This window comes from Micromonospora sp. NPDC005163 (assembly GCF_053599835.1).
On sequence record NZ_JBSFYP010000004.1, the window covers coordinates 168,910 to 225,607 of the forward strand.

At 72.2% G+C, this 56,698-nt stretch carries 51 protein-coding genes, 1 tRNA gene and 1 pseudogene (2 of these 53 running past the window's edge); 27 read left to right on the top strand and 26 right to left on the bottom strand.

Features of this window, described 5'->3' with window-relative positions; genetic code table 11:
• The 5 genes in view from ACWD6N_RS05655 to ACWD6N_RS05675 are tightly spaced (at most 55 nt apart) and all read left to right on the top strand, a layout consistent with a single transcriptional unit that may run on beyond the window.
• Positions 1-398: the 3' end of an acyclic terpene utilization AtuA family protein gene (locus ACWD6N_RS05655; RefSeq protein WP_449938068.1), read on the top strand. The gene continues 1,240 nt to the left of window position 1, outside the view; only the last 398 of its 1,638 coding nucleotides appear in the window; the start codon falls outside the window, past its left edge; its stop codon occupies positions 396-398.
• Positions 395-1,591: an acyl-CoA dehydrogenase family protein gene (locus ACWD6N_RS05660; protein ID WP_354963402.1), complete on the top strand. Its 1,197-nt coding sequence runs from the start codon at positions 395-397 to the stop codon at positions 1,589-1,591. Before ACWD6N_RS05655 ends, ACWD6N_RS05660 begins: the two co-directional genes overlap by 4 nt.
• Before the next feature lie 55 nt (positions 1,592-1,646).
• Positions 1,647-3,248 carry an acyl-CoA carboxylase subunit beta gene (locus ACWD6N_RS05665; protein WP_387324145.1) on the top strand — a complete coding sequence of 534 codons (1,602 nt, stop codon included), beginning with the start codon at positions 1,647-1,649 and terminating at the stop codon, positions 3,246-3,248.
• A gap of 11 nt (positions 3,249-3,259) precedes the next feature.
• A complete protein-coding gene (locus ACWD6N_RS05670) occupies positions 3,260-5,251 on the top strand; it encodes an ATP-binding protein (protein WP_387324142.1) in 1,992 nt (663 codons plus the stop codon).
• Positions 5,248-6,411: an acyl-CoA dehydrogenase family protein gene (locus ACWD6N_RS05675; RefSeq protein WP_387324139.1), complete on the top strand. Its 1,164-nt coding sequence runs from the start codon at positions 5,248-5,250 to the stop codon at positions 6,409-6,411. The genes ACWD6N_RS05670 and ACWD6N_RS05675 overlap by 4 nt, the downstream gene beginning before the upstream one ends.
• A 16-nt stretch (positions 6,412-6,427) precedes the next feature.
• On the opposite strand, the gene ACWD6N_RS05680 is transcribed toward ACWD6N_RS05675, so the two are convergent.
• On the bottom strand, positions 6,428-7,441 hold the full coding sequence (locus tag ACWD6N_RS05680) for a hypothetical protein (protein WP_387324136.1): 1,014 nt from the start codon (positions 7,439-7,441) through the stop codon (positions 6,428-6,430).
• On the bottom strand, positions 7,438-7,785 hold the full coding sequence (locus ACWD6N_RS05685) for a PadR family transcriptional regulator (protein WP_387324133.1): 348 nt from the start codon (positions 7,783-7,785) through the stop codon (positions 7,438-7,440). Before ACWD6N_RS05685 ends, ACWD6N_RS05680 begins: the two co-directional genes overlap by 4 nt.
• Before the next feature lie 340 nt (positions 7,786-8,125).
• On the opposite strand from ACWD6N_RS05685, the gene ACWD6N_RS05690 reads away from it, so the two are divergent.
• Positions 8,126-8,467, top strand: a complete 342-nt coding sequence (locus tag ACWD6N_RS05690; RefSeq protein WP_354963393.1) for a hypothetical protein — start codon at positions 8,126-8,128, stop codon at positions 8,465-8,467.
• Here the strand turns inward: ACWD6N_RS05690 and ACWD6N_RS05695 are convergent.
• The 7 genes from ACWD6N_RS05695 to ACWD6N_RS05725 form a co-directional block, all read right to left on the bottom strand.
• Positions 8,454-9,938 carry a serine/threonine-protein kinase gene (locus ACWD6N_RS05695; RefSeq protein WP_387324127.1) on the bottom strand — a complete coding sequence of 495 codons (1,485 nt, stop codon included), beginning with the start codon at positions 9,936-9,938 and terminating at the stop codon, positions 8,454-8,456. The two genes, ACWD6N_RS05690 and ACWD6N_RS05695, sit on opposite strands and share 14 nt — an antisense overlap.
• A 30-nt stretch (positions 9,939-9,968) precedes the next feature.
• On the bottom strand, positions 9,969-10,493 hold the full coding sequence (locus ACWD6N_RS05700; RefSeq protein WP_387324124.1) for a hypothetical protein: 525 nt from the start codon (positions 10,491-10,493) through the stop codon (positions 9,969-9,971).
• Positions 10,494-10,652: 159 nt separating this feature from the next.
• Positions 10,653-14,273, bottom strand: coding sequence for an adenylate/guanylate cyclase domain-containing protein (locus tag ACWD6N_RS05705; protein WP_387324122.1), 3,621 nt, complete (start codon positions 14,271-14,273; stop codon positions 10,653-10,655).
• Positions 14,270-15,106, bottom strand: a complete 837-nt coding sequence (locus tag ACWD6N_RS05710; protein ID WP_387324119.1) for an MBL fold metallo-hydrolase — start codon at positions 15,104-15,106, stop codon at positions 14,270-14,272. The genes ACWD6N_RS05705 and ACWD6N_RS05710 overlap by 4 nt, the downstream gene beginning before the upstream one ends.
• Positions 15,107-15,226: 120 nt before the next feature.
• Positions 15,227-15,688 (bottom strand): RidA family protein, encoded by a 462-nt coding sequence (locus ACWD6N_RS05715; RefSeq protein ID WP_354963388.1) that lies wholly within the window; start codon positions 15,686-15,688, stop codon positions 15,227-15,229.
• Complete coding sequence (locus tag ACWD6N_RS05720; RefSeq protein WP_007466198.1) at positions 15,685-15,840, bottom strand: DUF4177 domain-containing protein; 156 nt, start codon at positions 15,838-15,840, stop codon at positions 15,685-15,687. Before ACWD6N_RS05720 ends, ACWD6N_RS05715 begins: the two co-directional genes overlap by 4 nt.
• Positions 15,841-15,884: 44 nt before the next feature.
• Entirely contained in the window at positions 15,885-16,367 is a 483-nt protein-coding gene (locus ACWD6N_RS05725) for a hypothetical protein (RefSeq protein ID WP_387324116.1), read from the bottom strand.
• Positions 16,368-16,724: 357 nt separating this feature from the next.
• Between ACWD6N_RS05725 and ACWD6N_RS05730 the strand changes: the two genes are divergently transcribed.
• From ACWD6N_RS05730 to ACWD6N_RS05740, 3 genes are read left to right on the top strand one after another with little or no spacing between them, the layout of a single operon-like run.
• The gene (locus ACWD6N_RS05730) at positions 16,725-17,408 is read left to right on the top strand and encodes an Rv0361 family membrane protein (RefSeq protein WP_354963386.1); all 684 of its coding nucleotides are present in this window, start codon (positions 16,725-16,727) and stop codon (positions 17,406-17,408) included.
• 26 nt (positions 17,409-17,434) lie between these two features.
• Entirely contained in the window at positions 17,435-18,412 is a 978-nt protein-coding gene (locus tag ACWD6N_RS05735; protein WP_387324113.1) for an ArsA-related P-loop ATPase, read from the top strand.
• 54 nt (positions 18,413-18,466) lie between these two features.
• Positions 18,467-19,618 (top strand): ArsA family ATPase, encoded by a 1,152-nt coding sequence (locus tag ACWD6N_RS05740; RefSeq protein ID WP_354963384.1) that lies wholly within the window; start codon positions 18,467-18,469, stop codon positions 19,616-19,618.
• A gap of 6 nt (positions 19,619-19,624) precedes the next feature.
• Here the strand turns inward: ACWD6N_RS05740 and ACWD6N_RS05745 are convergent, their stop codons facing one another.
• The gene (locus ACWD6N_RS05745) at positions 19,625-19,945 is read right to left on the bottom strand and encodes a WhiB family transcriptional regulator (RefSeq protein ID WP_007466209.1); all 321 of its coding nucleotides are present in this window, start codon (positions 19,943-19,945) and stop codon (positions 19,625-19,627) included.
• Between the two features lie 405 nt (positions 19,946-20,350).
• Between ACWD6N_RS05745 and ACWD6N_RS05750 the strand changes: the two genes are divergently transcribed.
• Entirely contained in the window at positions 20,351-22,783 is a 2,433-nt protein-coding gene (locus tag ACWD6N_RS05750; RefSeq protein ID WP_387324110.1) for a transglycosylase domain-containing protein, read from the top strand.
• Between the two features lie 143 nt (positions 22,784-22,926).
• On the opposite strand, the gene ACWD6N_RS05755 is transcribed toward ACWD6N_RS05750, so the two are convergent.
• Positions 22,927-23,382 (bottom strand): GatB/YqeY domain-containing protein, encoded by a 456-nt coding sequence (locus ACWD6N_RS05755; RefSeq protein WP_387324107.1) that lies wholly within the window; start codon positions 23,380-23,382, stop codon positions 22,927-22,929.
• Positions 23,383-23,407: 25 nt separating this feature from the next.
• Here ACWD6N_RS05755 and ACWD6N_RS05760 point away from each other — a divergent pair, with 25 nt between their 5' ends.
• The 8 genes and pseudogenes from ACWD6N_RS05760 (at position 23,408) to ACWD6N_RS05795 (ending at position 30,525) form a co-directional block, all read left to right on the top strand.
• A complete protein-coding gene (locus ACWD6N_RS05760; RefSeq protein ID WP_450004523.1) occupies positions 23,408-24,301 on the top strand; it encodes a metallophosphoesterase in 894 nt (297 codons plus the stop codon).
• Between the two features lie 104 nt (positions 24,302-24,405).
• Positions 24,406-24,482: transfer RNA gene (locus ACWD6N_RS05765), tRNA-Pro, on the top strand.
• Positions 24,483-24,636: 154 nt separating this feature from the next.
• Positions 24,637-25,170 carry an RNA polymerase sigma factor gene (locus ACWD6N_RS05770; RefSeq protein WP_387324101.1) on the top strand — a complete coding sequence of 178 codons (534 nt, stop codon included), beginning with the start codon at positions 24,637-24,639 and terminating at the stop codon, positions 25,168-25,170.
• Entirely contained in the window at positions 25,167-26,171 is a 1,005-nt protein-coding gene (locus ACWD6N_RS05775; RefSeq protein ID WP_387324098.1) for a CU044_5270 family protein, read from the top strand. Before ACWD6N_RS05770 ends, ACWD6N_RS05775 begins: the two co-directional genes overlap by 4 nt.
• A gap of 102 nt (positions 26,172-26,273) precedes the next feature.
• Positions 26,274-26,891: a TMEM175 family protein gene (locus tag ACWD6N_RS05780; RefSeq protein ID WP_387324095.1), complete on the top strand. Its 618-nt coding sequence runs from the start codon at positions 26,274-26,276 to the stop codon at positions 26,889-26,891.
• Between the two features lie 137 nt (positions 26,892-27,028).
• A pseudogene (locus ACWD6N_RS05785) lies at positions 27,029-27,415 on the top strand (ATP-binding protein); the annotation flags it as partial.
• Between the two features lie 215 nt (positions 27,416-27,630).
• Complete coding sequence (locus ACWD6N_RS05790; protein ID WP_387324092.1) at positions 27,631-29,625, top strand: LuxR C-terminal-related transcriptional regulator; 1,995 nt, start codon at positions 27,631-27,633, stop codon at positions 29,623-29,625.
• A 75-nt stretch (positions 29,626-29,700) separates the two neighbouring features.
• A complete protein-coding gene (locus ACWD6N_RS05795) occupies positions 29,701-30,525 on the top strand; it encodes a class I SAM-dependent methyltransferase (protein ID WP_387324089.1) in 825 nt (274 codons plus the stop codon).
• A gap of 28 nt (positions 30,526-30,553) precedes the next feature.
• On the opposite strand, the gene ACWD6N_RS05800 is transcribed toward ACWD6N_RS05795, so the two are convergent.
• Complete coding sequence (locus tag ACWD6N_RS05800; protein WP_387324086.1) at positions 30,554-31,027, bottom strand: hypothetical protein; 474 nt, start codon at positions 31,025-31,027, stop codon at positions 30,554-30,556.
• Between the two features lie 168 nt (positions 31,028-31,195).
• Here ACWD6N_RS05800 and ACWD6N_RS05805 point away from each other — a divergent pair, with 168 nt between their 5' ends.
• Positions 31,196-32,479, top strand: a complete 1,284-nt coding sequence (locus ACWD6N_RS05805) for an MFS transporter (RefSeq protein WP_354963375.1) — start codon at positions 31,196-31,198, stop codon at positions 32,477-32,479.
• Between the two features lie 94 nt (positions 32,480-32,573).
• Here ACWD6N_RS05805 and ACWD6N_RS05810 read toward each other — a convergent pair whose 3' ends face one another.
• The 3 genes from ACWD6N_RS05810 to ACWD6N_RS05820 all read right to left on the bottom strand — a co-directional run bounded on the left by ACWD6N_RS05810 (position 32,574) and on the right by ACWD6N_RS05820 (position 36,015).
• Positions 32,574-34,280, bottom strand: coding sequence for a bifunctional metallophosphatase/5'-nucleotidase (locus tag ACWD6N_RS05810; RefSeq protein WP_387324083.1), 1,707 nt, complete (start codon positions 34,278-34,280; stop codon positions 32,574-32,576).
• Positions 34,281-34,555: 275 nt separating this feature from the next.
• Positions 34,556-35,224 carry a histone deacetylase gene (locus ACWD6N_RS05815; RefSeq protein WP_387324080.1) on the bottom strand — a complete coding sequence of 223 codons (669 nt, stop codon included), beginning with the start codon at positions 35,222-35,224 and terminating at the stop codon, positions 34,556-34,558.
• Between the two features lie 11 nt (positions 35,225-35,235).
• Entirely contained in the window at positions 35,236-36,015 is a 780-nt protein-coding gene (locus tag ACWD6N_RS05820; protein WP_354963372.1) for a phosphodiesterase, read from the bottom strand.
• Positions 36,016-36,259: 244 nt separating this feature from the next.
• Between ACWD6N_RS05820 and ACWD6N_RS05825 the strand changes: the two genes are divergently transcribed.
• A complete protein-coding gene (locus ACWD6N_RS05825; RefSeq protein ID WP_387324615.1) occupies positions 36,260-37,636 on the top strand; it encodes a GGDEF domain-containing protein in 1,377 nt (458 codons plus the stop codon).
• A gap of 44 nt (positions 37,637-37,680) precedes the next feature.
• Here the strand turns inward: ACWD6N_RS05825 and ACWD6N_RS05830 are convergent, their stop codons facing one another.
• Positions 37,681-38,739: an aspartate-semialdehyde dehydrogenase gene (locus tag ACWD6N_RS05830; RefSeq protein WP_387324077.1), complete on the bottom strand. Its 1,059-nt coding sequence runs from the start codon at positions 38,737-38,739 to the stop codon at positions 37,681-37,683.
• A gap of 5 nt (positions 38,740-38,744) precedes the next feature.
• The gene (locus ACWD6N_RS05835) at positions 38,745-40,010 is read right to left on the bottom strand and encodes an aspartate kinase (RefSeq protein ID WP_354963369.1); all 1,266 of its coding nucleotides are present in this window, start codon (positions 40,008-40,010) and stop codon (positions 38,745-38,747) included.
• 268 nt (positions 40,011-40,278) lie between these two features.
• Here ACWD6N_RS05835 and ACWD6N_RS05840 point away from each other — a divergent pair, with 268 nt between their 5' ends.
• The gene (locus ACWD6N_RS05840; protein ID WP_354963368.1) at positions 40,279-41,064 is read left to right on the top strand and encodes a hypothetical protein; all 786 of its coding nucleotides are present in this window, start codon (positions 40,279-40,281) and stop codon (positions 41,062-41,064) included.
• 84 nt (positions 41,065-41,148) lie between these two features.
• Positions 41,149-41,679, top strand: a complete 531-nt coding sequence (locus ACWD6N_RS05845) for a nitroreductase family protein (protein ID WP_354963367.1) — start codon at positions 41,149-41,151, stop codon at positions 41,677-41,679.
• Between the two features lie 5 nt (positions 41,680-41,684).
• Here the strand turns inward: ACWD6N_RS05845 and ACWD6N_RS05850 are convergent, their stop codons facing one another.
• On the bottom strand, positions 41,685-42,671 hold the full coding sequence (locus tag ACWD6N_RS05850; RefSeq protein ID WP_354963366.1) for an ArsR/SmtB family transcription factor: 987 nt from the start codon (positions 42,669-42,671) through the stop codon (positions 41,685-41,687).
• A 78-nt stretch (positions 42,672-42,749) separates the two neighbouring features.
• Between ACWD6N_RS05850 and ACWD6N_RS05855 the strand changes: the two genes are divergently transcribed.
• Both ACWD6N_RS05855 and leuA read left to right on the top strand, forming a co-directional pair.
• The gene (locus ACWD6N_RS05855) at positions 42,750-44,021 is read left to right on the top strand and encodes an MFS transporter (protein WP_354963365.1); all 1,272 of its coding nucleotides are present in this window, start codon (positions 42,750-42,752) and stop codon (positions 44,019-44,021) included.
• A gap of 237 nt (positions 44,022-44,258) precedes the next feature.
• Positions 44,259-46,010 (top strand): 2-isopropylmalate synthase, encoded by a 1,752-nt coding sequence (gene leuA, locus ACWD6N_RS05860; protein WP_354963364.1) that lies wholly within the window; start codon positions 44,259-44,261, stop codon positions 46,008-46,010.
• A 72-nt stretch (positions 46,011-46,082) separates the two neighbouring features.
• Here the strand turns inward: leuA and ACWD6N_RS05865 are convergent, their stop codons facing one another.
• Positions 46,083-47,576, bottom strand: a complete 1,494-nt coding sequence (locus tag ACWD6N_RS05865) for an MFS transporter (RefSeq protein WP_354963363.1) — start codon at positions 47,574-47,576, stop codon at positions 46,083-46,085.
• 107 nt (positions 47,577-47,683) lie between these two features.
• On the opposite strand from ACWD6N_RS05865, the gene ACWD6N_RS05870 reads away from it, so the two are divergent.
• Positions 47,684-48,340, top strand: coding sequence for an HNH endonuclease family protein (locus ACWD6N_RS05870; RefSeq protein WP_450004524.1), 657 nt, complete (start codon positions 47,684-47,686; stop codon positions 48,338-48,340).
• Entirely contained in the window at positions 48,322-48,813 is a 492-nt protein-coding gene (locus ACWD6N_RS05875; RefSeq protein WP_354963361.1) for a hypothetical protein, read from the top strand. Before ACWD6N_RS05870 ends, ACWD6N_RS05875 begins: the two co-directional genes overlap by 19 nt.
• Positions 48,814-48,883: 70 nt before the next feature.
• Here ACWD6N_RS05875 and ACWD6N_RS05880 read toward each other — a convergent pair whose 3' ends face one another.
• The 7 genes from ACWD6N_RS05880 to ACWD6N_RS05910 all read right to left on the bottom strand — a co-directional run bounded on the left by ACWD6N_RS05880 (position 48,884) and on the right by ACWD6N_RS05910 (position 56,041).
• Positions 48,884-49,984 (bottom strand): ABC transporter ATP-binding protein, encoded by a 1,101-nt coding sequence (locus ACWD6N_RS05880; protein WP_354963360.1) that lies wholly within the window; start codon positions 49,982-49,984, stop codon positions 48,884-48,886.
• Entirely contained in the window at positions 49,981-50,967 is a 987-nt protein-coding gene (locus ACWD6N_RS05885) for an ABC transporter ATP-binding protein (protein ID WP_354963359.1), read from the bottom strand. The genes ACWD6N_RS05880 and ACWD6N_RS05885 overlap by 4 nt, the downstream gene beginning before the upstream one ends.
• A gap of 112 nt (positions 50,968-51,079) precedes the next feature.
• Positions 51,080-52,039: an ABC transporter permease gene (locus ACWD6N_RS05890; protein ID WP_387324612.1), complete on the bottom strand. Its 960-nt coding sequence runs from the start codon at positions 52,037-52,039 to the stop codon at positions 51,080-51,082.
• Positions 52,040-52,104: 65 nt separating this feature from the next.
• The gene (locus tag ACWD6N_RS05895) at positions 52,105-53,112 is read right to left on the bottom strand and encodes an ABC transporter permease (RefSeq protein WP_354963358.1); all 1,008 of its coding nucleotides are present in this window, start codon (positions 53,110-53,112) and stop codon (positions 52,105-52,107) included.
• A 100-nt stretch (positions 53,113-53,212) separates the two neighbouring features.
• The gene (locus ACWD6N_RS05900; RefSeq protein ID WP_354963357.1) at positions 53,213-54,886 is read right to left on the bottom strand and encodes an ABC transporter substrate-binding protein; all 1,674 of its coding nucleotides are present in this window, start codon (positions 54,884-54,886) and stop codon (positions 53,213-53,215) included.
• A 244-nt stretch (positions 54,887-55,130) separates the two neighbouring features.
• The gene (recR, locus tag ACWD6N_RS05905) at positions 55,131-55,724 is read right to left on the bottom strand and encodes a recombination mediator RecR (RefSeq protein WP_354963356.1); all 594 of its coding nucleotides are present in this window, start codon (positions 55,722-55,724) and stop codon (positions 55,131-55,133) included.
• An 8-nt stretch (positions 55,725-55,732) separates the two neighbouring features.
• Positions 55,733-56,041, bottom strand: coding sequence for a YbaB/EbfC family nucleoid-associated protein (locus ACWD6N_RS05910; RefSeq protein ID WP_231931157.1), 309 nt, complete (start codon positions 56,039-56,041; stop codon positions 55,733-55,735).
• 204 nt (positions 56,042-56,245) lie between these two features.
• Between ACWD6N_RS05910 and ACWD6N_RS05915 the strand changes: the two genes are divergently transcribed.
• Positions 56,246-56,698, top strand: the 5' portion of a protein-coding gene (locus ACWD6N_RS05915; protein ID WP_354963355.1) for a DUF998 domain-containing protein. Its footprint extends 252 nt past the window's final position; 453 of the gene's 705 nt are visible here — the first part of the coding sequence; the start codon lies at positions 56,246-56,248; the stop codon falls past the right edge of the window.

Consider the following 56,698-nt stretch of genomic DNA (forward strand, 5'->3'; position numbering starts at 1 on the left):
AAAATCCGATAAGAAGGGGCCCTTCCTTATCGCGGACCCGACGCGGGCCGCTCGGCGAGCTGGTCGGTGCGCGCTCCGGCGACAAGGGCGGCGACGCCAACCTCGGCGTCTGGGCGCGCTCCGACGCCGGGTACGCCTGGTTGCGCCACTGGTTGACCGTCGAACGGCTGGCCGAGCTGCTGCCGGAGACGGCACCGCTGGCAGTGCAGCGGTATGAGCTGCCGAACCTGCGTGCGGTCAACTTTGTGATCGAGGGCCTGCTCGGGGCCGGGGTGGCCGCGTCCACCCGGTTCGACCCGCAGGCCAAGGCGCTCGGCGAGCTGCTGCGCTCGCGGACCGTCGACCTGCCGGTCGACGTGCCGATCGGGCCCACGACTTCGGGCGGGGAGGGGGCGTGAGCATCGTGGACACGCCGGAGCGGCGACAGCTGCGCGAGCTGACCCGGGCTTTTGTGACCCGGGAGGTGCTGCCGCACCTGGACGAGTGGGAGCGGGCCGGCGAGGTCCCCCGGGCGCTGCACGCCACCGCCGCGAAGCTCGGTCTGCTCGGCATCGGCTTCCCCGAGTCCGTGGGCGGCAGCGGCGGCGACCTGCTCGACTCGATCCTCGTGACCGAGGAGCTGATCCGCTCCGGCGGCTCGTCCGGCCTGGTCGCGGCCCTGTTCACGCACGGCATCGCGCTGCCGCACATGGTCGCGGCGTCCGGTGCGCGTACCGGCGGGTCGCTGGGCGGCCGGCTCGGCGGCGTGTCGAAGCCCGGGGACGACGACCTGATCGAGCGGTACGTCCGGCCCACCCTGGCCGGCACGATGATCGGAGCGCTGGCGATCACCGAGCCGGACGGCGGTTCGGACGTGGCCGGCATCCGTACCACCGCCCGTCGGGACGGCGACCACTACGTGGTCAACGGGTCGAAGACCTACATCACCAGCGGGCACCGGGCGGACTTCGTGACCACCGCGGTCTGCACCGACTTCCCGGGCAGCGGCGAGCTCAGCCTGCTGGTCATCGACAAGGGCAGCCCCGGGTTCACCGTGGGGCGCCGGCTCGAGAAGCTGGGCTGGCACTGCTCGGACACGGCCGAGCTCTCCTTCGTCGACGTACGGGTGCCGGTGGCCAACCGGATCGGCGCGGAGAACACCGGCTTCCTGGCGATCATGCAGCACTTCGCCGCGGAGCGGCTCTCGCTGGCCACCCAGGCGTACGCCACGGCGCAGCGCTGCGTCGAGCTGGCGGTGCGCTGGTGCCGGGATCGGGAGACCTTCGGCCGTCCGCTGGCCAGCCGGCAGCTGGTCCGGCACCGGCTGGCCGAGATGCACACCCGGGCCGAGGCGGCCCGGTCGTACGTACACGAGGTGGCCGGCCGGGTGGCGGCCGGCGAGCCGGTGGTGACCGAGGTGGCGATGGCGAAGAACGTCGCCGTGGCCGCCTGCGACCACGTCGTCGACCAGGCGTTGCAGCTGCACGGCGGCTTCGGCTACCTGCGCGACGCCGAGGTGGAACGGCACTACCGGGACGCCCGCATCCTCGGCATCGGCGGCGGCACCACCGAGATCATGAACGAGATCATCGCGAAGGGCATGGGCCTGTGAGCGCGAGGAGTGAGCCGGGTTTGCGAGCCCCGCAGTCGCGAGCGAAGGAGATGCATTGAGCACCCTGGACAGCGCGATCGACCCGTCCGCACCCGGGTACGCGGCGAACCGGGCAGCGTTGCTGGACCGGCTGGCCGAGCTGGACGCCGCGCTGGACCAGGCCCGGGCCGGCGGCGGCGAGAAGTACGTGACCCGGCACCACGCCCGCGGCAAGCTGCTCCCCCGGGAGCGGATCGAGCTGCTGGTGGACGCCGACAGCCCGTTCCTGGAGCTGTCGCCGGTCGCCGCCTACGGCACGGACTTCCCGGTCGGGGCCAGCGTGGTCACCGGCATCGGCGTGGTCGAGGGCGTCGAGTGCCTGATCATCGCCAACGACCCGACGGTCCGCGGCGGCGCGGTCAACCCGTGGTCCCTCGCCAAGACCCGACGGGCCGGGGAGATCGCGCTGGCCAACCGGCTGCCGATGGTCAATCTGGTCGAGTCAGCCGGGGCGGACCTGCCCACCCAGGCGGAGATCTTCATTCCGGGCGGCCGGGTGTTCCGCGACCTCACCCGGCTCTCCGCGGCGGGCATCCCCACGGTCAGCGTGGTCTTCGGCAACGCCACGGCCGGTGGGGCGTACGTGCCGGGGATGTCCGACCACGTGATCATGATCCGGGACCGGTCGCAGGTCTACCTGGCCGGGCCACCGCTGGTGAAGATGGCGACCGGCGAGGTCACCGACGACGAGTCACTGGGCGGCGCGGCGATGCACGCGGGCACGTCCGGGCTCGCCGACTACCTGGCCGAGGACGAGCGGGACGGCGTCCGACTGGCCCGGCAGTGCGTCCGCCGGCTGAACTGGCGCAAGCAGGGCCCGCCACCGCGCACGGCTGTCCCGCAGCCGCCGAAGTACGACCCGGAGGAGCTGCTCGGCATCGCCAGCGCAGACCTCAAGGTGCCGTTCGACCCGCGCGAGGTGCTGGCCCGGATCCTGGACGGAAGCGACTTCGACGAGTTCAAGCCCGCGTACGGTGACGCGCTGGTCACCGGCTGGGGCGAGCTGCACGGGTATCCGGTGGGCGTCCTGGCCAACGCCCGGGGGGTGTTGTTCAGCGAGGAGGCGCAGAAGGCGGCGCAGTTCATCCAGCTCGCCAACGCCGCAGACACCCCGCTGGTCTTCCTTCAGAACACCACCGGCTACATGGTCGGCACCGAGTACGAGCAGCGCGGAATCATCAAGCACGGCGCCCTGATGATCAACGCGGTGTCCAACTCGACGGTGCCGCACCTGACGGTGAACCTGGGCGCCTCCTACGGGGCCGGCAACTACGGCATGTGCGGCCGGGCGTACGAGCCGAGGTTCCTGTTCACCTGGCCGAACGCGAAGTCTGCGGTGATGGGCCCGGCGCAGCTCGCCGGCGTGCTGTCCATCGTGGCCCGGCAGGCCGCTGCCGCGCGCGGGCGCGACTACGACGAGGAGTCCGACGCGGCGATGCGGATGATGGTCGAGCAGCAGATCGAGTCGCAGTCCGGGGCGCTGTTCCTCTCCGGCCGGCTCTACGACGACGGGGTGATCGATCCCCGGGACACCCGGACCGTCCTCGGGCTCTGCCTCTCGGCGATCCACAACGGACCGGTGAAGGGCGCCGACGGCTTCGGTGTCTTCCGGATGTGAGGGGCTCGCTCATGATTCGCAGACTGCTCGTGGCCAACCGGGGTGAGATCGCCCGCCGTGTCTTCGCGACCTGCCGGGCGCTCGGCGTGGAGACGGTCGCCGTGCACTCGGACGCGGACGCCGCCGCGCCGTTCGTCGCCGAGGCCGACCAAGCGGTGAGGCTGCCGGGAAACACGCCGGCCGAGACGTACCTGCGGGTCGAGAAGATCCTGGATGCGGCACGCCGCAGCGGCGCGGACGCCGTCCATCCGGGCTACGGCTTCCTGGCCGAGAACGCCGAGTTCGCGGCGGCGGTGACCGACGCCGGGCTGACCTGGGTGGGGCCGCCGGCCAAGGTGATCGCCGCGATGGGCGACAAGCTGGCGGCGAAGGCGCTGCTCGCCGAGGCGGGCGTGCCGATGCTGGCCAGCTGGACCGACACCGACGAGATCAGCGACTTCCCGGTGCTGGTCAAGGCGGCCGCCGGCGGCGGCGGGCGCGGGATGCGGATCGTCCGGGACGCCGGGGAGCTTGCCGAGGCCGTCGCCTCGGCGCGGCGCGAGGCGGCCGCGGCGTTCGGCGACGGCACGGTCTTCATCGAACGGTACGTCGAGCGCGGCCGGCACGTCGAGGTGCAGATCCTCGGTGACGCCCACGGTCGGGTGGTGTCCATCGGCGACCGGGACTGCTCGATCCAGCGCCGGCACCAGAAGATCGTCGAGGAGGCGCCGGCGGTCGTCCCGGAGCGGGTGCGGACGGCGTTGCACGAGGCGGCGGTCGCCGCCGGTCGCGCGGTCGACTACCTGGGCGCCGGCACGGTGGAGTTCCTGCTCGCCCCGAACGGGGAGTTCTTCTTCCTGGAGATGAACACCCGACTCCAGGTGGAGCATCCGGTCACCGAGCTGTGCACCGGGCTGGACCTGGTCGGGCTGCAACTGCTCGTCGCGGAGGGGGAGCCGCTGCCGGCGACGCTGCCGGGCAGCACCGGGCACGCGATCGAGGTACGCCTCTGCGCCGAGGACGCGGCCGCGAACTGGCGGCCGGCCACCGGCACCCTGCACCGGTTCACGGTCCCCGGGGTGGCCTCCGAGTTCGGCGCGCTGGCCGCCCCCGGGCTGCGGCTCGACTCGGGCGTGGTGGCCAATTCGACCGTCGGCGTGCACTACGACTCGATGCTGGCGAAGCTGGTCGCCTGGGGCCGGACCCGGGCCGAGGCGGCCCGGCTGCTGGCCACCGCGCTGTCCCGCGCTGAGCTGCACGGGGTGACCACCAACCGGGACCTGCTGGTCCGGGTGCTGCGCAGCCCCGCATTCGCCGCCGTGGAGATCGACACCGGGTTCCTGGACCGGCATTCCGAGGTCTTCACCCCGCTGCTCCCCGCCGACCGGCTCCCGCTGGCCACGCTCGCGGCGGCTCTCGCCTCCGCCGCCGGTCGTCGCGCCGATGCTCGGGTGCTGGCCGGGCTGCCGTCGGGCTGGCGCAACGTGCCGGCCGTCCCGCAGGTCACCCGGTTCACCGGCCCCGACGGCGAGATCGAGGTCCGCTACCGGCTGGACCGTACGGGCGGGCTGGCGGAATGGTCCGCCGACCCCGGTGCCGCCGAGCCCAGCGCCGCCGACCCCGCTGTGGCACTGGTCGAGGCCACCCCGGACCGGGTGGTGCTCGACGTCGACGGGGTGCGGTGCGCGTACCGCGTACACCGGGTGGGGTCGGCGGTCTTCGTGGACGGCCCGGACGGGCCGGCGAGCCTTGCCGAACTGCCGCGTTTCCCGCTGCCCACCGCGGAGCTGGCCGCCGGGTCGCTGCTCGCGCCGCTGCCCGGCGCGGTGACCCGGGTGCACGTGCAGGTCGGCCAGCGGGTCACGGCCGGCGATCCGCTGCTCACGCTGGAAGCGATGAAGCTGGAACATCCCGTGCTCGCCCCGACCGACGGCGTCGTCGCCGAGCTGCCGGTGCCGGCCGGCGGTCAGGTCCGCACCGGCGCCGTGCTGGCCGTGGTCAATCCCGAGGAGGACCCCCGATGACCTTCGACCTCACCCCCGAGCAGGACCAGCTGCGCGACGCCGTGCGGGCACTTGGCCGCCGCTATGGTCATTCCTATTTCGTAGCGAAAGCGAAATCGGGGGAACACACCACCGAGCTGTGGGCCGAGGCCGGCCAGCTCGGCTACCTGGGGGTCAACATCCCCACCGAGTACGGCGGCGGGGGCGGCGGCATCACCGAGCTGGCCATCGTCTGCGAGGAGCTGGCGGCGGCCGGCTGCCCGCTGCTGCTGCTGGTGGTCTCCCCCGCCATCGCGGCCACCGTCATCAACCGGCACGGCACCGAGGAGCAGCGCAAGCGGCACCTGCCGGGCCTCGCCGACGGCTCCCAGAAGATCGTTTTCGCGATCACCGAGCCGGAGGCCGGCTCCAACTTCCACCGCCTGGGCACGGTGGCCCGCCGCGACGGTGACGGCTGGCTGATCTCCGGCCGCAAGTGCTACATCTCCGGGGTCGACGAGGCCGGGCACGTCCTGGTGGTGGCCCGCACCGAGGACGCGGGGACCGGAAAGCTCAAGCCGGCGCTGTTCCTCGTGCCGACCGACGCGGCCGGTCTGACCCGGTCCAAGCTGGACATGGAGATCCTGTCCCCGGAGAACCAGTTCCTGCTCTACCTGGACGACGTGCGGGTGCCCGCCGACGCGCTGGTCGGCGAGTCGCTGGACGCCGGGCTGCCGGCCCTCTTCGCCGGGCTCAACCCGGAGCGGATCACCGTCGCCGCGATGGGCGCCGGCACCGGCCGGTACGCCATCGAGCGGGCCAGTGACTACACCGCCACCCGCAAGGTCTGGGGCGGCCGCAGCATCGGCTCCCACCAGGGAGTGTCGCACCCGCTCGCGCACGCGGCGGTGCAGGTCGAGCTGGCCCGCTTGATGATCCAGAAGGCGGCCACCCTGTACGACGCCGGCCGCGACCTGGAGGCCGGAGTGGCCGGCAACATGGCCAAGTACGCCGCCGGGGAGGCCGCCGCGCTCGCCGTGGACACCGCCGTCCAGGTGCTCGGCGGCGCCGGCATGACCACCGAGTACGGGGTGGCCACCCTGCTCGGAGCGGTCCGGGCCGGCCGGATCGCCCCGGTCAGCCGGGAAATGATCCTCAACTTCGTGGCCCAGCACGTCCTCGGTCAGGAGAAGTCGTACTGACCGGCCCACTTCGCGGTTACGCGCCTTGGGAGCCCGGCCGTTCCCGGTAGTGGAGTACGGCCGCGGCCACTGCGAAGAGCAGCGCGGGCACCAGCACCAATGTCAGCCCCTGCGCAGGGGTGAGCGCATCGAGGACGCCATCGTGGGTTCCACGCTCGAGGAACGTCTCCGTGGTCCCAAGCCCCAGTCGGGTGAGCAGCAGCGTGACGCCCACCGGGACAACCAGCGCGAGGAGGCGCCGTCGCAGCACCGCCGGCGTGGACAGGATGACGAGGGCGAAAAGCAGGTATCCCACACTCAGCAGAATCGCTTCGATCTGGCCGACGCCGACGGTGAATATCCAGGAGGTTCGAACGGGTTCCGTCCAGCGGTCGGCAAATGCAACGGTGGCGATGCTCGGGGCACCGACGCTGACCAGCGTCGCCGCAGCCAGCAGGTCAAGCCGCCAGCGGCCGATGCCAGCTGTGCCGGAGCCGGGAGCGCGGACGACAAGCGCCACGGGGACCATCCCGGCCAGCACCGCCGGCCAGAGATTGAACACCGTGGAATATTGCCCATACGCCCCGGCGACCCGCACCACCTCGAACGCCGCAGCGCATACGGCGGTCGCGGCTGCTGTCCGGCTCCACCGCAATGCTGCCAACATCGCCACGACGAGCCACACCCCGGAGCCGAGCCACGACGGCCAGGAGACGACCTCCTGACCGAGCCCAAACGGATGGCCGTCCGCGAGCAGGGCGAGGTGCAACACCGGAAGGCGCGCGGCGCGCGCGAACAGCACCAGCGAGGCGATCAGACCCAGTACCGCTGCGGCTTCCCGCCAGGCATCGACCGAGAGTCGGGCATCCAGTTGGCGGACGTGCGCACGGAACGCCCCGCCGAGCAGGGCGAGCACGTCGCGCGCCGCGGGCCTTCGCTGGTCGGGCGCCGCGTCGTCCAGCAGCACCCCGAGCATCTCGTCCTCGTACTGTTGGCGGTACTCACGGGGATAGCAGGCCAACAGCCACCGGTAGACCTGGTCCAATCTCACGCCAAGCCGCCTTCGAAGATGAGGCCGGCACGGCGAAGTCGCACGTTCGCCGCCTCGGCGTTGCTCCGCAGGCGCGCCGACTCCTCGGCCAAGCGTCGCGCGCCGGGCGCGGTGAGTCGGTAGTACCGGCGCAACCTGGACTGCACCTGCTCCTCGCGATCAATGTCGATGAGGCCCTCGGTTCGCAGCCGATCCAGGGCCGCGTAGAGGGTGCCGGCGCGCAGGTCAACGCGCCCGTCGGAGATCCGGCGGACCTCATCGAGGACTGCGTACCCGTGCCGTGGGGCCTCGACGAGCGCGGTAAGGATCAGATAGGTCGACTCTTGCATGGAAGCACTCGCCATGATCACAGCATATACCGATCGACTGTATATACGACAGCTTCTCCTGCACGGACGGCAGGTCCGGCTGCTGCCGGCTGTCGCAGCCGGCGGCGGCGGCCAGGGTGAGGGTCAGGGCGACCGCCAGTGTCGTCGCGACCGAGCGGAGCCGGGACTGGGCAGTGCGTGTGGTCATGGGCGACCTCGCTGACGGAACCGGCCTGCGGGACACCGGGAGTAGCGATTTCGGTCCACTCCGTGTGCGCGCCGATCGGTCTGGTCGGTGGGGCCGGCTGGTGGCGTCGACCGGCACGTCGGACGGCTCTGTGGTTGACAGCGGGCCCTGTGACGACATGCTGGAGGGGTGAGTCGATTGTCCAGGTCCGATGCGCGGACGGTAGCGGTGGTCGCGGCGCTGGGAGCCCTTGCGGTGCTGGTCACGCTGGTCGTCTGGCGCCGCCAGGATCTTCTCGGCGTAGCCCTCGCGTTGCTCTGCGTCCTGCTGACCATGGTGGCCGGGGTGTCCGTGTCCGCCGCCCGCCAGGGCGACGACCCGGAGCCGGTGGACCGTCCGTTCGCCGCCGGGCCGCCGGAGTTGAGGCCGTACGGGATCGACGCGGATACGCTCGAAGCTCTGGACAGCCGGGACGCGTTGCGTGCGGTGCGTGACCGGCGGCGCGGGTTGGGCGGGCTCAGCGACCGGTGAGTGTGGGCGCGGTGAGCGCGTCGACGCCCCGCCCGGCCAGGCACCGGTAGGTCCGGTCGACGCTGCCGTCCACCGGCGGGAGCACCTCCAGGTGCCAGCCGACCGGGTCGCTGATCGCCGTGGTCAGTCGGAAGGTGGTCGTGCTGCACACCTGGCGCACCGGCTCGGCCGCGACCACGTCGTCGTATTCGGCGCCGACCAGGGACACCGGCAGGACGCCCTCGGCGTACGTCTCCCAGGTGTGCCGTCCGGTGCAGGGGACGCGGGCCGCCTCGGCGCGGGTGCCGCGGATCCGCACCGGGCCGAAGCACTCCAGCTCGGGCAGGCAGTGGGCGCCCTCGGGCAGAGCGGTCGGCGCGCCGGTGCCGGTCGTGCAGCCGGGCAGCGGCCCGGTCGCTGGCGCGGCGACCCGGCTGACCGAGGGGGACGGCTCGGGCGGTGGGCCGCTGCCGGCCATCCAGGCGCCGGCGCTGGCCGAGGCGGCGAGCGCGAGCGCCCCGGCACCGCCGAGGAACCAGCGCCGCCAGCGCCGACCGGCGGGGACCGTCGGGTGGACGTCCTCAACCGGGGGGCGCGGCGCCGGCTGGCCGGCGGCGTAGCCCGTTCCGCCGCTGACCGGGGCACCGCTGACCGGCGTCGACGGCGGGCCGAGCGGCAGGCTGGCGAGCAGCTCGTGCAGTTCGAGAGCGGAGGGCCGATCGGCGGGGTCGTTGGCCATGCCGGCGCGGAGTACGTCGATCAGCTCGTCCGGCACGCCGGGCAGGCGAGGAAGCGGCTGGTTGAACATCTCCAGCACGGTGACGAGGCTGGGGTTTCGCTCGGACTGCCAGCGTGGCGGCCGACCGTGCATCACCGCGTAGAGGGTGGCGCAGAGCGCGTACACGTCGACGGCCGGCGACGGTGGGCTGTGGTTGAACATCTCCGGCGGCGCGTACGCCGGGGTGAGCACCTCCAGGGTGACCGAGGCGTCGCGGTGCTCCGCGAGCACGGCCAGCCCGAAGTCGGCGAGCACCGCCGAGTTGAAGCCCGAGTAGAGGATGTTGGCCGGCTTGACGTCGCGGTGCAGCACCCCGGCCGCGTGCGAGTGGGCCAACGCGTCAGCGATCTTCAGGCCGAGGTCGCGGGCCTCGACCGGGCCGAGCGGCGAGGTGCGCATCCGTTCGGCGTACGAGCCGTCGCAGAGTTCCATGATCAGGTAGGGGTGCTGGTCGACGGTGACCCCGACGTCGAAGAGGTCGACCACGTGCGGGTGTGACGACATCCGCCCCGCCGCCCGCGCCTCGCGCAGGAAGCGGGCCTGGTCACGCTCGCTGTCCAGCGTGCGGTTCTCCACCTTGACGGCGACCTCGCGGCCCACCGAGATCTGGGTGGCCTGGTAGACGGTCGCGTAACCACCCCGGGCAAAGACCCGCAAGTCGGTCAGACCGGGCACATTCGGCACCGGCAAGCCGCCGGTCGGGGTGTCGGTCACTGCTCGAAAATACCCAACCCTGCCGGTGGCTCAGCGCACCGCGTCCGCCGGAGCGGCACCGGCCGCGCCGGGCCCCTCTCCGACATCGCCGGCCACGTCGGTGCCATCAGCCGTCGCAGCGGTGTGTTCCTCCGTCGCGCCAGCGCCGGCCGGCGCACTCCTACGGGCGTCCAGGCGCAGGCCGACGGCGGTGGCCAGCGCGCCAAGGCCCTCCCAGGCAGCCACCCCGAAGAACCGGTCCGGAGCGATCTCGGCCAGCACCGCGATGCTGAACACGGTGAACGTGACCAGCCGGAAGACCACCGTGAACCGGTAGAACGCCCGCCACTCGGTCACCGTGGCGAGCAGGTAGTAGACGCCCATGTTGAACGACGCCATCGAGGACGCCAGCAGGAAGGTGCCGGTGTGGTCACCGACGGCACGGCTGGCCGGCACGTCGAACCCGAGCATGCGCAGCAGCGCCTCCGGCCAGAGCAGCCCGAGCGCACCCATCAGCAGCGCCAGCACACCGAAGACCGCGATGGTCCAGCCCGCGACGGAACGCGGCAGCTTCATGGAGAGCCTCCCCAGGCACGGCGACGGTCACCACTGTGGACCCCGCACGGTGTTGACACGCTAGCCGCTCACCCCGACCACCACATCCCCGAAACCGTCAATAACCCACCCCACCACGCCAGCCCCCCGATCGGCGCGGGCCGCGGGGAGAGCGCCGGGTCAGGGGGTGGCGGTGAGGCGGGCGCGCAGGGCATCCGCCTCGGCGCGTTCGCTGCGCTGCTCGGTGGCGTACGCCAGGCGCACCGCCTCGTCCGCACAGGACAGGGCCTCAGCCGGGCGACCGCAGGCGGCCAGCGCCTCGGCCAGCACGCTGGCCGCGATCACCTGGCTGCGTACGTCCTCGGCCGGTGCAGTGACCGCCCGCCGTGCCCAGTCCAGCGCCTGGTCCCGCTGACCGTGGGCGAGCAGCGCCGACGCGTACCGGGCCATCGTCTGGCGGCGGGAGAAGAGCAGCGATGGCGCGTTCGCGGCGGCGGTGGCCACCGGGGCGAGCAGCCCGACCGCGGTCGCCGAGTCGCCAGCCGCCAGCCGGGCGGTCGCCAGCAGCACCCGGGGCGCGACCTGCGCCGGGGCCTGCGGGTTGTGCGGCTCCACAGCGGTCAGCACCGCGCGGGCGGCCTGCTCGGCGGTCTCGCAGTCACCCATGTCCAGCGCCACGAAGCCCCGCAGCGTGCCGGCCATCCCGGTGAGCAGCGGGTGCGAGGTCCGGTCGGCGTACGCCAGGGCGTCGGTGAGCAGGTCGGCCGCGTGTTCCGGCTCCCCCAGCCCGCGCGCCACCACGGCCCGGACCACCAGCGCGAACCCGCGCCCCCAGTCGTCGGAGGCAGCGGCGAACTCCCGGTAGGCGCGCCGGGCCTCCCGGTCCGCCTCGGCCAGGTCGCCCAGCTCGGCGGTGGCGAACGCCGCCACCGCCCGCAGGGTGCCCACCGCCCACGCCTCGCCGACCCGCTCGCCGAAGGGCAGGAAGACCCGCGCCAGCCGGCCCGCCTCGCGCAGCCGGCCCGCCAGCAGCCGGGCGAACGCCGCCGTGCCCCGCAGCCAGGCCCGCCCGTACGGATCCTTCAACTCGGCGAAGAGCCGTGCGGCCCGGCCGAGCACCGCGTCGGTGCCGGCGAAGTCGCCCCGGGTGGTGGTCACCCAGGCCAGGTTCTGCAACGACCAGGCCTGCCCGCGCCGGTCCTGTGCGCCGAGGCTCACCTGGTACGCGGCGGCCAACCGGCTGCTCGCCTGGCTCAGCCGCCCGGTCACGAAGTCGGCCATGCCGAGCCGCCGCATCGCCGAGGCGCGCAGGGTGGGCAGGCCGCCGTCCGTGGCCACCTGCAACGCCTCCTGCCAGGCGGCCACCGCCCGGCCCTGGTCGCCGAGGGTCTGCTGGGCCTGCCCGGCGAGCAGCAGGGCGCTGGCCCGAACTGCTTCGTCCCCCGCGTTCGCGGCGATCTTCTCGGCGTAGGCGAGCGCGTCGACGACCCGGCCGATCTGGAGCAGCGCCCGAGCGTGCACCACCCGGTCCGCCGCCGGCACCCCGTCGCGGGCCAGTTCGGTGGCGCGCTCGGCGTACTCCACGGCCAGCGCCGGCTCGCCGGCCGACAACGACCGGCGGGCGGCCCGGCCCAGCGCGGCGACCCCGAGCGGGGCCACGGCGCGGGCCGGCGCGTCCGGGCGCAGCTTCACCGCGTCCGCGAGCCTGGCGGCCCGCTCCACATGGGTGGCCACGAAGTCGTCCCGGGCCTCGTCGGTGAACCCGCCCGGCGTGCCGGCGGCGGCCTCGTCCCGCGGCGCAGCCCAGCGGGCCAGCGCGGCGTGCCGCTCGGCCAGCTCCGCCTTGCTCACCCCGGCGTACGCGGCTTCCCGCATCAGCGGAGTGGCGAACGCGTAGCCGAGGCGGGTGCGGTGCAGCATCCGGCGTTGCAGCAGTTCATCGACGGCCCGGTCGAGTTCCACCGCGGCCACGGCCGAGGGCCGGCCATCGCGGCCGCCGTGCTGCTCACGCAGCGCCTCCAACGCACCGGTGGGCACCGCGTCACCGATGACCGCGGCGTCGCGCAGCACCGAGCGGGCGTCCGGTGGCAGCGCGTCGATCCGGGCGGCGAGCACCGCGGCGAGGTCCCGGGAGAGCAGCCGGCTGCCCAGCGAGCCGGGCACCAGCCGCCAGCCGGCCGTCGAGCCCTGGTCCCGCTCGCCGGACCCGGCGCGGACACCGCGGGCCGGCTCCACCGTGGTCAGCGCCCCGCGCTCGATCAGCAGGGTGACCAGCTCGGCCAGGTAGAACGGGTTGCCCTGGGCGGTGGCGAGCAGCCGGTCCGTGTCGGCCGGCGGCAGCTTGCCACCACCGAGGTAGCTGGTGAGCAGCCGGGCCGCGTCGGCACCGCGCAGCGGCGGCAGGGAGTGCACCTCGGCGTCCGCGACCCGGGTCAGCGCGCCGGCGGTACGGACCAGCTCGGGGCGGCCGAGCAGCAGCACCAGCACCGGGCCGGTGAGCCGGGACAGGGTCAGCCCGAGGGCGCGGATCGTCTCGGCGGTGGCGTCGTGCAGGTCGTCCACCACGATCACCAGCGGCGCCTCGGCGGCGAGCCCGCTGAGCAGGTCGGCGACCGCGTTCGGCACCGCCTCGGCGTCGGCCGCCGGCGCGCCCGCGCCCCACTCGCCGTTGTCGGTGCCGCCGTGCGCGGGAAGTTCGGCGTAGCCAAGCAACGCGAGCAGCTGGTCGGTGGCGATCGGTGCGGTCTCTCCACCGGCGCGGGCGAGCCGCTGGCTGAGCCGGCGAAACCGTTCCTCGACCGCCGGCCGGGTCAGCGCGGTGGCCGCGTCACCGGGCAGGCCGACCGCGGCGCGGACCAGATCGGCCAGCGGCGCGAGCCGGCGCCGCTCACCGAAGGCGGCGCAGCGCACCGAGAGCACCCGGGCGCCGGTGTGCGCGGCGTACCGGCCGGCGCCGACGTCGTATCCGGCGGCGAGCCGTTCCACCTCGGCGGCGAAGCGGGACTTGCCGATGCCCGCCTCGGCGGTCATCAGCAGCACCCGCGGGTCACCCTGGTCGATCACCTCGGCGAGCCGGCCGGCGACCCGACCGATCTCGGTCTCCCGGCCCACGTAGGGCGCCTCGTCGCCGAGCCCCGACCGGGTGCCCGGCGCGTCCAGCAGACCCAGCAGCTCGTACGCCTCGACCGGTTCGCGCTTGCCCTTGAGCCGCAGCGGGCGCAGGGCACGCCATGAGGCCACGTGCCGGGTGGCGGCGGAGGTCCTTCCACCGGCGTAGACCGCGCCGACCGCTGCGGCGTCAGCCAGCCGGGCGGCGGTGTTCACCGTGTCCCCGATGACCGTGTACTCGATGGCGGCCTGGATGCCCGCGATGACGTCGCCGGTGTTCAGCCCGACCCGCAGCCCGAGCGGCGCGCCGCCGCCCCGCTCGTCGTCGAGCACCCGGCGGACAGCCCGCTGCATCGAAAGGGCGGCCCGGACGGCACGTTCCGCGTCGTCCTCGTGCGCCACCGGAGCACCGAAGACTGCCATGATCCCGTCACCGGTCAGCTTGTCGACGTGCCCGCCGAAGGTCTTCACCGCGCCGGCGAGGGCGGCGAGCACCCGGTCGGTGACCGCCCCGACGCGTTCCGGGTCGAGGTCCTCCGACCAGGAGGTGAATTCGGAGAGGTCGCCGAAGAGCACGGTGACCACCCGGCGCTCGGCCGCCGGCAACGTCGCGGCGGCCGGCAGCGCCGCCCCGCAGTTGTGGCAGAACCGCGCGCCGGGGACGGCGACGGTTCCGCACACGGGGCAGGTCACGTCTGCTCCAACCCACTGACCCGGGGCTCGGATTCCCCGGTGCCGACCCCCAGGTACTCAAGCTGGGCGCGGACCGACCACTCGGCGGCCCACCAGAGGGAGCGGTCCACGTCCGCGTAGACCGCGGCGACCACCTCAGCGGGGGTGTGGGCGCCCGCGGCGACGGCCGCCCGGACCTGGTCGAGACGGGCCCGGCGGTGGGCGAGGTAGAACTCGGCGGCGGCGGCGCAGTCGGCCAGCGCCGGGCCGTGCCCGGGCAGCGCCGGGACCCCGCGGTACGCGGAGAGCAGCTCCAGGCTGGTCAGGTAGTCGCCGAGGTGCCCGTCGGGTTGCGCCACCACGGTGGTGCCCCGGCCGAGGATGGTGTCACCGGTGAGCACCACCCGCTCGTCGCCGCACTCGACCAGGAAGCAGACCGAGTCGCCGGTGTGCCCCGGGGTGTCCAGCAGGCGAATCTCCAGGCCGAAGCCGTCCAAGTGCTCGCCCGAATCGGTCAACGGCGCACCACCGATGGTGTGCGCCGCGTCGACGGCGAGGACGTGCACGCCGCCGAGGAGCTCACTCAGGCGGGCGGAACCCTCGGTGTGGTCGGGATGGCCGTGGGTGATCAGGATCAGCCCGATCGGGCCGTGTTCGGCGATCCGGGCCAGGTGCCCCTCGTCCGCCGGCCCCGGGTCGACCACGACGCCGTACTCCGCCGTCGGGGCGCGCAGCACCCAGGTGTTGGTGCCGTCGAGGGTCATCGGACCCGGGTTCGGCGCACGCAGCAGCGTCACCCAGCTCGGCAGCTCGTCGGCGAGCGCCGCCGCCGGCGCCGTCACGTGCCCGCTCATGGCTGCGATCGTACGACCCCGCGCGCCACACCCCGCGATCTTGCACCTGCGGTCCCTGATTCGTCCCCGTTCGGGGCTTTCATCGGCCAGGAAGCGCACGACCGCGGGGCCGGCGACGCGTCAGGCGACCTCGAGGATCAGCTCGACCTCCACCGGCGCGTCCAGGGGAAGCTCGGCCACCCCGACGGCGCTGCGGGCGTGGCGGCCGGCCTCACCGAAGACGGTGCCCAGCAGGTCGGAGGCGCCGTTGATCACCGCGGGCTGGCCGGTGAAGCCGGGCGCGGAGGCCACGAACCCGGTCAGCTTGACCACCTTGACCACGTTCTCCAGACCGACCAGCGAGTCGACCGCAGCCAGCGCGTTGAGCGCGCACCGCTGGGCCAGATCCTTCGCCTGCTCGCCGGAGATACCGGCGCCGACCTTGCCGGTGGCCAGCAGCTTGCCCTCGGCCATCGGCAGCTGCCCGGAGACGTACACGTGCTGGCCGGACTGCACGGCCGGTACGTAGCTGGCCACCGGCGGCACCACCTCGGGCAGTTCGAGACCCAGCTCGGCGAGCTTCGCGTGCGGACCGTTGCTCATGCCTTGGGCCGCTTCAGGTACGCGACCAGCTGGTCCGGGTTCGGCCCGGGGACCACGGCGACGAGTTCCCACCCGTCCTCGCCCCAGTTGTCGAGGATCTGCTTGGTCGCATGGACCAGCAGCGGGACCGTGGAGTATTCCCACTTCTGCATCGCTGGAGGGCTCCCTCTCGGTGCGGACGTATTCGAGGCACAGCCTACGGTCCGCTGGCGGGGCGAGGTGCGGGACGCTGCTCCGGCGCGGCCGGCAGCTCACCGCAGGGCCCCTCGTGCTCGTACCCCTGGGGGCAGCGGGAGCGGTCGGGCAGCAGCAGGTCGCAGAAGACCCGATGCCGGTTGTTCTGGTCGTCGGCGTTGGAAACGGTGGTCTCACCGGCGTCCAGCTCCGGCAGGAAACCCAGGGACACCGCGACCCGACCGGCCAGCGCGGTCGCCGCCGCCAGGTCGGGCACCCGGATCGGCAGGTGGATGACGAAGCCCGGCTCCTCGTCGTCCCGGCCCCGCTCGGCGGGGCGACCCGACGCGAGGACCACCTCCGTCGGCTCCGGCACCCGGCGGTACGACCGCTCGTTGACCGGCAGGCTGCCGACCGGCCCGTCAGCTTCGCCCCGGGACCCGGACCGGCGCAGCCGGTCGTTGGTTGGGAACTGGGTGCGAGGGATGTTGTCCACGTCGCGCATGCACTGCCTCCGGTCGTACCTGTCGGATCACGCCTCCGATCGGACCATCCATCCGTCCCGGCCCCCGCACCCGGGATCGAAGGTAAGGTCCGTGGCCGCAGTCCCGCCAACAGGACGCGCACGGCCGGTAACCCCTAGTCACATATGCGACACATCGCAGGTGGGAGGCCCTACGGGGCACCGCGTCGGAGATCCCGTCGGCCGGATCCGTCGCCCGCCCGGCCCGGCAGGGGCGACACCGGTTCGATGATTGACCGCTACCCTTCCGGTCGGACGGTCGCGCAGCGCCGGCCACCCGCTCGATCACGCTCGGCGCCAGGGGTGGCGGCGGGCGCCCGCACCCCCCGGGGGAAAGACATGACCCAACCGCCCAGCGGCGACCAGGCCGGGCCGCCCGCACTCCCGCAGGCCCACCGGGATCCCGCCGGTCCGGCTGTTCCCGACCAGCCGGCCCCCGCGGCGCAGCCCGGGCCGCTCGCCCTGCCTGCCCCGCCCGAGGGTCCCGGCGGCTCGGCACCGGCATCGGGTGCCCAGGACCCGTCGGCGATCCCGTCACCCCCGCCCGGCTACCCCCCGTACCAGGGCGCCGCCGAACCCAAGAAGAAGCGCGGCCTGCTGATCGCGGCGATCGCGCTCGTCGTGATCATGGTGCTCTGCGTGGGCGGCGGCGTGGTGGCGTTCCTGACCCTGCGCAACGCCGAGACCGGCGAGGGCGCCAAGGAACCCGCGGTCGCCGTCGACGAGTTTCTCACCGCGGTCTACAAGGACCGCGACGCGACCAAGGCGGCCAGCCGCGTCTGCGCGGCCGCCCGGGACGACGAGAAGATCGCCGCGAAGGTCGCAGAGGTGCAGAAGTACGCCGCCGAGTACAAGAACCCCCGCTTCCGGTGGACCAGCCCGAAGGTGGACAACCAGACCGGGGCACGGGCGACCGTCTCCACCCGGGTCACCATGACCACCTCCGACGAGAAGGTGGCCGACCAGGACCTGCGCTTCACGGTGGTGCAGAAGTCGGGTTGGTGGGTCTGCGAGGTCGCGTGACCGGCAGGCCTGGATAGGCTCGACGGGTGCGTGCAGCTGAGCGGCCGACCGACCCGGCCGGTACCGGATGGTCGGCCCGTCTCCACGTGGTGACCGGCAAGGGCGGCACCGGCAAGACCAGCGTGGCGGCGGCGCTGGCCCTGGCGCTGGCCGCCGGCGGCCGGCGCACCCTGCTGGTGGAGGTCGAGGGGCGGCAGGGCATCGCCCAGCTCTTCGGCATCGACCCGCTGCCGTACGAGGAGCGGCACCTCGCTGACGCCCCGGGCGGCGGTGAGGTGCGCGCGCTGGCCGTGGACGCCGAGGAGGCGTTGCTCGAATACCTCGACATGTTCTACAAGTTGGGTGCCGCCGGCCGGGCGCTGCGCAAGCTCGGCGCCATCGACTTCGCCACCACCATCGCCCCGGGCCTGCGTGACGTGCTGCTCACCGGTAAGGCGAAGGAGGCCACCACCCGCACGTCCGGGCAGCGGCGCGTGTACGACGCGGTGGTGCTGGACGGCCCGCCGACCGGGCGGATCGGCCGGTTCCTCAACGTCACGGCCGAGACGGCCCGGCTGGCCAAGGTGGGCCCGATCAAGACTCAGAGCGAGGGGGTCGCGGCACTGCTGCGGTCCCCGATAACCGCGGTGCACGTGGTCACGCTGCTGGAGGAGATGCCGGTGCAGGAGACGGTGGACGCCATCGCCGACCTGACCTCGCTCGGCTTCGGGATCGGGCGGGTGATCGTCAACGGCACGCGGCCACCGGTGCCCTCCGGTCGGGCGGTCACCGCGGCCGAGCTGAAGCGTGGGCTGGTCGCCGCCGGGCTGCCGGCCGACCGGGAAACCGTCGCCGGCCTGCACGACGAGGCGCGTGACCAGCTCATCCGGCGCGAGTTGGAGGATTCACTGCGGGCCGAGCTGGTGGAGCTGGGGCTGCCGATGACCGAGCTGCCGTTGCTGGCCGACGGGGTGGACCGGGCGGGGCTCGCGACGCTGGCTCAGGCCCTCCTCCGGGCGGATTGACTCACACCTGAGGTCGGCACGGGCGCACGGACCCACCCGGCCCGATACGCTCGATTGGTGCCTTCCGAAGACGCGGCGCCGCAGCTGGACGTCGACAAGATCCTCGCCGACCCGGGCGTGCGGATCGTCGTGTGTTGCGGTGCCGGCGGGGTGGGAAAGACGACCACGGCCGCCGCGCTGGCGCTGCGGGCCGCCGAGCACCACGGCCGCCGCACGGTGGTGCTCACCATCGACCCGGCCCGCCGGTTGGCCCAGTCGCTGGGCCTGACCGAGCTGGACAACACGCCCCGGCAGGTCAAGGGGATCGACGTCGAGGCCAGCGGCGGCGAGCTGCACGCCATGATGCTGGACATGAAACGCACCTTCGACGACGTGGTGCTGCAGCACACCGATCCGGCGAAGGCGGCGGAGATCTTCGCCAACCCCTTCTACCAGGCGATGAGCTCGACCTTCGCCGGCACGCAGGAATACATGGCGATGGAGAAGCTCGGCCAGTTGCACGCCCGGGGCGAGTGGGACCTGATCGTCGTGGACACCCCGCCGTCCCGCTCGGCGCTCGACTTCCTGGACGCGCCGGCCCGGCTCTCCCGCTTCCTCGACGGCCGCATGCTGCGACTGCTGCTGGCACCGGCCCGCAGCGGTGGGCGGAGCATGTTCAGCCTGGTCACCGCCTCGTTCGGGATGTTCTCGAAGGTGGTGCAGAAGGTGCTCGGCGCGCAGCTGCTCACCGACCTGTCCGGCTTCGTGGCCGGGCTGGATTCGATGTTCGGCGGTTTCCGGCAGCGGGCCGAGCAGACGTACCGCATCCTCCAGGCACGGGAGACGGCCTTCGTGCTGGTCGCGGCGCCGGAGCCGGACGCTGTCCGGGAGGCCGCCTACTTCGCCGGCCGACTGCGGGAGGAGAACATGCCGCTGGCCGGTCTGGTGCTCAACCGGGTGCACCGGCCTGCGGTTCCGGAGCTGGACGCCGAGCGGAGCCGGGCCGCCGCGGAGCGGCTGGCCGAGCTGGGTGGGCACGAGGCCACCGCCGACGTGCTGCGGGCGCACGCCGCGCTGGCCCGCCAAGCGGTACGCGAGCAGCAGGTGGCCGCGCGGTTCACCGAGGCGTTCCCGGCGGTGCCCGCGGTGTCGGTGACGGCGCAACCCGCCGACGTGCACGACGTCGACGGGCTGCGGACGATCGGCGCGGCGATCAGCCGGCCGTGACCGGCGTCAGGTGGCCGCGCTGACGAGAATCTTGTCCTTGCCGGCCTTGTCCTTGCTGTTCTTCTTCATCGCGGCCTCGAACATCTTGCGCCAGCTCGTCACCTGCGGGTGACGACGCAGCAGCGCTCGGCGTTCGCGTTCGGTCATGCCACCCCACACACCGAACTCGATCCGGTTGTCCAGCGCGTCGGCCAGGCACTCGTACCGAACTGGGCAGCTCCGGCAGATCCGCTTCGCCACGTTCTGTTCGGCGCCCTGTACGAACAACGCGTCCGGGTCCCCGTTCTGACACGCCGCCAGCGACGGCCAGTCAGTGATCATGCCCATGTGTACACGTCCCCCCTTGCAGTACCTACCGACCTCGTTGCACGTCAGCCGGCAATTCCCCCCGATCGCCCGGCTCGCCTTCCCCAAGGCGGCGCGAACGACATGTGGCGCTGTCGCCGCCCCCCATCATGCTCTGTAGTCGACTGATTACGCAACGTTGTCGGCGAAATCCATCATTCCGGACACTCCCGGCTTCCCGGGCGCTCGACCGCCGGTTACCCCGTCGAGGTCGGCGAAAACGCTGCGCCGCTTCCTTCGATCGGAGGAGACTCACGCCAGGTCAGACGCAACCACGCACCGGGGGTCGTGCGTTTAGCACAACGAGGGCAGCGCGCGCAGGAAATGGGGAAGAACGCCCCAGCGCCCCCTCGTTCCCTACTCGCGTACCCTGCTGAGGTGACCTGGATGCGGAAACGTGACCACAATGTGCTGACCAACGCCGCATCGCTGCTCGTATGTGGCCTGCTGGCCGGCGTGGTGGTCGCCGCGGCGGCCTTCCCCGCAGTGGCGATGTCCGGCTTGGCCGCAAAGGCCGGCGCCGAGACATTCGGCGCCCTGCCCACGGAGCTGACGGTGGCCCGCGCGCCACAGCTCGGCTACCTGTACGCCTCGGACGGCAAGACACCGCTGGCGATCATGTACGACGAGAACCGGCGCGACGTGAAGCTCGCCGACATCTCGCCGGACATGCAGAAGGCCATCATCGCGGCCGAAGACCACGACTTCTACAAGCACAACGGCGTCGACATCAACGGTGTCGCCCGCGCGTTCGTCAACAACCAGAACGAGAGCGCCGGCCGGCAGGGCGCCTCGACGCTGACCATGCAGTACGTCCGGCTGGCCATCGCGTACTCGGCCACCCACCCGGCCGACGTGGTTGCCGCGACCGAGGACACCAGCGCCCGCAAGCTCCGCGAGATGCGGCTGGCCCTCCAGGTCGACAAGGAGTTCTCCAAGGACGAGATCCTCACCCGCTACCTCAACCTCGCCTCGTTCGGCAACGGCGCGTACGGCGTGTACGCCGCCAGCCAGGTCTACTTCGGCAAGCCGCCGAGCAAGCTCAAGATCGAGGAAGCGGCGCTGCTGGCCGGCATGGTGAAGGCGCCGACCACCAACGACCCGACCACCAAGGCCGGCTTCCCGCTCGCACTGAACCGACGCAACTACGTCATCCAGAACATGGTCGACATCAAGGCCATCACCCAGCAGGAGGCCGACGCCGCCAAGGCGACCAAGCTGGTGGTGAAGGACAAGCGCACCCCCAACGGCTGCGTCGCCGCCAACGTCAACAGCTGGGGCTTCTTCTGCGACTACTTCTACCGCTGGTGGATGCAGCAGGAGACGTTCGGCTCGACGTCGTACGACCGTGAGCGGCGGCTGAAGAGCGGCGGCTACACCATCATCACCTCGCTCGACGTGCAGGCCCAGAAGGGCGCCGACGCCGCGGTTCGCAGGGCCAAGAAGGAGACCTCCAAGGAGGCCGCCATGGTCGCCGTGGTGGAACCGGGCAGCGGGCGGGTTCGGGCGCTCGCGGTCAACCGCCAGTTCAAGCTGGACGACCCGAAGAACCCGAAGAACAGGATCTCCAGCGATCCCGCGAAGAAGAGGAAGGGCATCCGGGGCAACTACCCGGCGACGGTCAACCCGCTGCTCACCGGCGGCGACGGCATCACCGGCTACCAGGCCGGCTCGACGTTCAAGATGTTCACCGTCGTGGCGGCGCTGGAGAAGGGCATCCCCCTCAGCTACACCATCAACGCGCCGAAGCAGTTCAAGTCGGAGTACATCATCCGACCAGGCCCAGCAGCCTGCGCCGGGACCCACTTCTACTGCCCCACCAACTCGACCGACAGCATGGCCGGCGTGCACACCATGTGGGGCGCGTTCGGCCGGTCGGTGAACACCTACTTCGTGCCACTCCAGCAGCAGGTCGGCGCGGAGAACGTGGTCAAGGCCGCGAAGAGGCTGGGCATCAACTTCCGAGCCCAGGAGGACCTGGACCTGGAACGGGGGGCGCACCAGTGGGGCGCGTTCACCCTGGGCGTCTCGCAGACCACCCCGCTGGACCTTGCCAATGCCTACGCCACCCTGGCCGCGGACGGCAAATTCTGCGAGCCGATCCCGGTGCAGGAGATTCGGGACCCGGAGGGCAAAAAGCTGGACATCGCCAACCCGCGCTGCGAGAAGCGGTTCAGCACCGAGGTGGCCCGCGCCGCTGTGGACGCGGCCCGTTGCCCGGTCGGTGACCGGTCGACGACCTCCAGGTGCACGGGAGCCACCGCCGGCAACGTGCGGAGGGACGTCGGTGCGCCGGTGGCCGGCAAGTCCGGCACCACCGACTCGGAGAAGACCGCAGCCCTGGTCGCGATGACCAAGCAGTACGCGGTGGCCGGCATCATGGCCGACCCGGACTGGCCGCAGACCAACGTCAAGATGAAGCACGGCGAGAAGGACGGCATCAACCCGCCGGTGTGGGAGACGCTGCGGGACGCGATGAAGGGCAAACCGGATATCCCGTTCGACCCGCCGGGCCAGAAGATCTCCCAGGGTGACCAGCGCAGCATCCCCAGCGTGAAGTGCGCGTCGGTGGACAGCGCGAAGTCCCGGCTCAAGGACGCCGGCTTCGACCCGGTCGTCTCCGACACGAAGGTGACTTCGACGTGTCCGGCTGGCACCGCCGCCGGCACCAGCCCGGACGGGCGCACCATCAAGGGCGGCGTGGTCACCATCCAGGTCAGCAGCGGCGGCGGCGCTCCCCCGCCGGGAAACACCACGCCGAACAAGCCGAACCAGCCCGGCACCCCGGGTCGACCCGGCACGGGCCGCCCGGGCGGCTGAGCCGACGAGCAAGACGCACGAAACGGGCGGGCACCTTCGAGTGCCCGCCCGTTTCGTCTGCCCGGACTGCGTCGGCGGGTTTCAGGGCCGCGCGGTGTCCGGACCGCGCGGTGTCGGAACCCCGTTGGTCTGGGTGCCGCCGGTCAGAGGCCGAGCTGGCGGCGTACCTCAGCGGCCACCCGACCACCCTCGGCCTGGCCGGCCACCGCGGCCTGGGCCGCCTTCATCGCCGGGCCCATCTGGGCCTTCCCGGTGATGCCGCCCGCGGCGAGTGCCCCAGACACCAGCTCGGTCAACTCGGCGTCCGAGAGCTGCTTGGGCAGGTAACGGTCCAGCACCTCACCCTCGGAGGTCTCCTTCGCCGCCTGCTCGGCGCGGCCCGCGTCGGCGAAGGCGGTGGCCGCCTCCCGGCGCTTCTTCGCCTCCTTGGTCAGCACCACGAGCACCTCGTCGTCGGTGAGCTCGCGCTTGGCCTTGCCGGCGACCTCGGCGGTGCCGACGGCGGCCAGGGCCATCCGTAGCGTGGAGGTGGTCAGCTCGTCGCGCGCCTTGAGCGCGGAACGCATGTCGGCGGTTAGGCGGTCCTTCAGCGTGCTCATGGACGGTCAAACTACCCTGAACGGCATGCGAAAGCGCACACTATTCCGGCTCGCCGCCGGAACCGCCGCGGTTGGAGCGGCCACCCTCGCGTACGCGTCACTCGTCGAGCGCAACATGTTCACCCTGCGGCGGTACGACGTACCGATGCTGCCGGCCGACGCGGAGCCGCTGCGCGTGCTGCACCTGTCGGACCTGCACATGATGCCCGACCAGGCGCGCAAGCAGCGCTGGGTGGCGTCGCTGGCCGCCCTCGACCCGGACCTGGTCGTGGTGACCGGCGACAACATGGCGCACCCGGGCGCGGTGCCCGGGGTGTTGCGGGCGCTGCAACCGCTGCTGGACTACCCGGGCGCCTTCGTGTTCGGCTCCAACGACTACACCGGGCCGGTGTGGAAGAACCCGTTCACCTACTTCCTGCCCGACCGGGAGTACACCGAGGGCGTCGACCTGCCCTACGAGGAGCTGCGCCAGGTGTTCACCGGCGCCGGCTGGTTGGACCTGAACAACGCCCGCACCATGCTCAAGGCCGGCGGCCGGCAGATCGACCTGGTGGGCGTGGACGACCCGCACATCGAGCGGGACGACTACGGCGCCGTGGACGGCCGGGTCTCATCCTCGGCGGACCTGTCCATCGCGCTGGCGCACTCCCCCGAACCACGGGTGCTGGACCGGATGGCCGCGGACGGCTTCGGGCTGCTGCTGGCCGGGCACACCCACGGCGGGCAGGTCCGCGTACCGGGCGTCGGGGCGTTGGTGACCAACTGCGGGCTGCCCCGCTCGATGGCGCGCGGGCTGCACCGGTGGCCGGGCTCGGACTCCTGGCTGCACGTCTCCGCGGGCCTGGGCACCCACCCGACCGCTCCGGTCCGCTTCGCCTGCCCCCCGGAGGCGACCATCCTCACCCTGATCCCCCGCTGACCCGCGCGCCCGCGCCGTCCCGGCGTCCCGCCGTCAAGATCCGCCCCCCGGGGGTACCGAGTTTGACCATCGGGACGGGTGGGCTACTATTTGTCGGCACGCCTCGGGGTGTGGCGCAGCTTGGTAGCGCGCTTCGTTCGGGACGAAGAGGTCGTCGGTTCGAATCCGGCCACCCCGACCAGAGGTAAAGGTCAAGGCCCCTCCACCGAGGGGCCTTGATTCGTTTCCGGCGCTCACTGTCCTGCCGGAAGCAGCGAGAAGGCAGCAAGCGACGCGGGCAAGCGGATACGGTCCGGTCCTGTAACCCCCGGCCGCCGACCGACACAAGTAGGGGTATGAGGGAAGTCGACGCCCGGGGAGCCGACTGGTTCCGCGGGATCTACGCACGGCACTATCCGGACGTCGTGCGCTACGGACTGCGGCGACTCGACGGCCTGACGGCGGCGGAGGAACTTGCCCAGGAGGTGTTCCTGGTGGCCTGGCGGCGCCGGTCGGAACTGCCGGCGCGGACGTTGCCCTGGCTGTACGGGGTCGCTCGTCGGCTGTTGGCCAACCATTGGCGTACCCAACGGGCCGTACCGCCGCCCGTGGAGCTGACCGAAGCTGCCGCGTTGGACCGTCATGACGGCGTCCTGCGGCTGGTCGATGTGCGCGCGGCGCTCAGCCGGCTGTCGGACGACGATCAGGAAATCCTGCGGCTGGTCGGCTGGGAGCAGTCATCGCTGAGCGAGGCGGCACTGGTCCTGGGCTGCGGTGCAGCCACGGCCAAAGTGCGGCTGCACCGGGCTCGACGGCGACTGACCGAGATGCTCCGGGAACAGTCCGAACAGACCCCCTTACTCGACGGCCAGCTGGGAGGAGCGCGATGAACAAGCGAGTGCGTGAACTGCTGGAGGCCGCTGACCCGGCCCGCGGGATCCAGGTGGGGGCCGGTGACGTCGAGGAAGTGTTGCGGCTCGCCAGCAACGACGTCACGTCCTACGACCAGGTGGTACCTGCTCGGCGGGCGCGGCGACTCGTTGCCGTCGGGGCGGCCTTCGCCGTAATCGCCGTTGCGGCAATGACGGTCACGGTCCTCCGGCCCACCGCCGGGCCCTCCGGATCATCCCAGCCTCCGATCGTTCCGGGTGCCGCTGGCGTCCCGGCCCACTGCCTGAGCACGATCGCGGACCGGATGCGGGCCACGTCGTACGACGGAAAGGCCGGACGGTATGAGTACCTGCACCGGAGGGGGCAGAGCGGCAGCTCGGGACTGCGACCGGGTAGCCGCACTCAGTCGGTGAGTGTGCTGTTCAGCGAGGAGACGTCGCGGTGGCTCGCGGCCGACGGCTCGGGACGCATTCGCATCGTGCGAGGAGCAGCGACCTATCCGGACGAAGCATCACGGAACTTCTACGCTGAGCACCCAGACATGATCCCGAAGGAGGGTTCCGACACGGACGACCTGCGCCCCGGAGACTTCAGCGTCCTGCCACTGCCGGCGGCGGAACCCGCGGCAATGGGCCAGGCGCTGTACCAGGCGCGGGAGAACGGGCCATCGCACGTGCTTGTCAGCGTCGCGGAGCTGAACAACGAGCGGGTCGTGGACTTCGCGCATCGGGTTGCGCTGCTGCGGTTCCTTGCCGGAACGGAGGGGGTGACCTGTCGCGATGAGCAGACTGACCCGGCAGGACGGACCGGGATCGTGGTGTCAGCCGACCTCGGCCGAGGTCCCCAGCCGAGCCCCGGCGATTGGGGCAGGGAATATCTGCTTTTCGACCCGCAGACCGGGGAGTTGCTGGCCAGGGGCTACGGTGCCAACTCCGCAGCGGGCGGTATGTCATGGTCGACCGTGTACCTGGAACGGGGTTACACGGACGTGCTCGGCTGACGACGTCACGGCGACATGCGGTTGGCCGGCCGAGCGGGGAAAGCCGTTGTGACCCGGGTTGAACGCCCACGGCACGTCCGGATGGTGCGGTAGAACTGTCGGGTGAGCCGAACCCGGCTGGAGGTGTTCAGTGATGCGGTCTTCGCGGTCGCGATCACGCTTCTCGCGCTGAATCTGGCGGTGGCCGGCCCGGGTCATGGCCCGCTCCTGCATCAGGTCGCGGAACACTGGCCCTCATTCGTCGCCTACCTGATCAGCTTCGCCACGATCGGGCTGATCTGGGTCAACCACCACGCCCTCATCGACAACCTCGTCGTCATCGACCGGACCCTGGCCCTCCTCAACCTCATCCTGCTGCTGTTCGTGGTTCTGATCCCGGTGGACACGGCGACGGTGGCCAAGTACCTCGCCCTGGGCGGGCAGGACGCCCAGGTGGCGGTGACTCTGTATGCGGCTGCCTTCCTGGGGATGGGGCTGAGCTTCGCTGGGATCTTCGAATGGACCTTGCGGCCGGGCCGGCTCCCCCAGCCCGTGCCGGCGGGGATCCGTTGGAGGGCGCGGCTGCGATTCGGGGCAGCATCGATCCTGTATCTGGCCGCGATCGCCGCCGCCTTCGTCAGCCCGCCGGTGGCACTGGCCATCATCGCCGGCGTCCCCGTCTACTACATCTTCGAACGCGCCCCGGCGCTCGGCTCCCCCGCAGGCGCGCGGCAGCAGTGAGCCGCTGCCGGACGAGGGTTCAGCCCCCGTCCGGAGCCAACCGTCGTCGAGCAGGCCTACGCCGAGTTGTCGGTTGACCACGTCGAGGGTCTCCGCCGCACACCGGCCGGGCGCCCTGCTGACTAGCATCGACCGTGATGGAGCTGCTGGAGCGCGCAAACGCGCTCGCCACCCTGGACAGGCTGCTGGCCTCCCCCGGCGGCGCGATCGCGCTCGTCGCCGGCGAGGCGGGTGCCGGCAAGTCCGCCCTGGTCAACGCGTTCGCGGCGACGGCCGAGCCACGTGCCCGGGTGCTCTGGGGCAGCTGCGACCCGCTGCTGACGCCCCGGGCACTCGGCCCACTGCACGACATCGCCCGTCAGGTCGGCGGCGTACTCGCGGAGCGACTGACCGCGCTGCACGCGGCGGCGGAGGCCGAACGCCGCGGCACGGTGTTTGACGCGCTCCTCGACGAGCTGACCGGTCCCCGGCCCGGGCGCCGGGCGGTGATGGTGGTGGAGGACGCGCACTGGGCGGACGGGGCCACTCTGGACCTGATCGCGTACCTGGGGCGACGGTTGGCACGCCACCCGGCGCTGCTCGTACTCACCCTGCGCGACGACGAGGTCGGAGCGGAGCATCCGCTGCACGGCGTGCTCGCCGGCCTGCCCCGGCCGCTGGTCCACCGGCTGCCGCTGCCCGCCCTGTCCACGGACGCCGTCGCGGCGTTGGCCCGCCGCGCCGGCCGCGCCCCGGCGGGTTGTACCAGGCCACCGGGGGCAACCCGCTGCTGGTCACCGAGGTGCTGGCCGCGACCGGTCCGGGTGTGCCGCCGACCGTACGCGATCTGGTGCTGGCCCGGCTGGCCGCGCTGTCGCCGCCGGCGCGGGAGGTCGCCGCCCTGGTCTCGGTGGTCCCGTCCCGGGCCGAGCCGTACCTGCTGGTCGATCATCCGCCGGCTGCCGTGCAGGAGAGCCTGGACCGGGGCGTGCTGGTGCCGGCGGGCAACGGGGTGGCGTTCCGGCACGAGCTGCTGGGCCGGGCGGTGCGCGAGTCACTGTCCCCGGTGCGCCGGGCCGCGCTGCACGCGGCCGTGCTGGCCCGGCTCACGCCACGGGCCGACGTCGACGCCGCCCGGCTGGTGCACCACGCGCACCACGCTGACGATCCCACGGCGGTTCTGCGCTGGGCGCCCGTGGCGGCGCAGCGGGCGAGCCGAGCGGGGGCGCACCGGCAGGCGGCGGACCACTACACCGTCGCGCTCCCGCACGCCGCGGGTCTGCCGCCGCCACGCCGTGCCGCGTTGCTGGAGGCGTACGGGACCGCGGCATATCTGGCCGGGCTGGGCGCGCAGGCGCTCGCCGCACGGCGGGACGCGCTGGCCCTGCGGGAGGCCGAGGGCGAGCCGCTGCGGATCGGTGAGAACCTGCGCTGGGTGTCCCGGCTCTCCTGGTGGACCGGGGACAGCACGGCAGCCCGGGCGGCGGGCACCCGCGCGGTCCAGGTGCTGGAGTCCACGCCCCCCGGCGTGCAGTTGGCCATGGCGTACAGCAACATGTCGCAGCTGCTCATGCTCGGTGACGACATCGACCGGGCCATCGACTGGGGTGGCCGGGCCCGGGAGCTGGCCCGACGGCTCGGCGACGTGGAGACCGAGGCCCACGCGCTGGTCAACGTCGGCTCGGCGCGCCTTCAACGCGGCGACGTCGCCGGGGTCATCGAGCTGGAACGCGGGCACACGCTGGCCGCCGCCCACCACCTCGACGACCACGCGGCCCGCGCGCTGGTCAATCTCGCCACCGTGTCGGTGGACTGGCACCGGCTGACGCCGGCTGCCGAGGCGCTCGATCGCGCGCTGCGCTTCACCACCACCCGGGACCTCGACGGGTATTCCCGCCATCTGCTCGGCTACCGCGCCCGGCTGCGGCTGGCCACCGGAGACTGGTCCGGCGCCCGCGCCGACGCCGAGCAGGCGTTGAGCGGCACCGAGCAGCCCGGCGCGAGTCTGGCCCCGGCACTGGTCACGCTGAGCCGGCTGGACGCCCGGTGCGGCGGCCGGGCCGGGCCACACCACTTGGACGGCGCGACCCGCTGGGCCGCGCAGAGCCGCGAACTCCAGTTCGTCGTGCCGGTGGCCGCGGCGCTGGCGGAACGGCACTGGCTGGCCGGCGAGCCGACACGGGCAGCCGCCGAGCTGCGCCGGGTCCACGGGCTGGCGGTCGACGCCGGGCAACCGTGGTTCGCCGGGGAGCTGGCGTACTGGCTGTGGCGGGCCGGGGAGCCGGTCGGAGACACCGGGGCGCTGGCGTCCCCGTACCGGCGGCTGATCGAGGGCGACTGGGCCGGTGCGGCCGAGGAGTGGCACCAGCTCGGCTGCCCGTACTCCAGGGCCGAGGCGCTGGCCTGCGGCGACGACCTGGCGGCCGGCGAGGCGCTGCGGATCCTGGACGGGCTTGGTGCGGTCGCCGTGGCCCGGCGGTTCCGGGCCGAGCTGCGCGGACGCGGGATGGCCCGGGTGCCACGGGGGCCGCGCCCGGCGACGGCCGCACACCCGACGGGCCTGACCGCCCGGCAGCGGGAGGTGCTCGCGCTGCTCGCCGAGGGGCTGAGCAACGCCGAGATCGCGGCCCGACTGTCGCTCTCCACCCGGACCGTCGGTCACCACGTGTCGGCGGTGTTGGACAAGCTCGCCGTGCCCAGCCGCGGTCAGGCGGCCGCGGCGGCCCGCCGGCAGGGCCTGGTGCCGCCAAAATAGGTGTTTCTGCCGATCCCCCGGGGCAGCGCCCCACCTAGCGTCGGTGGCACAACGATCCGTCCGAGGGGGGACCACATGACCACCGCACTCGATCTCAGCGCTGTGAAGGCACGCCAGCAGGTGACCTGGGCCAGCGGCGACTACGGCGCGGTCGCCGCGCTCATCCACCCGATCGCCGAGTGGCTGGTGGCGGCAGCCGACCTGCCGGCCGGCGCCCGGGTGCTGGACGTGGCGACCGGCACCGGCAACGCCGCCATCGCCGCCGCCCGCTGCGGCTGCGTGGTGACCGGCGTCGACTACGTACCCGAACTGCTGGAGCGTGGCCACGCCCGGGCGGCGGCGGAGCGGCTGCCGGTCACCTTCGTGACCGGCGACGCGGAGCGGCTGGCGTACCCCGACGGTTCCTTCGACGCGGTGCTCTCCGTCGTCGGCGTGATGTTCGCGCCGGACCAGGAGCGGGCAGCGGCGGAGCTGCTCCGGGTCTGCCGACCCGGCGGCACGGTGGCGTTGGCGTCGTGGACGCCCCAGGGATTCATCGGCGAACTGTTCCGCACGGTCGGGCGCCACGTGCCGCCGCCGGCCGGGCTACGCCCGCCGGTCCAGTGGGGCGACGAGGGCCGGGTCCGCGAGCTGCTGGGCGGGTCCGTGGGCGAACTGCGGGCGGTACGCCGTGAGTTCGTCTTCCGCTTCGGCACCCCGGAGGAGTTCGCGGACTTCTTCCGGGCCAACTACGGGCCGACGCTGAAGGCGTTCGAGGCGCTGCCCGAGGAGCGGCGCCCGCAACTGCACGCCGACCTGGTGGAGCTTGCCCGGACGCACAACCGCGCCAGCGACGGCACGGTACGGATCCCGGCGGAGTACCTGGAGGTGGTGGCGCAGCGGGCGCCCGAGCCGGCATGACCCGGGGGTAGCCGGATCGGGCGTGGCGTCAGTCCTGCCGCTCGGTGCGCTCGATCTCGGCGAACGCGGTGGCCAGGTAGCCGTCGAGCGGCCGGCCGGCGGTCGACAGCAGGTCGGCGACGAGTAGCGGGGCGTGCCGGGCGACCGCCGCCGGGCCCGGCGGGTTGTCGTCGTCGCCCGGGTCGTACACGCCGAGCGCCCCGGCGAGCAGCACCAGCACCACGTGCGGGTCGACCTCCGGAAGCCAGCCGGCGGCCGAGCGAACGCAGGCCTCCAGCACCTGGCGGACGTCGTCGCCGTCCAGCCCGTCCGGATGTGTCTCCTCCAACAGCAGCCGGACCGCCGCGCCGAGCACCAGGCCGGACCGGTCGGCACCGGTGAGCCGCTGCACGGCCGCCTCGTACGCCGTGGGGTCGCGCTGTTGTGCGGCGGCGACGGCCTCGCCGGCGGCGACGGCGATCTCACGGGCCGGTGCGGGCAGGTGTCGCCAGGTCACACTCACGGCGCCAGCATGGCAGAGCACACCGACGGCTGGCATCCGCACCGACCGTGCGTGCCGCCGGGCTGGACGGACCGGGGCGTGGGCTCCGTCACGGACCCGCCGCCTCGTGCGCGGGGAGCGCCGTAATCGGTTCGCCAACCGTCACACCCGGCGAACAGAATGCCGGACATGCTGCGTCGCTCCCTGCCCCGCCGTTCGGAAGCTCGCCGGATCCTCCTCGGCACCCTGCTGTCGGCGATCGGGCGCGGGCTGACCCTGCCGTTCCTGTTCATCTACCTGACCGACGTGCGCGGGCTCACCGACACCCGCGCCGGCCTGGTGATCGGCTGGTACGGCGCGGTCACCCTGGCCCTGTCGCCGCTGGGCGGGACACTGATCGACCGGTTCGGCGCCCGCCGGGTGGTGGTGCCGTGCCTGCTGGTCGAGGCGGTGGGCACCGGCTCACTGGCGCTGGTCCACTCGACCGGCTCGGCCCTGCTGGTGATGACGGTGATCGCGATCGGCAGCTCGGCGATCTGGTCCGGGCAGAACACGATCCTCGCCTCGCTGACCGACGACGGCGAGCGGCAGCGGGTCTTCGGTCTGAACTTCGCCCTGCTCAACCTCGGCATCGGTATCGGCGGCATGACCTCCGGCGCGATCATCGACACCGCCCGGCCGGGCACCTTCCAGGTGATCTACCTGCTGGACGCGGTGAGCTACCTGATGCCGGCGCTGATCCTGCTCACCCTGCCGGGCGTCGGCCACCGCCTCGGCAAACGTCGGACGGGCGGCGAGCCGTCGGCCGGCGGCTACCTGACCGTGCTCCGCGACCGCCCGTTCCGCCGGCTGGTGATCTTCGGACTGGTCCTCACCACATGCGGGTACGCCCAGATCGAGGTGGGCTTCGCCGCGTACGCCGTGCGGGTCGCCGAGGTCAGCCCCCGGGTGGTGGCCTGGGCGCTCGCGGCCAACACCGTGATGATCGTGCTCGCCCAGCTGCTGGTGATCCGCCGGATCGAGGGGCGCAGCCGCACCGCCGCGCTCGCGGTGGTCGGCGCGGTGTTCGCCACCGCCTGGTTGGTTCTCGGCGCGGCCGGCCTGGTCAGCACCGGAAACGCCCTGGTGGCCGCCCTGTGCGTGGTGGCCTGCTCGGCGATCTTCGGCTTCGGCGAGACGATGCTGTCGCCGGTGATGCCGGCGCTGACCAACGCGCTGGCCACCGATGAGCTGCGCGGCCGGTACAACGCCATGAGCTCGATGATCTTCGGAGTCAGCGGCGTGATCGGTCCGGTGACCGCCGGCCCGCTCATCGGTGCCGCGAACGGCATGGTCTGGGTGGCGGTGGTGGTCGGCGGCTGCCTGGTGGCCTCCCTGGTGGCGCTCTCGCTGCGCCGGCTGCTCACCCCCGAGCAGGACGGCCGGGTCACGACCGGCGCAACCTCCCCCGAGCCGACACCCGCCACGGCCTGACCACGCCCCGCGCCCGCGACCGTGGCGTCGTACTCCGGAACGGGTCGGGCCCCGGAGCGGATGCTCCGGGGCCCGATCGTCGCGGGGTCGCCCGTCAGGCGGCGGGGACCTCGGCGGTGGTGCGGATCCGGTCCAGCGTCGGAGCGGAGACCGGCGACTGCGCGGTCAGGTACGCCACGAACGCGTCCAGGTCGATCTGCCCGGTGACCAGGTTCGTGCCGCCGGTGAGGGCGCTGAACCCGTCGCCGCCCCCGGCCAGGAAGTTGTTCACCGTCACCCGGTAGGTGGCGGCGGTGTCGACCGCGGTGCCACCGAAGGTGAGGCTGCCCCGGACGACGCGGGTGCCGACGCACGGGTCGGCGGCGGTGCCGGTGGTGCCGTTCGGGTCGACCACGTAGCCGACCGTCGCGGACGGGTACAGCGTGCGGCCGGTGACGAACTGCTGCTCGAGTACGCAGTAGAGCTGTGCGCCGGTCAGGTCGAGCGTCACCAGGTTGTTGGCGAACGGCTGCACCGTGAACGCCTCCTCATAGGTGACCGGTCCGGCGTCGAGGTCGGCTCGCACCCCGCCCGGGTTCATGAACGCGGCGACCGCGCTCTGCTCGTCGTCGGTGGCGGCGAGCTGCGCGTCGGCGATCACGTTGCCCAGCGCGGACTCGCCCATGGTCGTACCGAAGAGGGTCTCCTGGGCGCGGGTGATCGCCTGGGTGGTCTCGCCGACCTGACGGTCGGCGACCGGGCCGAGCACCGTCTTGTACCGGTCGATCAGAGCGGTCTGCTTCGGGTCCTTGGCGACGTCCCGGCTGACCACGACGTTGTTCGCCGCGGCGGAGATCACGTCCCCGCTCCGACGGTCGATCTTGAGGTCGATGTCGGTGACCAGGCGGCCGAACGAGCTGGCACTGGTGACCAGCTTGCCGTTGATGTCGCAGTTGTACGCCTGGTGGGTGTGCCCGCTGACCACCACGTCGATCGACGGGTCCATCCGGTTGGCGATGTCCACGATGGGGCCGGTCATGCCGACGCAGTCGTTGATACCGCCGGTCGCGGCCTGGGTGCCACCCTCGTGCAGCAGGACGACGATCGTCTCCACGCCCTTGCGGCGCAGTTCGCGGGCGTACCGGTTGGCGGTGACCGCCTCGTCGGCGAACGTGAGGCCGGCGACGCCCTGCTGGCTGACGATCTCCGGGGTGCCCTCCAGGGTCATCCCGATGAAGCCGACCTTGACGCCCTGCACCTTGTGGATCGCGTACGGCGCCATCAGCGGCTTGCCGGTCGCGGTCTTGAAGGCGTTCGCGGACAGGTACTTGAAGCTGGCGCCCCGGTACGGGGTGCCGTCGGCGCAGCCGTCCACCGGGTGGCAGCCGCCGTTCTGGATCCGCAGCAGCTCGGCCGCGCCCTCGTCGAACTCGTGGTTGCCGACGCTGGCGTAGTCCAGGCCGGCCATGCTCAGCGCCTCGATGGTCGGCTCGTCGTGGAACGCCGCGGAGAGCAGCGGGGACGCGCCGATCAGGTCACCGGCGGCGACCGTGATGGTGTTCTTCTTCTTGGCGGCGGCGCGCAGCTCGGCCAGGTGGGTGGCCAGGAACTCGACGCCGCCCGCGGCCTGCCCGGCGATGGTGCCGCTGGAGCCGCTCGGCGGTTCGAGGTTGCCGTGGAAGTCGTTGAGGGCCAGCAGGGTGACGTCGACCGGCTTCGGCCTCGCGTCCGCCTGCTCGGGGGTTGTGGCGACCGCGCCGAACGCGGCCAGCGCGAGCGCGGTCAGGCCGACGGCGGCCCGACGCATCCCGGGGATGGACATGGAACTCCTCGTGAGAATCGGCGCGTGCGGTGCCCGGACTGTGGGTCGACCGGGCCGCCGACCGACGCCGTCGGAAGGGTCGATCGCGGATGCCGGCGGTGGGGATCGCCGCCCGCCCGGACAGCCTCTCATCCAGAAGCCCACCGGTCGACCCGGCGAGCACATCGGAGCCGCGAATGCACCGGACGGCCCGGAGGGGCGGCCGACGGGATCGACCTGAGCGTCCGTTGACGACGCCGCAATCCAGAAAGGACGCGGTCCACGACGCGCGGCGGTCACCCGACGGCGAGTGCCTCGGTTACGAGCGCCGCCACGGCGTCGGGCGGCCAGCCGTCCGCGACCCCGGGGCGCCGTGCCAGGTAGCCGACGATCCGCTCGGCCGGCCAGCCGTGCGACTCGTGCAGCCCACGGGCGATCATGCTGAGGTAGACCGGCGCCGGTGGACGGCAGCGCACGGCGGACGCCGGCTCCGGCGCGGTGAAGGTGAGCATCGGGGCCCCAGCGCGGTGGCCCGGGCAGACCAGCGTCTCGTAGCGCCCCGGGCCGAGCGTGGCTCGCCCGTCGGCGACGGCCGCGTCGATCGCCGCACCGGTCGCCGGGGTCAGGTCGGCGGCGTGACCTGCTGGCCGGTACATCTCCTGCGCCGCGATGTCGGTGAACTGCTCGAGGGTGACCAGGTAGGCGCGGGCGGCGGCCACGCCCGGCAGCTGCGGGTCGTAGAACGCCATCCCGCCGGTCCAGGCGCCGGACTCCCCGGCGAAGTAGATCCCGCCGGGCAGCGACACCGGCACCGACCGGCTCGGTGGACGGCGGTCCCGGCAGCCCGGGTAGGTCCGCCGCCCACCGGGTGGGCAGCCACCGTCGATGTACCACGCCAGCCGGGCGGCGTGCATGTTCGAGCCGTAGGCGACGTACCAGACCAGCCGCTCTTCAGCGTCGACCACGACGGGCGCGCTCAGAAGCCGCACGTCTGGCCGGCGGAGTGGCTCACCTGCACGGTGTGCGTCACGCAGCCGCCCGGCTCTACCGCGTGCAGCAGGAAGGCGGTCGGCTCGGCGACCCAGCCGATCAGCTCGTCGGCGCTCATGGTGAGCGTGCTCTGCCGCCAGGTGCTGGGTGCCACGGTGAGCACGGTGCCGGCGTACCCCGTGGTGACCGGGCGGTGCAGGTGCCCGGCGGCGACCCGCACGACGTGCCGGTGCCGGCCGATCACCTCGGCCAACGCGTCCCCGTCGGCGAGCCGGACGGCGTCGGCCGCCGGAATGCCGACCGCGACTGGCGGGTGGTGCAGGCAGACCACCGCGGGCACCTCGGGCCGGCCGGCCAGCACGCCGTCGAGCCAGCCGAGCTGCTCCTCGCCGAGCTGGCCGCCGTCGCTGCCGGGGATGAGCGAGTCGAGCACCACGACGGTCGCCGCCGCATGGTCGACGTGGTAGTAGGCGGAGAATCCGCCGCCGAGCCAGGGCGTGCCGCCGAAGGCGTCGAGCAGGGACTCCCGATCGTCGTGATTGCCGGCGACCAGGTGCACCGGCAGCGGGAACCGGCCGATCAGCTCGCGGAGCACCGCGTACTCGTCGGGTCGGCCGTGGTCGACCAGGTCGCCGGTGATCACCACGCAGTCCGGTCGAGGCCGCAGCGCGAGCACCCGCCCGAGCGCGCTGTGCAGCCCGGCGGCCCGCTCGGCGGCGAGCACGCCGGTGGTCAGATGGGGGTCACTGAGCTGGGCGATGAGCATGGCCCGCCTCCTGGGTGCCGGAGGCTCCACGCTATCGCCGCCCGGCGCCGTCCGGGGGCCCGCGCCGCCCACAGGCTGCGTCCACAGCCTGTGGATGGCACATGTGTACGAAGCTCGGCCGGCTCCGGGCGACCGTGGGTACGCTTGATCGTGTGGCTTGGCGCCGGCCGGCCCCTCCCCGACCTGGAACGACGTGCGAGTGGATCATCAGCGAGTCATCCGTGACGTCACCGTCCGCCTGCCGATGGCGTCGAGCGCGCAAGAGGCCTGCCGGTGGACGGTCACCGCGCTGTCCCGCTACACCCCGGCGACCATCTCCGTGCTGCTCCAGGTCCACGACCGGCTGCGCTGCGTCGCGGCGACCGGCGCCTGGCAGGTCTTCGCCACCGTGCCGCCGGGGACCGGGATCGTCGGCCGGGTGTACGCGACCGGCGTCGCGGCCGTCGTCCCGGACGTCACCGCCGACCCGGACTACCTGCCGGTGCGCCCGGACGTGACCGCGGAGCTGTGCGTGCCGGTGCTTGATCCGTCCGGCCGGGCGATCGGCGTGCTCGACCTGCAGTGGAGCGGGCCGGTCGACCTGGAGCCGTGGCGGGAGACCGCGCAGCGGCTGGCCGCCCGGCTCGGTGCGCGCATCGTCGCGCTCGGCGGCCCGCCGGCGGAGAGCCGCAGCGAGAAGCTGCTCCGGCACGCCGCCGCGCTCTCGTCCGCGCCGACCGAACGGGAGCTGATGGGCGCGGCGAGCTGCGCCGCCCGGGAGGTTTCCACCCTCTCCACCGCGGTGCTGCTGATCGCCGGGCCGGAGGGTGCCCTCCTGCGGCCGTCGCCGCTGGTCCCGGGCGAGTTGGAGACCCGGATCCGGGCCGAGCTGACCGAGGCGGGTCCGGCCGCGCTCGGTCGGATGGTCGACCGGGCGCACCGGTACGGCGCCGGGTACACGCTGGGCGAGGCGGGTCAGCCACCGACCGAGGACTACCGGCCGTTGACCCGGGCCGGGGTGCGCACGCTGGTCGCCGTTCCCGTCGGGCCGACGGACGCGGGCGGGCTACTGCTGGTCGCCGACGAGCGGTTGCTGCGCCCCGACCCGACCACGGTCAGTCTGATGGAGCTGCTCGCCCGGCAGGCCTGGACCAGCCTGGACCGGCTGCGCACGCTGGCCCGGCTACTGGAACAGGCCAGCTCCGACCCGCTGACCGGGCTGCGGCACACCGGCCCGTTCGGGCAGCGGATCGCGGCCGCCACCCCTGGCCGTACGGCCCTGCTCGCGATCGACGTGGACGGTTTCAAGACGGTCAACGACACGTACGGCCACCAGGCCGGCGACCGGGTGCTGGTCGGCCTGGCCCGGGCGCTGGAGGGGGCGCTGCGGCACGGCGACGAGCTGTACCGGATCGGCGGTGACGAGTTCGTCGCGGTGATCGAGGTGAGCCGCCCGGAGGAGGCAGTCCGGATCGCCGAGCGGCTGACCGAGGCGGCTCGGCGGACCGGCCGCACGATCAGCGTGGGCGTGGCACTACCCCGCCCCGGCGAGTCGCCCGATCTCACCCTCCGCCGCGCCGACCAGGCCCTCTACGCCGTCAAGCGCCAGGGAAGAGACGGCGTCCACCTGGCCGCCGCCTGACCCGGCTCCCGGCTCGTCCGGGCGGGAGGGCCGGACGGGCCGGCTCAGGCGGTCAGTTCCTTGGCCAGGAGTTCGGCGATCTGGGCGGTGTTCAGGGCCGAACCCTTGCGCAGGTTGTCGCCGGTGATGAAGAGGTCGAGGGCGCGCGGGTCGTCGAGGGCGCGGCGGATCCGGCCGACCCAGGACGGGTCGGTGCCGACGGCGTCGATCGGCATCGGGAACTCACCGGCGGCGGGGTCGTCGACCAGGATCACCCCGGGGGCGTTGCGCAGCGCCTCGCGGGCACCTTCGGCGTCCACCTCGGTGGCGAAGACCGCGTGCACGGCCACCGAGTGGCCGGTCACCACCGGCACCCGGACGCAGGTGGCGGAGACCTTCAGGTCGGGCAGCCCGAGGATCTTGCGCGACTCGTTGCGCATCTTCATCTCCTCGGACGACCAGCCGCCGTCGGCCGGTGAGCCGGCCCAGGGCACCACGTTGAGCGCCAGTGGCGCCGGGAACGGACCCACGTCGTCGCCGACCGCCTGCCGTACGTCGCCGGTGCGGGATCCGAGCGAGCGATCCCCGGCGACCTTGACGAGCTGGTCGTGGAGGATGTCCACGCCGGCCTGACCGGACCCGGACACCGCCTGGTAGGAGGCGAGCACCAACTCCCGCAGGCCGTACTCGCGGTGCAGCGGGGCGACCGCGACGATCATCGCGAGGGTGGTGCAGTTGGCGTTCGCGATGATGCCCCGGGGCCGGTTGCGGACCTGCTCCGGGTTGATCTCCGGAACCACCAGCGGAACGTCCCGGTCCATCCGGAAGGCACCGGAGTTGTCGACCACGACCGCGCCACGGGCGACGGCGACCGGCGCCCATTCGGTGGAGACCTCGTCGGGTACGTCGAACATCGCCACGTCGACGCCGTCGAACGCCTCCGGGGTCAGCGCCTGGACGACGAGCTCCTCGCCCCGGCAGCGCACCCGCCGCCCGACCGAACGCTCCGAGGCGAGCGGCCGGATCTCGCCCCAGACGTTGCGACGCCCGGTGAGCAGCTCACACATCACGGTGCCGACGGCACCGGTCGCTCCGACCACGGCGAGGGTGGGCAGCGCCGTCATCGGCGCTACCTACCCGTCCCCGCGTAGACCACGGCTTCGGTGTCGCCGCCCAGCTCGAACGCGTCGTGAATGGCGCGGACGGCGGCGTCGAGGTCGGTGTCCCGGCAGACCACGGAGACCCGGATCTCGGAAGTGGAGATCATCTCGATGTTGACCCCGGCCGCGCCGAGGGCCGCGAAGAAGCCGGCGGCCACACCGGGGTGCGAGCGCATGCCGGCGCCGATCAGCGAGACCTTGCCGACGTGGTCGTCGTAGAGCAGGCCCTTGAACTTGACCGGCTCCTGGATCTTGCTGAGCGCGGCCATCGCGGTCGGACCGTCGGTCTTGGGCAGGGTGAACGAGATGTCCGTCCGGCCGGTGCCCTCGGTGGAGACGTTCTGCACGATCATGTCGATGTTGATCTCGGCGCCGGCGACGGTGTCGAAGATCCGCGCGGCGGCACCCGGCTCGTCGGGCACCCCGACGATTGTGATCTTGGCCTCGCTGCGGTCGTGCGCGACCCCGGTGATCAGTGCCTGCTCCACGGAAAGGTCCTCCATCGATCCGGTGACCATCGTGCCGGTGTTGGTCGAGTATGACGAACGGACGTGGATCGGCAACCCCGCCCGCCGGGCGTACTCCACGCTACGCAGGTGCAGAACCTTCGCGCCGCACGCGGCCAGTTCCAGCATTTCCTCGTACGTGATGTGGCGGATGTGCCGGGCGTTGGGCACGATCCGCGGGTCGGCGGTGAAGATGCCGTCGACGTCGGTGTAGATCTCGCAGACATCGGCGCGCAGCGCGGCGGCGAGCGCGACGGCCGTGGTGTCGGAACCGCCTCGGCCCAGCGTCGTGACGTCCTTGGTGTCCTGCGAGACGCCCTGGAAGCCGGCCACGATGACCACCGCGCCCTCGTCGAGCGCGCCCTTGAGCCGCCCGGGGGTGACGTCGATGATCCGCGCGCGGCCGTGCACCGAAGTGGTGATCACGCCAGCCTGCGAGCCGGTGAACGAGCGTGCCTCGTACCCCAGGTTGTGGATGGCCATGGCCAGCAGCGCCATGGAGATCCGTTCCCCGGCGGTGAGCAGCATGTCCAGCTCGCGGCCCGGTGGCAGCGGGCTGACCTGGTTGGCCAGATCGAGGAGCTCGTCGGTGGTGTCACCCATCGCGGAGACCACCACCACCACGTCGTCGCCGGCCTTGCGGGCGGCGACGATGCGCTCGGCCACCCGCTTGATCCGCTCGGCGTTGCCGACGGAGGACCCGCCGTACTTCTGCACCACGAGTGCCACGACGGTGCACTCCCTCCCAGTGACCCTGAGCGTGCCGACGCCGCCGGAACCGGGGCCGGCGGCGCGTGTCAGACCCCTTGAGGGTATCGGGCGGGCCGCCACGCCGGGTCGGGTGATCCCACCATCCGGCCCGACCGGGCCGGGGGCGGCGCGGGCGGCCCGGTCCGCGGGCTCGGGCGGTACGCGGGCGCGGTCCGGCCCGACACGCCGGGGCGAGCCGCGTACGCGACGGCCCCCACCGGCCGCCGGGACCCACCAGAATGGGCCGGTGCCCGTCCTCACCCGCTCGGCCGGCCGCGTGCTCGGGCCGCTCCTGTTCGCCCTGCCGGCGCTCCTGGTCGCCTGCACCAGCGAGCAGCCCTCGCCCCCGCCGCCCATCGATCCCGGGCCGGTGGAGGTGGACGCGGCCCGGGACGAATTGGCCGCGCTCGCAGCTGCCGCCCAGGACCGCCACCTGGTGGCGCGGTACGCATTCAGCCGGGCCGGTCAACCGGACCGCACCATCGTGTTCACCAGCGCGAATGACGGCAGTTGGCGGGTGGACGTGCCGGGTGGCGCGCTGGGGGGCACCGCCGACGTCTCGCTGGCGGCCACCGCCGACGGGCTGTTCCAGTGCGCCCTGCCGTCAACGGGGTGGCCGGAGCCGGCGCGCTGCGTACGCCTCGGCGAGCGTGACGACGCGCTTCCGCGTCGGCTGGACCCGCAGGTCCAGCACCCGCTCACCGACTGGCTGGACGTGCTCACCGACCGGCGCGCGCCGCTCGCGGTCGCCCCGGCCGACACGCCCGAGGGCCTCACCGGCACCTGCTACTCGGTGGACTCCACCTCCGCCTCGCTCAACGCCCCGTTGGACGTCGGCATCTACTGCTACGACCGGGACGGCACGCCGACCGGCGTCCGGACGGCGACCGGGACGCTGAAGCTCGCCGCTCCGCCCGGTCCGGCTCCGGCCACCGTGCAGCTCGCCGGTCCGGTGGCGGACGAGGAGCCGCTCGGCACCGCGGCTCCGCCAACGCCCGACCCGTCCGACAGCCCGGGCGCGGGAACGCTCTGATCTTCGTTCCGTTACGGGTGCGTTTAACCACATTTCGAGAGGCCGCCCTGAGTGGCGAATCACCCGTAAAGGACGATTTTTGACATGGCTGACCTGACCCCGCTGCTCGCTTTCCGCTGGAGCCCTCGGGCCTTCGACCCGAGTGCCGACCTGACTCCGGACGAGGCGGCCTCGCTGCTGGAGGCGGCGCGCTGGGCGCCGTCGGCGGACAACGGGCAGCCCTGGCGGTTCGCCCTCGGCCACCGGGACGACGACAACTGGAAACGGATCCTGATCAACCTCCCGGACAGCGACCAGGGCTGGGTCCGGCACGCCGCGACCCTGGTGGTCGGCGCGCACATCGGCGGCGACGCCGAGCGGGCGGCATACGACCTCGGTCAGGCGATGGCCCACCTGACTTTGCAGGCAACCGCCCTCGGCCTGCACGTGCGCCAGCTCACCCGCTTCGACAAGACCGGCCTCGCCACCGAACTCGACCTGCCCGGCGGCGTCCGCCCGCTGGTGGTCGCCGCTGTCGGCCGGCTCGGGGACCCGTTCGCTCTCCCGGCCGACCTGCGCGCGCGGGAGACCGGCCTGCGTCACCGCCGCCCGGTCGTCGACCTGTTACTCGCCTGATCGGGTCACCCGCCGCGGCTGGCCCGGAGCAGGACCTTCGCGGCATCAGTGTGGCGATAGAGGACGTGCCGACCCTGTCGGGACCGGGAGACCAGGCCGGCGGCGTGCAGGGCGGCCAGGTGCTGGGAGACGTTTCCGGCGGACATCCCGGTGAGTCGGGCCAGGTCGGTGGTGGTCGTCGCCATGTCGAGCAGGTGCAGCAGCGCGGCCCGGCCGGGGCCGACCACGCGTGCCAGCGGGTCACCGGGCGGCGTCGCGGTCGCCTCCCAGAGCGTCCCGACCGCCCGGACCGGGTACGCCCCGGCCGGCACCGAGTCCTCCAGCAGGTTCCACAGCACCCTCCGGTCGGTGAACACGCCCGGATTCAGCGCCAGCCCGCGATCGCGGAGGTCGAAGTCCCGCTTGAACGGGTCGTCGGTGACCACCCGGTCGCCGAGCCAGCGCAGGCTCGGGTGGAGCTGCTCGAACAGCCGACCGGCACCGCCTTCGGCGAGCTGAGCGGCGCGGTACGCCACGTCGGCGTCGAGCAGCGCGCGCATCCGCAGCCAGTCCGGGGCGATCGCCTCGTCGTACCAGACCCGCACCGCGCCGATGAGCTGCGGCAGCAGCCCACGAGGATCGGCGAGCAGCGCCCGCCCGAACGGGCTCAACGGTCGGCTCGGGGTGGTCGCCAGCAGATCCCGGACCACCACGTCCGGCGGCGTCGCCGCGATCTGGTCGAGTTGCTCGGCCATCTCCATGTTCGGCCGGGCCGCCGGGGTGAGGAAGTCGGGCAGCCAGCAACGCGGCCGGGTCAGCTCCACCAGCGGTCGGACCCGGCGGGCCACCTCTGGACGACGCAACGTCACCCGGGCCCGGTCGATCCAGGGCAGGTGCACCGCGTAGCGGACCGGGCTGGCCAGTGCCCACATGCTCATGACCGTCTCGTTGGCCGGCGACACGGCGAGCCGCACTCCCGCGACGTCGGCCAGGCTGAACCGCAACTCGGACACACGCACCCCCGGGCTCAGGATTCGGTCCAGCCTAAAAGACTCGACCGGGCCCGTGGGGGCACGCTTCACTCACCGGTCATGGGGGCCAGAGACACCATCCGCACCGCCGTCCGAAACGTCGTACCGCCGGCTGGGCTGACCCGCGCCCTGGCGGTGCAGGCCATGGTCGGCGCCGTCGGCGGCGGCCTGTTCCAGGCCGGCAGCGCCGTCTTCTTCACCCGGGCGCTCGGGCTCAGCGCCGCCCAGGTCGGGCTGGGGCTGTCCATCGCGGCGGGGGTGTCGCTGCTGGGTACGGTGCCGCTGGGCGGACTCACCGACAGGTACGGACCGCAGCGGGTCTGGATTTTCGGGCTGGTGCTGGACGCGGCGCTCTTCGCGACCTACCCGTTCGTGGGCGGCTTCGCCGGTTTTCTCGCCGTGGTGATGGCGCTGGCCGCCGTGGACGCCGCGACCGGGGTGGCCCGGCAGGTTTACTCGATCAACGCACTCCCCCCGGCCGAACGGGTCACCGCGATGGCGTACCAGCGCTCGTCGCTGAACGTCGGATTCGGGCTGGGTGCGGTGATCAGCGGCCTGGTGCTGGCGGTGGACACGATGGCGACGTACCGGGGGATGGTCTGGTTCATCGCGGCGGTGTTCCTGGTGACAGCTCTCTTCGTACGGCGACTGCCCCGGCTGCCCCAGACGACTCGGCCGGTGGAGCCGATGGGCCGGCTCGCCGTGCTCCGGGACCGCCCGTTCATGGCGGTGTCCCTGCTCTCCGGGCTGCTCACCGCGCACCAGACGCTCTACCTGACGGTGCTGCCGCTCTGGATCCTCACCCACACCGACGCCCCGAAGACGGTGATCGCCGGGCTGGTCCTGCTCAACACGGTCCTGATCGTGCTGCTCCAGGTACGCGCCAGCCGGGACGCCGACACTGCGCCGGGCGCGGCCCGGGCCTCCCGCCGGGGTGCCCTACTGATAGCCCTGTTCTGTCTGGTCCTGCCGATCTCCGGGGTGACCCGGGGCGCGCTCACCCTGGTCGTATTGGTGTCGGCCGCGACGCTACTGATCCTGGCCGAGCTGATCGAGTCGGCGGGCACCTGGGGGCTCACCGCCACCCTGCCGCCGGCCGCGCAGCGCGGCGCGTACGTGGGGGCGTTCCGGCTCGGCACGCAGGTGCAGTACCTGATCGCGCCGGCGGGGTTGACCGCGCTCGGGGTGACGACCGGCGGGTGGGGCTGGATACCGGCGGCAGCGATCTTCGCGCTGGTCGGGCTGGCGATCGTACCCGTGGTGGGCTGGGCCGAACGGACGCCGCGACTGAGTGCCGTGGCCCCCGAGCAGGTCATGACCCCGGTCCCATAATCCGGACCTACCTTCCCGCTCCTCGCCGCATCACGTACGGTTACTTGGTCATGTGGCGGGCGCTTCTCCTCCTTAGCCGCCGCGACGAGGCCTGACCGGCCGGCACCTCGTCGCGGAGTCGCATCGCGCCGTCCAGCACATCCGAACTTCTTCTCGGCACCGCCGCGCACCGTCGCCCGGCATCTCGCCGACACCTTCCGATCTGCTGACGCCACATGTTCCAGGGAGCACTCTGAGATGGCTCAACCTGTCACCGACGCTGAGACCGATCCGATCGCCCGGCAAAGCCCGAGCCGGATGCCGTACCACCGCTACCAGCCCTACCGCGAGCAGTTCCGGGTCGACCTGCCGGACCGCACCTGGCCCACCCGGCACGTCGACGCCGCGCCGCGCTGGTGCGCCGTGGACCTGCGGGACGGCAACCAGGCCCTGATCGACCCGATGTCGCCCGAGCGCAAGCGCCGGATGTTCCAGCTGCTGGTCCAGATGGGCTACAAGGAGATCGAGGTCGGCTTCCCGTCGGCCAGCCAGACCGACTTCGACTTCGTCCGGCAGCTCATCGAGCAGGACATGATCCCGGACGACGTCACCATCCAGGTGCTCACCCAGTGCCGGGAGCACCTGATCGAGCGCACGTTCGAGTCGCTGCGCGGTGCGAAGCGGGCGATCGTGCACTTCTACAACTCGACCTCCACCCTCCAGCGTCGGGTGGTCTTCGGCCTGGACCGGGACGGCATCACCGACATCGCCACCTCCGGCGCCCGGCTCTGCCAGAAGTACGCCGAAATCCACACCCCGGACACGGACATCCACTACGAGTACTCGCCGGAGTCGTACACGGGCACCGAGCTGGAGTACGCGGTGGAGGTCTGCGCCCGGGTCATCGACGTGATCGACCCGACGCCCGACCGGAAGCTGATCATCAACCTGCCGGCCACCGTCGAGATGGCGACGCCGAACGTGTACGCCGACTCGATCGAGTGGATGCACCGGCACCTGCCGCGCCGGGACAGCCTGGTGCTCAGCCTGCACCCGCACAACGACCGGGGCACCGGCGTGGCCGCCGCCGAGCTGGGCCTGCTCGCCGGCGCGGACCGGATCGAGGGCTGCCTGTTCGGCAACGGCGAGCGCACCGGCAACGTGGACCTGGTGACGCTGGGGCTCAACCTCTTCTCCCAGGGCATCGACCCGATGATCGACTTCTCGAACATCGACGAGGTCCGGCGGGCCGTGGAGTACTGCAACCAGCTGCCGGTGCACGAACGCCACCCGTACGCCGGCGACCTGGTCTACACCGCCTTCTCCGGCTCCCACCAGGACGCGATCAAGAAGGGCTTCGACGCCCTCACCGCCGACGCGGCGGCTGCCGGCGTACCGGTGGACGAGCACACCTGGGCGGTCCCCTACCTGCCGATCGACCCGAAGGACCTGGGCCGCACCTACGAGGCGGTCATCCGGGTCAACTCGCAGTCCGGCAAGGGCGGCGTCGCGTACATCATGAAGAGCGAGCACCAGCTGGACCTGCCCCGCCGGCTCCAGATCGAGTTCTCCGGCGTGGTGCAGCAGGTCACCGACCACGACGGCGGCGAGGTCGACCCGGCCGCCATGTGGGAGATCTTCGCGACGCACTACCTGCTCGACCACCAGCCCGACCCGGCCGTACGCCTGGCCGGCTACACGATCAGCACCACCGACGGCAAGGTCGAGATCGAGGCTCAGGTCGGCGTGGGCGCCGAGCAGCGTTCGCTCGCCGCGGTCGGCAACGGCCCGATCGACGCGTACGTCAACGCGCTCCAGTCGGTCGGGGTGGGCGTCCGGGTGCTCGACTACCACGAGCACGCGCTCTCCTCCGGCGGGGACGCGCAGGCCGCCGCGTACGTGGAGTGCGAGGTGGACGGCCGGGCGGTCTGGGGCGTGGGCACCGACGCCAACATCGTCACCGCCTCGATCAAGGCGGTCACCAGCGCCGTCAACCGCGCCCGCGGCTGAACGCACCCTCCGGACGTCGAAGTGTAAGGAAGGGCCCCTTATTAACGCCTGGCGTTAATAAGGGGCCCTTCCTTACTTCGGGGGTGTGGCGGCGGGCAGCGAGTGGCAGGGCTGCGACGGCGGGGCCGCGCGGGGCGGCCGGTGGACCAGGACGAGGGCCAGCACCGCGCCGGTCAGCAGCAGGCCGGCGCACCAGGTCATCGCGCCCCGGAACGCGTGCGTCAGGTCGGCCTTCTGCTCGTACCCGCCGCCGGAGAGGCCGACCAGCAGCGGCAGCGCGGCCACCGCGAGCAGGCCGCCCGCCCGGGACGCGGCGTTGTTGAAACCGCTGGCCACCCCGGAGAACCGGTCCTCCAGGGCGGCCAGCACCGACGCGGTCAACGGCGCCACCACCAGGGTCAGCCCGAGACCGAAGAGCAGCACCCCGGGCAGCACGTCCCGCCAGTACGACGCGCCCGGGCCGACGCCGCGCAGCAACAGCAGACCGACGGCCGCCACCGCCGGTCCGACGGCCAGCGGCAGCCGCGGGCCGATCCGCGCCGACAGCGCGCCGGCCCGGGCGGAGCCGATCAGCAGCAGCACCGTCATCGGCAGCAGCGCGATCCCGGTGCGGAAGGCCGACCACTCGACCACGTTCTGCAGGTAGACGGCGAAGAAAAAGGTGAAGCCGCTGAGCGCGGCGTAGACCACCACGGTGAAGATGTTCAGCACCGAGAAGAGCCGGCTGCTGAACAGCCCGGTGGGCAGCATCGCGGTGTCTGCGCGCCGCCGTTCCAGCAGCACGAAGGCCACCGCGGCTAGCACACCGACCAGTGCCGCGACCACCACCACGGCCGAGTCGAAGCCGCGCGCCGGCGCGTCGATCAGGGCGTACGTGACGCCGGCGAGCGCGAGCGCGCCGAGCAGCGCCCCGGCCACGTCGAACCGGCGTCGGGTCCGGCCCGGTCCCACGGTCCGGGATGCTTTCTCGTCCCGGCTCTCCGGCACCCAGCGCAGGGCCGCCAGCAGTACCAGCACGGCGATCGGCAGGTTGAGGAAGAAGATCCACCGCCAGGACAGCGTGTCGATCAACCAGCCGCCGATGAACGGACCCAGTGCGGTGGACACGCCGGACAGCCCGGCCCAGGCGCCGATCGCCCGACCCCGGTCGTCCGGGTGGAAGCTGGCCTGGAGCACCGACAGCGATCCGGGGGTGAGCAGGGCCCCGCCGGCGCCCTGGAGGAACCGGGCCGCGATCAGCCAGCTGGTGCCCTGGGCAAGCCCACAGAGCACCGAGGCGGCGGTGAACCAGACCACCCCGGTCAGGAAGACCCGTCGCCGGCCGAAGCGGTCCCCGAGCGCGCCGCCGAGCAGCACGAACGCCGCCAGCATCAGCAGGTAGCCGTTGACGGTCCATTGCAGATCCGCCACGTTTGCGCCGAGGTCCTGGCCGAGCTTCGGCAGCGCCACGTTGACGACCGTGCTGTCCAGGAAGACCATGCCGGAGGCGAGCACGGTGGCGAGCAGGGTCCCCCGGCCGGCGGCGGTCCCCATCCGCAGTGCCGGCGCCGGTACGGGTGCGGTCATCCCACCAATCTGCCTTGCAGCATGTGGGAGACGCCACGAAACGCCGAAACCATCCCCGGGTACTGTGCGCAATCGCCGGGAGACCGCAAGCTGGAGAGGTGTCGTCTGTGCGTACCAGATCAGGACCGCGCGCGGCGGTGGCCGCGCTCGTCGCGTCGCTGGCGCTCGGCGTGGCCGGTTGCGTCCCGCCCGATGAGCCGGACACCGCGCCACCGGGTGGCGGCAGCAACGCCGTTGAGCAGTTGGGCCAGCTGACGGTCGCCAGCGCCGGCTCGATGAAGGGCTACAGCCGTGAGCACTTCCCGCACTGGCGGAACACCGGCAAGAACTGCGACGTGCGGGACACCGTCCTGCAGCGCGACGGCAAGGACGTGAAGCTCTCCGGCTGCAATGTGGTCGGCGGGCGCTGGGAGAGCGTGTACGACGGTCGCAGCGCCACCGATCCCTCCGACGTGGACATCGACCACATGGTGCCGCTGGCCAACGCGTGGCGTTCGGGTGCCGACGAGTGGAACGACGCGAAGCGCGGCGATTTCGCCAACGACACGACGCGGCCTCAGCTCCTCGCGGTTTCCGCGTCCTCCAACCGGGCAAAGGGTGACCAGGACCCGTCCCAGTGGAAACCGGCGAACCGGTCGTACTGGTGCCAGTACGCCGAGAGCTGGGTGACGGTCAAGCACCACTGGCGGCTGACGGTGACCAGCGCCGAGAAGACCGCCCTGACCGAGATGTTGGAGGGCTGCACATGGGCGAACAAGCCGTGACGGGCGCTGGGGGAACCCCCGCCCCGGAGCAGACGCCGGACGCGGGCGGCGACGACGCGGCTGCGGCCGGCAGCGCGCCGGCCGGACCGGCGACCGCGGGCATGACCGTGGACGGCAGCACCGGCACCGCCGGCACGGTGCCCGGTGCGGGGATGAACGCGGACGGCCCCAACCCGCCCGACACCGCGACGCCGGGCGCCGGCATGGATGCGGACGCGGCCAGCGGCGCCACGCGTACCGCGGACATCGTCCCCGGGCCGGGCGGAGTGATGACCGACGAGGTGGGTGTGGTGACCGGGGAGCTGACACTGCGCACCAGCTACGCCGACGGCCGGGTCACGCTGAACGTGCAGTACAAGGACGCGGACGAGTGGTACGCGGTGACCGGCGGCTCGGTGCCGCTGCCCGACCCGGCGGGTCTCGACGCGGTGCACGGCGTCGCGGTGGCCCTGCTGCACCGTCCGGAGGGCTGAGCCCCACGCCGGGGCACGCCAGGCCGCAGTGCCCAGGGGCCGTCCTGTGACAGGACGGCCCCTGGCTGCGTCACGGGGTCGGGATCAGCTCGCCCGGCGGGTCGACCGGGCCGGTGCCCTCGGTCGGGCGGACCAGCTCCACCTCGACCTCGTGCGGCCGGATCCGGCCGGCGGCGATGTCCTCGGCGAAGTGGCAGGCCACCCGGTGCCCGCCGACCACGTCGCGTAGAGCCGGCCGCTCGTCCGCGCAGCGGGTCGGCTGCGCCCACGGGCACCGGGTGTGGAACCGGCAGCCCGACGGCGGGTTGGTCGGCGAGGGCAGGTCGCCGGCGAGGAGGATCCGCTCCCGACGATCCTCGACCACCGGGTCCGGTACCGGCACCGCGGACATCAGCGCCCGCGTGTACGGGTGCATCGGCTCGCGGTACAGGTCGTCGCTGGACGCCTCCTCCACCAGCCCGCCGAGGTACATGACGCCCACCGTGTCGGCGATGTGCCGGACCACCGCCAGGTCGTGAGCGATGATCAGGTACGTCAGGCCGCGCTCGTTCTGCAGGTCCTCCAGCAGGTTGAGCACCTGGGCCTGGATCGACACGTCCAGTGCGGAGACGGGCTCGTCGGCGACGATCAGGTCCGGGTCGAGCACCAGCGCCCGGGCGATGCCGATTCGCTGGCGTTGACCGCCGGAGAACTCGTGCGGGTACTTGCTCAGCGCCGACGCGGGCAGGCCGACCGCCTCCAGCGTCTCGCGCAGCCGCCGGTTCGTCTCGGCCTTGTCACCGGCCAGGCCGTGCGCCTTGAGCCCCTCGACCAGCAGCGATTCCACCGACTGGCGGGGGTCGAGACTGGACAGCGGATCCTGGAAGATCATCTGCATCCGGCGCCGGGCCTGACGCATCGACTCGCCCTTGAGCGAACGTACGTCGGTGCCGTCGAAAACGATCTCGCCGTCGGTCGGCTCGACCAGTCGCAGCAGGCCCCGGCCCAGCGTCGACTTGCCGCAGCCCGACTCGCCGACCAGGCCGTACGTCTCACCCGCCTGAATGCTCAGCGAGACGCCGTCCACCGCGTAGACGTACCCGACGGTGCGGTCGAAGAGCAGGCCGCTCTTGATCGGGAAGTGGACCTTGACGTCGCGCAGTTCGACCAGAGGTCCGGTCTGTTCGGTCATCGGACCGCCACCTCCTCGGAGACGGGGTTGTTGCAGCGGATGTCGCCGCCGGTGGCGGTGGGTTCGAGCGGCGGAGGCCCTTCCAGGCACGCGTCCACGACGTTGTCGCAGCGCGGCGCGAAGGCGCACCCCTCGGCCCACGGGATGTTGTCGGAGACCGACCCGCGGATCGCGTGGAGCCGCTCACCACGCGGTGAGTCGAGCCGGGGCACCGAGTTGAGCAGCCCGTGCGTGTACGGGTGCCGGGCGTGCGCGAACAGCTCGTGCCGTCGTGCCCGCTCGACCACCTTGCCGCCGTAGAGCACGTTGACCGTGTCGCAGAGGCCGGCCACCACGCCCAGATCGTGCGTGATCATGACGAGCGCGGTGCCGGTCTCATCGACCAGCTGCTTGAGCAGGGTGAGGATCTGCGCCTGGATGGTCACGTCGAGCGCGGTGGTCGGCTCGTCGGCGATCAGCAGCCGAGGCTTGCAGGCCAACGCGATGGCGATCAACGCGCGCTGGCGCATCCCGCCGGAGATCTGGTGCGGGTACTCGCTGAGCCGCCGCTGCGGATCCGGAATCCCGACCGCGTCGAGCAGCTCCCGCGCCTCCCGCAACGCCTGCTTGCGGTCCCGACCCTGGTGGCGCTCCAGCACCTCGGCGACCTGGATCCCGATCGGGATGACCGGGTTCAACGACGACAGTGGGTCCTGGAAGATCATGCTGATCTCCCGGCCGCGCCGGTCGCGCATGTCGTCCGGCCGCAGCTTCAGCAGGTCGGCGCCCTCGAAGAGCACCTCCCCGGTGACCTTGTTGCCCCGCTTGGGCAGCAGGCCCATGATCGCCAGGCTGGTCACGCTCTTGCCACAGCCGGATTCGCCGACCAGGCCGACGGTCTGGCCCGGCTCCACGGTGAAGCTGACCTTGTCGACGGCGGTGAAGGGCCGCTCGCCGCGTCGCTGGAACACCACGCTCAGGTCACGGACGTCGAGCAGGCTCATCGGGTCACTTCCTCACTGCACTGGCGCGGCGCTCGCGACTGCGGGTCCCGCAAGCTCACTCCTCGCGCTCGCCACTGGCGCTCGTTGGTCGTGCTGTTCACTCGCACCGCCGTCACCGCCGGTTCTTCGGGTCGATCGCCTCGCGCATCGCCTCGCCCAGCAGGGTGAAGCCGAGCGCGACCACGATGATCGCGAGCGCCGGGTAGTACGCCAGCTCCGGGCGGACCTCGAAGTAGCGCTGACCGTCCACGCCGAGCATCAGGCCCCACTCGGCCCGGTTGATGTCCGGGTCACCGAGGCCCAGGAAGGAGAGCGCCGCGGCGTCCAGGATGGCCACCGCGAAGGTCAGGGTGGCCTGCACGATCACCGCGGTCAGCGAGTTGGGCAGCATGTGCCGCAGCACGATGTTGCGCTGCTTGACGCCGAGCGCGCGGGCGGCGAGCACGTGGTCGCTCTCCCGCTGGGCCAGCATCGCGCCGCGCAGCAGTCGGGCGAAGATCGGCACGTTCACGATGGCCACCGCGAAGATGACCGTCCACTGGCTCGACCGGCTGGCCATCGCGACCAGGGTGATCGCGAGCAGCAGGCTGGGCAGGGCCAGCATCACGTCGGTCAGCCGCATCAGGACCACGTCGACCCAACCGCCGAAGGCACCGGCCATCGCGCCGAGCAGCACGCCGAGCGCGAGACCGATGAGGGTGGCGAGGACGCCGACGAAGAGCGTCTGCCGGGCACCGTAGATCATCCGGGACAGGAAGTCCCGGCCGAGCGGGTCGGAGCCGAACGGGAACTCGCCGCTGGCGCCCGGGATGGAATCCACGGTGAGGTTCCTGGTCAGCTCGTCGAAGCGCTGCACCGGGTCGTGTTGGGCGATCAGCGGAGCGAAGATCGCCACCAGGACGAACAGACCCACGATGCTGGCTCCGACGATCGCCACCGGGTTGCGTCGCAGCCGGCGCACGGCATCGCGGACGAGGCTGATTCCGCCCCGGTCGGCCGCGCTCGCCTGGGCCAGCTCATCCAGGCGGGCCTTCTTGCGGTCGCCGAGCAGGCCGATGCTGCGCTCGCTCATGCCGGGGCGTGGCTTGTCGTCCCCACTGCGGGGAGCCGGCGTGCCGGCCTGGGTGATCGGGTCACTCATCGCACACGCACCCTCGGGTCGATGAAGGCGTAGGAGAGGTCGACCAGCAGGTTGACCACCACGAAGACCATCGCGGCGAGCAGGATGATCGCCTGGAGCACCGGATAGTCCCGGCCGCCGCTGATCGAGTCGGTGATCAGCGTGCCGAGGCCGCCCCAGTTGTAGACCTTCTCGGTGAGCACCGCGCCGGAGAGCAGCGCACCGGTCTGCAGGCCGATGGTGGTGACCACCGGCAGCAGCGCGTTGCGCAGGATGTGCCGGCCGCGGATGGTGCGGTGCCGCAGGCCCTTCGCCTCGGCGGTCCGCACGTAGTCCTCGTTGAGCACGTCCAGCACGCTGGCACGGGTGATCCGCACGATCACCGCGAGCGGGATCGTGGCGAGCGTGATCGCCGGCAGGATCAGGTGCCACAGCGCGTCGGCGCTCGCGTCGAACTCCCGGGTGAGCAGGCCGTCGAGCACGAAGAAGCCGGTGACGTTGGTGTTGTCCAGACCCGTGGTGAGCCGTCCGGACGGCGGGAACCAGTGGATGTTCTGCGTGAAGACATCCTTGAGCAGGTAACCCAGGAAGAAGATCGGGATCGAGATGCCGAGCAGGGTGCCGGCAATGGTGAGATTGTCCAGGGAACGTCCCCGCCAGCGGGCAGCGAGGTAGCCGAGCGGCACCCCGAGGCCGACCGCGATGATCATCGCGGCGAGAGCCAGCTCGATCGTGGCCGGGAACGCACGGCTGATGACCTCGGTGACCGGGTCACCGGTCCGGATCGAGTTGCCGAAGTCGCCGGTGACGACCCGCTGCATGAACTTGCCGTACTGCACCAGGACCGGCTGGTCGTAGCCGAGGGCCTTGGTCAGCAGGGCGCGGCGTTCGGGCGTGCCCCGCTCGCCGAGGAGCGCCTCCACCGGGCCGCCGGGCAGATTCCGCAGCCAGATGAAGATCAGCGCCGACAGCGCTATCAGCGTCACCACCAGCTGTAGCAGGCGGCGGACTATGACTCGCAACATCTCTCACACACCAGACTCTCGATGATCGCGGAATCGGCCCGGACCGGGGAAGGAGCCCCGGACCGGGCCGATTCGCGCCTACGGCGTCAGCCGACGTACGTCACTTGGCGACGCTGACCGTGTTGAACCGCTCGTCGGTCAGCGGGCTGGCCACCAGGCCCTTGACATCCTTGGTGACGACGATGGCCGGCGGCGCGTGCCAGACCGGCACGGCCGGCAGCCACTTGGCGGCGATGTCCTTGTTGACCTGCTCCCAAGCCGCCTTCTTGCCCGCCTCGTCGACGGTGGCGTCGGCCTTGGTGATGGCCTCGAACATCTCGGTCATCGACTGGTCGCCGAACTCGGCCTTGCCGCGGCCGAAGAACGTGCCGACGAAGTTGCCCGGGTCGTTGTAGTCACCGGTCCAGCCGAGGATGTGCAGGTCGTGCTTGCCGAACTGCTGCACGTCGTCCTTGAAGCCACCGTTCCACGGGCGAGGCACACCGTTGACCTTGATGCCCACGGCCTGCAGGTCGTTGGCCAGGACGGTGAAGATCTCCTGCGGGTTCGGCATGTACGGCCGGGAGACGTCCGGCGGGTAGTAGAAGTTCAGCGTCAGACCCTCGGCGCCGGCCTCCTTGAGCAGCTGCTTCGCCTTGTCCGGGTTGTACTCGTACTTCTGCACGTCCGGGGCGTAGCCGAGCACGGTGTCCGGCATGAACTCGTCGGCGACCTTGGCGCCACCCGGGCCCTTGGTCTGCACCAGCTGCTGGCGGTTGAGCGCGTAGGCGATGGCCTGGCGCACCCGCAGGTCCTTCAGCTTCGGGTTCTTCTGGTTGATGCCCAGGTAGAGGACGTTGAACGCCGGGCGGTTGATGACCTGGAAGCCCTCACCCTCGAGCGCCGTGCGGTCGGCCGGGGCCGGGAAGTCGATGCCCTGGACGGTGCCGGCACGGAGCTCCTGCTTGCGGGTGCTCTCGTCCTTGATGACCTTGATGATCATCTTGTCCACCTTGGCCTTCTCGCCAAAGTAGTCCGGGTTCCGGTTCAGGGTGATCTCGTTCTTGGCCTTGTCCCAGCCACCGAAGGTGAACGGGCCGGTGCCCACCGGGTTGGTGGTGGCGAAGGCGCTGTACTCGAACGAGTCGCCGTTCTGCTTCACCGTGTTGGCGTCGTACTTCCCCAGCGCCTCGGGGCTCGCGATCGAGAGCGAGGTCAGCGCGAAGGCGCCCGGGAAGGCGCCCTTGTACTTGTTCAGGGTCAGGACGGCGGTCCCGTCGTCCTTGGCCTCGCACTTGTTGTAGATCGACTCGCCGGCGCCCTCGGCCTCGTTCTTCGCGAACCCGCCGAAGGTGTCCATGTAGTAGATCATCTGGGACTGGGCGGCAGCGCCCTTCATGTTGTACCAGCGGTCGAAGTTGAAGCAGACCGCAGCGGCGTTGAACGGCGTACCGTCGTGGAACTTCACGCCCTGGTGGAGCTTGAACGTCCAGACCTTGCCGTCCGGGTCGTGCTCCCAGCTCTCAGCCAGGCCGCCCTGCAGCTCCGCGGTGCCCGGCTTGTGGCTCACCAGGGTGTCGAACATCTGCCGGACCGGCCGGAACGACTCACCGTCATCGTTGAAGATCGGATCGAAGTTCTTCGGGTCACCGGCACCCGCGAAGATGAAGGTGCCGCCAGTCTTGGCCTCGCCACTGTCGCCGTCGCGCTCGCTCTCCGCGCAGCCGGCCGCGCCGACCGCCAGAGCGGCAACGGCCGCGATGGCCACAGCCGTTTTAAGCCTTCTCGCCTGCATCTCTCACCTCTGTCATGCGCATGACCACGCCGAGTTGTGGCTCGGTCCGTGTGCGGGAGGCTATGACATGTCACACGCGAAGCGGAACTGGCGTCAGGCAATCGCTATCAAGCCGACACCTTGCGCGGGGGTCTGACAGTCGACGGCACGACGAACACATGGGGCGACACATCGATCCGCGCGGGGCGGGGCACCGCGACGGGGGTGGCATCGTCAGGGACGACACCACCCCCGGGGGTACGAATCAGACGGCCCGGCGCCCCTCGAAAGCCCGGCCGAGGGTGATCTCGTCGGCGTACTCCAGGTCACCGCCGACCGGCAGCCCGCTCGCCAGCCGGGTCACCGCGATCCCCATCGGCTTCACCATCAGCGCCAGGTAGGTGGCGGTCGCCTCGCCCTCGGTGTTCGGGTCGGTCGCCAGGATCAGCTCGCGCACCTTGCCGCCACTCAGCCGGGTCATCAGCTCCCGGATGCGCAGGTTGTCCGGACCGATCCCCTCCAGCGGATTGATCGCGCCGCCGAGCACGTGGTAGCGGCCGCGGAACTCACCGGTCCGCTCGATGGCCACCACGTCCTTGGGCTCCTCCACCACACACAGCACCTCGTCGGTACGGCGTGGGTCGCGGCAGATCCGGCACTGCTCGGACTCGGCCACGTTGTAGCAGGTCGTGCAGAACCGCACCAGCTCCTTGACCTTGCGCAGCGCGCCGGCCAGCCGGTTGACGTCGGCCGGATCCGCCGACAGGACGTGGAACGCGATCCGCTGGGCGCTCTTCGGGCCCACGCCCGGCAGCCGACCCAGCTCGTCGATCAGATCCTGGATGGCACCTTCGTACATCTGCCGGCTCAGAAACCGGGCAGGCCGAGGCCGCCCATGCCACCGGTGACCGGACCCATCTTGCGCTCGGTCAGCTCACGCGCCGCCTCGGCGGCGTTGTGCACGGCCGCGACGACCAGGTCCTCCAGCGTCTCCACGTCGTCCGGGTCGACGGCCTTCGGGTCGATCTTGATGGCCTTGAGCTCCCCGGAACCGGAGACGGTCGCGGTGACCAGCCCACCGCCGGCGGTGCCGGTCAGCTCGGCCTCGGCCAGCTCGGCCTGGGCGGCGGCGATCTGCTGCTGCATCTTCTGCGCCTGCTTCAGCATCTGCTGCATGTTCGGCTGTCCACCTGGGCGCACGGATGGCTCCTTCTCGCACTCGTCTGCTCGGCCGCCGCCCAGCCTATCCGCTGGGACCGACCCCGCCCCGCCCGGTGCGTCCGCCCACGCCGGAGCCGGAAGGAGTACACCTGTCACTACCCGGAACCGGCCACCTACGCGTAGTGCGGCAACACCCGCCGGTTTGGTCTGCTCGTCGGCATGAACCTCAACCGCACCACCCGGGTCGGCGCGCTGTGCTGGGTGGCGGCCGTACCAATCTTCCTCGCCGCCAACCTGGTCACCGGCCTTCGTTGGCGCCACCCGTCCTACAGCTGGGCCACCCACAACATCAGCGACCTCGGCAACGTCCACTGCGGGATCTGGGACAGCAGCCGACCCCGCTACGTCTGCTCGCCCTGGCACCCACTGATGAACACCGCCACGCTGGCCACCGCCGTTCTGCTCGCCGCCGGGCTCCTGCTGACCGGGCGGATCCTCGGTCGCGGCGGCGTGGTGCGGTCGGCCCAGACGCTGCTGTTGCTGGCCACCGGCGGGTACGCGCTGGCAGCCGTCTACCCAGCGGACGTCGACGAGAACCGGCACGTCCTCGGCGCTGTCCTGATCATGGGAGTGGGCAACCTCGGCCTGCTCCTCGCCGGGCTGGCACCGGGC

Bases quoted from the DNA above. Each gene is read 5' to 3' on its own strand.
- ACWD6N_RS05670 (WP_387324142.1), top strand. From the start codon at position 3,260: ATGATTCGCAGACTGCTCGTGGCCAACCGGGGTGAGATCGCCCGCCGT.
- ACWD6N_RS05675 (WP_387324139.1), top strand. From the start codon at position 5,248: ATGACCTTCGACCTCACCCCCGAGCAGGACCAGCTGCGCGACGCCGTG.
- ACWD6N_RS05685 (WP_387324133.1), bottom strand. From the start codon at position 7,785: ATGGCGAGTGCTTCCATGCAAGAGTCGACCTATCTGATCCTTACCGCG.
- ACWD6N_RS05700 (WP_387324124.1), bottom strand. From the start codon at position 10,493: ATGAAGCTGCCGCGTTCCGTCGCGGGCTGGACCATCGCGGTCTTCGGT.
- ACWD6N_RS05710 (WP_387324119.1), bottom strand. From the start codon at position 15,106: ATGAGCGGGCACGTGACGGCGCCGGCGGCGGCGCTCGCCGACGAGCTG.
- ACWD6N_RS05715 (WP_354963388.1), bottom strand. From the start codon at position 15,688: ATGAGCAACGGTCCGCACGCGAAGCTCGCCGAGCTGGGTCTCGAACTG.
- ACWD6N_RS05720 (WP_007466198.1), bottom strand. From the start codon at position 15,840: ATGCAGAAGTGGGAATACTCCACGGTCCCGCTGCTGGTCCATGCGACC.
- ACWD6N_RS05725 (WP_387324116.1), bottom strand. From the start codon at position 16,367: ATGCGCGACGTGGACAACATCCCTCGCACCCAGTTCCCAACCAACGAC.
- ACWD6N_RS05730 (WP_354963386.1), top strand. From the start codon at position 16,725: ATGACCCAACCGCCCAGCGGCGACCAGGCCGGGCCGCCCGCACTCCCG.
- ACWD6N_RS05745 (WP_007466209.1), bottom strand. From the start codon at position 19,945: ATGGGCATGATCACTGACTGGCCGTCGCTGGCGGCGTGTCAGAACGGG.
- ACWD6N_RS05750 (WP_387324110.1), top strand. From the start codon at position 20,351: ATGCGGAAACGTGACCACAATGTGCTGACCAACGCCGCATCGCTGCTC.
- ACWD6N_RS05755 (WP_387324107.1), bottom strand. From the start codon at position 23,382: ATGAGCACGCTGAAGGACCGCCTAACCGCCGACATGCGTTCCGCGCTC.
- ACWD6N_RS05760 (WP_450004523.1), top strand. From the start codon at position 23,408: ATGCGAAAGCGCACACTATTCCGGCTCGCCGCCGGAACCGCCGCGGTT.
- ACWD6N_RS05770 (WP_387324101.1), top strand. From the start codon at position 24,637: ATGAGGGAAGTCGACGCCCGGGGAGCCGACTGGTTCCGCGGGATCTAC.
- ACWD6N_RS05775 (WP_387324098.1), top strand. From the start codon at position 25,167: ATGAACAAGCGAGTGCGTGAACTGCTGGAGGCCGCTGACCCGGCCCGC.
- ACWD6N_RS05795 (WP_387324089.1), top strand. From the start codon at position 29,701: ATGACCACCGCACTCGATCTCAGCGCTGTGAAGGCACGCCAGCAGGTG.
- ACWD6N_RS05805 (WP_354963375.1), top strand. From the start codon at position 31,196: ATGCTGCGTCGCTCCCTGCCCCGCCGTTCGGAAGCTCGCCGGATCCTC.
- ACWD6N_RS05810 (WP_387324083.1), bottom strand. From the start codon at position 34,280: ATGTCCATCCCCGGGATGCGTCGGGCCGCCGTCGGCCTGACCGCGCTC.
- ACWD6N_RS05820 (WP_354963372.1), bottom strand. From the start codon at position 36,015: ATGCTCATCGCCCAGCTCAGTGACCCCCATCTGACCACCGGCGTGCTC.
- ACWD6N_RS05825 (WP_387324615.1), top strand. From the start codon at position 36,260: ATGGCGTCGAGCGCGCAAGAGGCCTGCCGGTGGACGGTCACCGCGCTG.
- ACWD6N_RS05830 (WP_387324077.1), bottom strand. From the start codon at position 38,739: ATGACGGCGCTGCCCACCCTCGCCGTGGTCGGAGCGACCGGTGCCGTC.
- ACWD6N_RS05845 (WP_354963367.1), top strand. From the start codon at position 41,149: ATGGCTGACCTGACCCCGCTGCTCGCTTTCCGCTGGAGCCCTCGGGCC.
- ACWD6N_RS05855 (WP_354963365.1), top strand. From the start codon at position 42,750: ATGGGGGCCAGAGACACCATCCGCACCGCCGTCCGAAACGTCGTACCG.
- leuA (WP_354963364.1), top strand. From the start codon at position 44,259: ATGGCTCAACCTGTCACCGACGCTGAGACCGATCCGATCGCCCGGCAA.
- ACWD6N_RS05865 (WP_354963363.1), bottom strand. From the start codon at position 47,576: ATGACCGCACCCGTACCGGCGCCGGCACTGCGGATGGGGACCGCCGCC.
- ACWD6N_RS05875 (WP_354963361.1), top strand. From the start codon at position 48,322: ATGGGCGAACAAGCCGTGACGGGCGCTGGGGGAACCCCCGCCCCGGAG.
- ACWD6N_RS05880 (WP_354963360.1), bottom strand. From the start codon at position 49,984: ATGACCGAACAGACCGGACCTCTGGTCGAACTGCGCGACGTCAAGGTC.
- ACWD6N_RS05885 (WP_354963359.1), bottom strand. From the start codon at position 50,967: ATGAGCCTGCTCGACGTCCGTGACCTGAGCGTGGTGTTCCAGCGACGC.
- ACWD6N_RS05890 (WP_387324612.1), bottom strand. From the start codon at position 52,039: ATGAGCGAGCGCAGCATCGGCCTGCTCGGCGACCGCAAGAAGGCCCGC.
- ACWD6N_RS05895 (WP_354963358.1), bottom strand. From the start codon at position 53,112: ATGTTGCGAGTCATAGTCCGCCGCCTGCTACAGCTGGTGGTGACGCTG.
- ACWD6N_RS05900 (WP_354963357.1), bottom strand. From the start codon at position 54,886: ATGCAGGCGAGAAGGCTTAAAACGGCTGTGGCCATCGCGGCCGTTGCC.
- recR (WP_354963356.1), bottom strand. From the start codon at position 55,724: ATGTACGAAGGTGCCATCCAGGATCTGATCGACGAGCTGGGTCGGCTG.
- ACWD6N_RS05910 (WP_231931157.1), bottom strand. From the start codon at position 56,041: ATGCAGCAGATGCTGAAGCAGGCGCAGAAGATGCAGCAGCAGATCGCC.